Origin of the sequence: Paenibacillus sp. PSB04, from assembly GCF_025809195.1 — a bacterium.
Taxonomy (GTDB): Bacteria; Bacillota; Bacilli; order Paenibacillales; family Paenibacillaceae; genus Paenibacillus_AQ; species Paenibacillus_AQ favisporus.
This window is the reverse complement of sequence record NZ_CP081301.1, coordinates 57672-115342: the sequence shown is the minus strand read 5'-3', so window position 1 is coordinate 115342 and position 57671 is coordinate 57672. Positions and strand designations below refer to the sequence as shown.

The 57671-nt window shown below is 53.8% G+C and carries 46 protein-coding genes, 2 tRNA genes and 1 riboswitch (2 of these 49 cut by a window edge); of the genes, 35 read left to right on the top strand and 13 right to left on the bottom strand.

Annotated elements, in window-relative coordinates:
• From K2F33_RS00485 to K2F33_RS00475, 3 genes are all read left to right on the top strand, one after another.
• Positions 1 to 649 carry the 3' portion of an ATP-binding protein gene (locus K2F33_RS00485; RefSeq protein WP_212982684.1) on the top strand. It extends 461 nt beyond the left edge of the window, so the window shows 649 of its 1110 coding nt (coding positions 462–1110); its start codon lies off the left edge, out of view; it ends in the stop codon at positions 647 to 649.
• Positions 650 to 754: 105 nt separating this feature from the next.
• The gene (locus K2F33_RS00480; protein ID WP_212982685.1) at positions 755 to 2299 is read left to right on the top strand and encodes a leucyl aminopeptidase; all 1545 of its coding nucleotides are present in this window, start codon (positions 755 to 757) and stop codon (positions 2297 to 2299) included.
• Positions 2300 to 2458: 159 nt separating this feature from the next.
• A complete protein-coding gene (locus tag K2F33_RS00475) occupies positions 2459 to 3424 on the top strand; it encodes an aldolase catalytic domain-containing protein (RefSeq protein ID WP_089545713.1) in 966 nt (321 codons plus the stop codon).
• Positions 3425 to 3491: 67 nt separating this feature from the next.
• Here K2F33_RS00475 and K2F33_RS00470 read toward each other — a convergent pair whose 3' ends face one another.
• Together K2F33_RS00470 and K2F33_RS00465 are read right to left on the bottom strand one after the other, a co-directional pair.
• On the bottom strand, positions 3492 to 3734 hold the full coding sequence (locus K2F33_RS00470) for a hypothetical protein (protein ID WP_076173228.1): 243 nt from the start codon (positions 3732 to 3734) through the stop codon (positions 3492 to 3494).
• 8 nt (positions 3735 to 3742) lie between these two features.
• Positions 3743 to 4066 (bottom strand): YbjQ family protein, encoded by a 324-nt coding sequence (locus tag K2F33_RS00465; protein WP_076173227.1) that lies wholly within the window; start codon positions 4064 to 4066, stop codon positions 3743 to 3745.
• Between the two features lie 255 nt (positions 4067 to 4321).
• Here K2F33_RS00465 and K2F33_RS00460 point away from each other — a divergent pair, with 255 nt between their 5' ends.
• The 3 genes from K2F33_RS00460 to K2F33_RS00450 all read left to right on the top strand — a co-directional run bounded on the left by K2F33_RS00460 (position 4322) and on the right by K2F33_RS00450 (position 6666).
• A complete protein-coding gene (locus K2F33_RS00460; protein WP_263880722.1) occupies positions 4322 to 6379 on the top strand; it encodes a putative bifunctional diguanylate cyclase/phosphodiesterase in 2058 nt (685 codons plus the stop codon).
• A gap of 74 nt (positions 6380 to 6453) precedes the next feature.
• Positions 6454 to 6527 (top strand) — tRNA-Pro (locus K2F33_RS00455).
• A gap of 65 nt (positions 6528 to 6592) precedes the next feature.
• Positions 6593 to 6666, top strand: a tRNA-Gly gene (locus K2F33_RS00450).
• A 311-nt stretch (positions 6667 to 6977) separates the two neighbouring features.
• Here the strand turns inward: K2F33_RS00450 and K2F33_RS00445 are convergent.
• Positions 6978 to 7202: a hypothetical protein gene (locus K2F33_RS00445; protein WP_263880721.1), complete on the bottom strand. Its 225-nt coding sequence runs from the start codon at positions 7200 to 7202 to the stop codon at positions 6978 to 6980.
• Between the two features lie 224 nt (positions 7203 to 7426).
• A complete protein-coding gene (locus tag K2F33_RS00440) occupies positions 7427 to 8590 on the bottom strand; it encodes an ROK family protein (RefSeq protein WP_263880720.1) in 1164 nt (387 codons plus the stop codon).
• 188 nt (positions 8591 to 8778) lie between these two features.
• Here K2F33_RS00440 and xylA point away from each other — a divergent pair, with 188 nt between their 5' ends.
• The 4 genes from xylA (at position 8779) to K2F33_RS00420 (ending at position 17266) form a co-directional block, all read left to right on the top strand.
• Positions 8779 to 10095, top strand: a complete 1317-nt coding sequence (gene xylA, locus K2F33_RS00435) for a xylose isomerase (protein WP_076170725.1) — start codon at positions 8779 to 8781, stop codon at positions 10093 to 10095.
• 172 nt (positions 10096 to 10267) lie between these two features.
• Positions 10268 to 11764 (top strand): xylulokinase, encoded by a 1497-nt coding sequence (gene xylB, locus K2F33_RS00430; protein WP_089545716.1) that lies wholly within the window; start codon positions 10268 to 10270, stop codon positions 11762 to 11764.
• Positions 11765 to 12606: 842 nt separating this feature from the next.
• Entirely contained in the window at positions 12607 to 15015 is a 2409-nt protein-coding gene (locus tag K2F33_RS00425) for a glycoside hydrolase family 95 protein (protein ID WP_263880719.1), read from the top strand.
• 217 nt (positions 15016 to 15232) lie between these two features.
• Positions 15233 to 17266, top strand: coding sequence for a beta-galactosidase (locus K2F33_RS00420; RefSeq protein ID WP_263880718.1), 2034 nt, complete (start codon positions 15233 to 15235; stop codon positions 17264 to 17266).
• A gap of 93 nt (positions 17267 to 17359) precedes the next feature.
• Here K2F33_RS00420 and K2F33_RS00415 read toward each other — a convergent pair whose 3' ends face one another.
• From K2F33_RS00415 to K2F33_RS00405, 3 genes are read right to left on the bottom strand one after another with little or no spacing between them, the layout of a single operon-like run.
• On the bottom strand, positions 17360 to 18031 hold the full coding sequence (locus K2F33_RS00415) for a response regulator (RefSeq protein ID WP_076170715.1): 672 nt from the start codon (positions 18029 to 18031) through the stop codon (positions 17360 to 17362).
• Between the two features lie 21 nt (positions 18032 to 18052).
• A complete protein-coding gene (locus tag K2F33_RS00410; RefSeq protein WP_263880717.1) occupies positions 18053 to 19261 on the bottom strand; it encodes a sensor histidine kinase in 1209 nt (402 codons plus the stop codon).
• Positions 19262 to 19307: 46 nt separating this feature from the next.
• Entirely contained in the window at positions 19308 to 19760 is a 453-nt protein-coding gene (locus K2F33_RS00405) for a CcdC protein domain-containing protein (protein WP_263880716.1), read from the bottom strand.
• 600 nt (positions 19761 to 20360) lie between these two features.
• Here K2F33_RS00405 and abc-f point away from each other — a divergent pair.
• The 4 genes from abc-f to zapA all read left to right on the top strand — a co-directional run bounded on the left by abc-f (position 20361) and on the right by zapA (position 30114).
• Positions 20361 to 22202: a ribosomal protection-like ABC-F family protein gene (abc-f, locus tag K2F33_RS00400; protein ID WP_263880715.1), complete on the top strand. Its 1842-nt coding sequence runs from the start codon at positions 20361 to 20363 to the stop codon at positions 22200 to 22202.
• Positions 22203 to 22831: 629 nt separating this feature from the next.
• On the top strand, positions 22832 to 23866 hold the full coding sequence (pheS, locus tag K2F33_RS00395) for a phenylalanine--tRNA ligase subunit alpha (protein ID WP_263880714.1): 1035 nt from the start codon (positions 22832 to 22834) through the stop codon (positions 23864 to 23866).
• A gap of 41 nt (positions 23867 to 23907) precedes the next feature.
• Positions 23908 to 26358, top strand: a complete 2451-nt coding sequence (gene pheT, locus K2F33_RS00390; RefSeq protein WP_076170701.1) for a phenylalanine--tRNA ligase subunit beta — start codon at positions 23908 to 23910, stop codon at positions 26356 to 26358.
• A 114-nt stretch (positions 26359 to 26472) separates the two neighbouring features.
• Positions 26473 to 30114: a cell division protein ZapA gene (gene zapA, locus K2F33_RS00385; protein ID WP_263880713.1), complete on the top strand. Its 3642-nt coding sequence runs from the start codon at positions 26473 to 26475 to the stop codon at positions 30112 to 30114.
• 130 nt (positions 30115 to 30244) lie between these two features.
• Here zapA and K2F33_RS00380 read toward each other — a convergent pair whose 3' ends face one another.
• On the bottom strand, positions 30245 to 30631 hold the full coding sequence (locus tag K2F33_RS00380) for a cupredoxin domain-containing protein (protein ID WP_076170696.1): 387 nt from the start codon (positions 30629 to 30631) through the stop codon (positions 30245 to 30247).
• Between the two features lie 254 nt (positions 30632 to 30885).
• On the opposite strand from K2F33_RS00380, the gene K2F33_RS00375 reads away from it, so the two are divergent.
• Positions 30886 to 32001 carry a GGDEF domain-containing protein gene (locus K2F33_RS00375; protein WP_076170694.1) on the top strand — a complete coding sequence of 372 codons (1116 nt, stop codon included), beginning with the start codon at positions 30886 to 30888 and terminating at the stop codon, positions 31999 to 32001.
• A 50-nt stretch (positions 32002 to 32051) separates the two neighbouring features.
• Here the strand turns inward: K2F33_RS00375 and K2F33_RS00370 are convergent, their stop codons facing one another.
• Complete coding sequence (locus tag K2F33_RS00370; RefSeq protein WP_076170692.1) at positions 32052 to 32405, bottom strand: phage holin family protein; 354 nt, start codon at positions 32403 to 32405, stop codon at positions 32052 to 32054.
• 159 nt (positions 32406 to 32564) lie between these two features.
• Between K2F33_RS00370 and K2F33_RS00365 the strand changes: the two genes are divergently transcribed.
• From K2F33_RS00365 to K2F33_RS00350, 4 genes are all read left to right on the top strand, one after another.
• Positions 32565 to 34931, top strand: a complete 2367-nt coding sequence (locus K2F33_RS00365) for an endonuclease MutS2 (protein ID WP_163878733.1) — start codon at positions 32565 to 32567, stop codon at positions 34929 to 34931.
• A gap of 47 nt (positions 34932 to 34978) precedes the next feature.
• Complete coding sequence (locus K2F33_RS00360; protein WP_263880712.1) at positions 34979 to 35398, top strand: DUF350 domain-containing protein; 420 nt, start codon at positions 34979 to 34981, stop codon at positions 35396 to 35398.
• A 103-nt stretch (positions 35399 to 35501) separates the two neighbouring features.
• A complete protein-coding gene (locus K2F33_RS00355; protein WP_084203916.1) occupies positions 35502 to 36080 on the top strand; it encodes a hypothetical protein in 579 nt (192 codons plus the stop codon).
• 78 nt (positions 36081 to 36158) lie between these two features.
• Positions 36159 to 37379, top strand: a complete 1221-nt coding sequence (locus K2F33_RS00350; RefSeq protein ID WP_076170684.1) for an MFS transporter — start codon at positions 36159 to 36161, stop codon at positions 37377 to 37379.
• Between the two features lie 116 nt (positions 37380 to 37495).
• Here K2F33_RS00350 and K2F33_RS00345 read toward each other — a convergent pair whose 3' ends face one another.
• Positions 37496 to 38737 carry an NAD(P)/FAD-dependent oxidoreductase gene (locus K2F33_RS00345; RefSeq protein ID WP_263880711.1) on the bottom strand — a complete coding sequence of 414 codons (1242 nt, stop codon included), beginning with the start codon at positions 38735 to 38737 and terminating at the stop codon, positions 37496 to 37498.
• A 171-nt stretch (positions 38738 to 38908) separates the two neighbouring features.
• Between K2F33_RS00345 and K2F33_RS00340 the strand changes: the two genes are divergently transcribed.
• From K2F33_RS00340 to K2F33_RS00300, 9 genes are all read left to right on the top strand, one after another.
• The gene (locus tag K2F33_RS00340; RefSeq protein ID WP_076170680.1) at positions 38909 to 39145 is read left to right on the top strand and encodes a hypothetical protein; all 237 of its coding nucleotides are present in this window, start codon (positions 38909 to 38911) and stop codon (positions 39143 to 39145) included.
• Between the two features lie 22 nt (positions 39146 to 39167).
• The gene (locus K2F33_RS00335) at positions 39168 to 39560 is read left to right on the top strand and encodes a spore coat protein (RefSeq protein ID WP_076170678.1); all 393 of its coding nucleotides are present in this window, start codon (positions 39168 to 39170) and stop codon (positions 39558 to 39560) included.
• 248 nt (positions 39561 to 39808) lie between these two features.
• Positions 39809 to 40309, top strand: a complete 501-nt coding sequence (locus K2F33_RS00330; protein ID WP_076170676.1) for an Lrp/AsnC family transcriptional regulator — start codon at positions 39809 to 39811, stop codon at positions 40307 to 40309.
• A gap of 13 nt (positions 40310 to 40322) precedes the next feature.
• Entirely contained in the window at positions 40323 to 41534 is a 1212-nt protein-coding gene (locus K2F33_RS00325; protein WP_089545727.1) for an aminotransferase class I/II-fold pyridoxal phosphate-dependent enzyme, read from the top strand.
• 114 nt (positions 41535 to 41648) lie between these two features.
• Positions 41649 to 41912: an aspartyl-phosphate phosphatase Spo0E family protein gene (locus tag K2F33_RS00320; protein WP_076170672.1), complete on the top strand. Its 264-nt coding sequence runs from the start codon at positions 41649 to 41651 to the stop codon at positions 41910 to 41912.
• A gap of 93 nt (positions 41913 to 42005) precedes the next feature.
• Positions 42006 to 42548 (top strand): hypothetical protein, encoded by a 543-nt coding sequence (locus K2F33_RS00315; RefSeq protein WP_263880710.1) that lies wholly within the window; start codon positions 42006 to 42008, stop codon positions 42546 to 42548.
• A 77-nt stretch (positions 42549 to 42625) separates the two neighbouring features.
• Positions 42626 to 43195 (top strand): cob(I)yrinic acid a,c-diamide adenosyltransferase, encoded by a 570-nt coding sequence (locus tag K2F33_RS00310; RefSeq protein ID WP_076170668.1) that lies wholly within the window; start codon positions 42626 to 42628, stop codon positions 43193 to 43195.
• Positions 43192 to 44208: an RluA family pseudouridine synthase gene (locus K2F33_RS00305; RefSeq protein ID WP_263880709.1), complete on the top strand. Its 1017-nt coding sequence runs from the start codon at positions 43192 to 43194 to the stop codon at positions 44206 to 44208. The genes K2F33_RS00310 and K2F33_RS00305 overlap by 4 nt, the downstream gene beginning before the upstream one ends.
• Before the next feature lie 15 nt (positions 44209 to 44223).
• Positions 44224 to 44583, top strand: a complete 360-nt coding sequence (locus K2F33_RS00300) for an arsenate reductase family protein (protein WP_263880708.1) — start codon at positions 44224 to 44226, stop codon at positions 44581 to 44583.
• Between the two features lie 95 nt (positions 44584 to 44678).
• On the opposite strand, the gene K2F33_RS00295 is transcribed toward K2F33_RS00300, so the two are convergent.
• Both K2F33_RS00295 and K2F33_RS00290 read right to left on the bottom strand, forming a co-directional pair.
• The gene (locus tag K2F33_RS00295; protein ID WP_263880707.1) at positions 44679 to 45521 is read right to left on the bottom strand and encodes a Gfo/Idh/MocA family oxidoreductase; all 843 of its coding nucleotides are present in this window, start codon (positions 45519 to 45521) and stop codon (positions 44679 to 44681) included.
• A 24-nt stretch (positions 45522 to 45545) separates the two neighbouring features.
• Entirely contained in the window at positions 45546 to 46607 is a 1062-nt protein-coding gene (locus tag K2F33_RS00290) for a Gfo/Idh/MocA family protein (RefSeq protein ID WP_116232169.1), read from the bottom strand.
• Positions 46608 to 46921: 314 nt separating this feature from the next.
• Between K2F33_RS00290 and K2F33_RS00285 the strand changes: the two genes are divergently transcribed.
• The 6 genes from K2F33_RS00285 to K2F33_RS00260 all read left to right on the top strand — a co-directional run bounded on the left by K2F33_RS00285 (position 46922) and on the right by K2F33_RS00260 (position 55351).
• On the top strand, positions 46922 to 47782 hold the full coding sequence (locus K2F33_RS00285; protein ID WP_089550059.1) for a 5'-3' exonuclease: 861 nt from the start codon (positions 46922 to 46924) through the stop codon (positions 47780 to 47782).
• Positions 47783 to 47953: 171 nt separating this feature from the next.
• Positions 47954 to 48835 carry an ROK family protein gene (locus K2F33_RS00280; protein ID WP_212982704.1) on the top strand — a complete coding sequence of 294 codons (882 nt, stop codon included), beginning with the start codon at positions 47954 to 47956 and terminating at the stop codon, positions 48833 to 48835.
• Between the two features lie 722 nt (positions 48836 to 49557).
• Positions 49558 to 51024 (top strand): MFS transporter, encoded by a 1467-nt coding sequence (locus K2F33_RS00275; protein WP_076170656.1) that lies wholly within the window; start codon positions 49558 to 49560, stop codon positions 51022 to 51024.
• A gap of 115 nt (positions 51025 to 51139) precedes the next feature.
• Positions 51140 to 52765, top strand: coding sequence for a glycoside hydrolase family 43 protein (locus tag K2F33_RS00270; RefSeq protein WP_263880706.1), 1626 nt, complete (start codon positions 51140 to 51142; stop codon positions 52763 to 52765).
• A 118-nt stretch (positions 52766 to 52883) separates the two neighbouring features.
• A complete protein-coding gene (locus tag K2F33_RS00265; RefSeq protein ID WP_263880705.1) occupies positions 52884 to 54050 on the top strand; it encodes an ROK family transcriptional regulator in 1167 nt (388 codons plus the stop codon).
• A 293-nt stretch (positions 54051 to 54343) separates the two neighbouring features.
• Positions 54344 to 55351 (top strand): HRDC domain-containing protein, encoded by a 1008-nt coding sequence (locus K2F33_RS00260; protein WP_263880704.1) that lies wholly within the window; start codon positions 54344 to 54346, stop codon positions 55349 to 55351.
• 125 nt (positions 55352 to 55476) lie between these two features.
• Here the strand turns inward: K2F33_RS00260 and corA are convergent, their stop codons facing one another.
• Positions 55477 to 56412, bottom strand: a complete 936-nt coding sequence (corA, locus tag K2F33_RS00255) for a magnesium/cobalt transporter CorA (RefSeq protein WP_076170651.1) — start codon at positions 56410 to 56412, stop codon at positions 55477 to 55479.
• A 424-nt stretch (positions 56413 to 56836) separates the two neighbouring features.
• A riboswitch (SAM riboswitch) is annotated at positions 56837 to 56963 on the top strand.
• Between the two features lie 122 nt (positions 56964 to 57085).
• On the opposite strand from corA, the gene metA reads away from it, so the two are divergent.
• Positions 57086 to 57671: the 5' portion of a homoserine O-acetyltransferase MetA gene (metA, locus tag K2F33_RS00250; RefSeq protein WP_076170650.1), read on the top strand. It continues 350 nt past the right edge of the window; the window shows 586 of its 936 coding nt (coding positions 1–586); the start codon lies at positions 57086 to 57088; its stop codon lies beyond the right edge, outside the window.

Below are 57671 nucleotides of genomic sequence, written 5' to 3'. Positions count from 1 at the left end.
GGCATCGATCGCCCACGAAATCCGCAACCCGCTCACGGCCATCCGTGGATTCATTCAGCTACTGAGACCTCATTTGACCAAGCTCGGAAAAGACGAGTATGCTCGCATTATATTGACCGAGATCGACCGGGCGAACGACATTATTTATGAATTTCTGAATTCGTCCAAGCCATCTGCACCGCAAACGACCGTCATCCCGGTTTCGTCTTTGCTAAAGGAAGTTGTTCTCCTTACGGAGAGCGAAGCGCTGATGAATGGCTGCGAGGTTGTTTTGCTCGATGAGTCTACACCCCTTCATATTTCCGTCGATGTAAAGCAGATTAAGCAGGTCATTCTCAACATCATTAAAAACGCAATGGATGCGATTGCTGATCAGGGACATGAGCATACCGGGAGGATTGAAATCCGCACGCGCAAGGACCAGAAAAACGTGAATATATGTATTTCGGATAACGGAAAGGGTATGGATCATATCACGCTGAGCCATTTATTCGATCCCTTCTTTACGACCAAGGAAAGCGGGACAGGCCTTGGTCTGTCCGTCAGTTACCGGATCATCAAAAATCACCGGGGATATATTTCTGTGGACAGCAAAGTAGGGAAGGGAACAGAGTTTGTGATCTCGCTTCCGGTCGTTGAAATGTCCTGATTCGGCACAGCAGGAACATTTTGTCTTTGGAGTTGCTTTGGACAACGGTGGAATAATATATATGACTATCGTCCGAAAACTTGAAGACAAAGGAAGATGACGCCGATGAATGGACATCCGTTTTCCGAAGGACAAGATATTACGGTCACATGGAAGGATCATACGGAAGCTGCTCAGCTCAGTATGGATGCGCTTGTTGTTATGGTTTCCCAAAAGGACTTTGAGGATAACGCACTTTCTCCCAGTCTTGCACCCATTGTGCAGCAGCTCAGGGACAGCCGCCTGTTCGGTGCTGCCTTCAATCAAATCCACGCACTGCCAGTGCCTGATTCAAGCGGCCATCGCGCCGTTATTCTAGTCGGGATCGGCGAACGTCCGCTGACCTCCGAAGAACTCAGGCTTGCTGCCGCCCAGGCGGCTAAAACCGCGCTCAAAATCCAAGCCCAAAGCCTGGCATGGGAAGTGCCGATCACCATGATGCGATTTACTGCGGAACAGAACACGATAACTGCGGCCCAGGCAATAACCGAAGGGTTCATTCTGGGCGCATACCGGATCAAGCAGTACAAACGAAACCATCCGACGTACCCTGGAATTAAAGAGCTGGTGCTTTTTCGAAAAGGAAACGCGGATCCCCGGGAAGCTGAAGAATGGCGTCAAGGCATTGTCCGTGGGAAAGCGGCGGCCGAAGCTACCTGTTTGGCGCGGGATTTAACGAATCTCCCTGGGAATATGCTGGTTCCAGAAGATCTGGCGAAGCATGCGCAGCGGATTGCCCGGAAGCATGGCATGGAATCACACACGCTGGATGTCGAAGAGCAAAAAGCGCTCGGCATGGGTGGATTGCTCTCGGTTGGCCAGGGGAGCATTCAACCTCCGCGGATGATCGTGATAAAGTATCAAGGAAGGGACAGCTGGGATGACGTTATAGGGCTTGTCGGCAAAGGCATTACGTTCGATACCGGGGGCATCTCTCTGAAGAAGCGGCTCGGTATGGAAGAGATGATCAGCGATATGGCCGGAGCCGCTGCGGTGCTGGGTGTCATGAACGCACTTGGAACGCTGAAGCCGAAGGTGAACGTTGTGGCTGTCATTCCGAGTGCCGAGAACATGCCTGGAGGCGGTGCCTTTAAGCCGGGGGATGTGATCCGGTCGTTCAGCGGGCGGACGATCGAGGTGCTGAACACCGATGCGGAAGGCAGAGTGGTGCTCGCCGACGGCATGACTTATGCCAGACAGCTCGGAGCGGTCCGTCTCATCGATGTGGCGACGCTCACAGGCGCCGTCGTGACGGCTTTAGGGGATGTGGCGACTGGAGCTGTAACGAACGATGACACTTTTCTCCAGGAGCTGATCCTCGCTTCGAAAAGATCCGGTGAAAAAGTATGGCCGCTTCCTGCTTACAAGGAATTTTGGGATATGCTCAAAAGCGACGTGGCGGACATTCGCAACAGCACCGGAGGCAGGGGGGCTGCGATTACGGCAGGCCTGTTTATCGGAACCTTTGCCGAAGGGCTTCCGTGGGTTCATCTCGATATCGCCGGAACGGCCTATGCCCAAAAAGAGCGGGGTGTGAATCCGAAGGGAGGCACCGGGGTGATGGTCCGGACCCTGCTGGAGTGGATTTTGTCGCAAGCGGCATCCTCATAAGACCATGAACGTAAAGCGGAATCCTGAGCGGATAGCCGCTTTATTTCGTATGCCGTCATTTCGCGGTCATAACCGTCCGGACAATTAACCTTTACTTTTCTGGTCACCTTCAAGTATGATGAAGGAATAAATTTTATGCCGGAAGGAGAAGCTTGTTGGATGAAAACGAACCCTTGTAAAATTGTCGATTGCACGATTCGCGACGGGGGACTGGTTAATAACTGGGACTTCAGCGTCGAATTTGTACAAACTTTATACGCCGGACTGAATGAGGCCGGTGTTGACTATATGGAAATCGGCTACAAAAATTCACCCAAACTGCTGAAGGGCGCCGAATCTGCCGGACCTTGGCGCTTTTTGGACGATTCCTTCCTGCGTGAAGTGATCCCCCAGAAGGGCAAAACCAAGCTGTCCGCTCTCGTGGATATCGGCCGTGTCGATGAGAATGATATTTTGCCGCGCGAAGAGAGCATGCTCGATTTGATCCGTGTTGCTTGCTACATTAAGGACGTGGATAAAGCGCTGGAGCTGGTACAGACGTTCCATGAACGCGGTTACGAAACGACGCTGAATATTATGGCTTTATCCAACGTCATGGAGAACGAGCTGCTGGAAGCCTTCGAAATGATCCGGGAGAGCGTGGTCGATGTCGTCTACATCGTCGACTCCTATGGAAGCCTTGACCACAAGGACATGGAGTATTTGGTCGAGAAGTTCAAGAAGCACCTGCCGAACAAGCGCCTTGGCGTTCATACGCATAACAATATGCAGCTGGCCTTCTCCAACACGCTGACCGCTGCGGAGCTGGGCGTAGAGCTGCTGGATGCGTCTGTATACGGAATGGGCCGCGCGGCTGGCAACTGCCCGACCGAGCTGCTCGTCACCCATCTGAAAAATACCCATTACAACCTTCGTCCGGTGCTGGATTTGATCGAACGCCTGATGATTCCGCTTCGCGAGAAGGAGGAGTGGGGCTACCTGATTCCTTACATGGTTACGGGAACGCTGGGGGAGCATCCACGTTCCGCCATGGCGCTCCGGGCATCGGAGGATAAGGACAAGTACGTGGATTTCTACGACAAGCTGACGACTCCGGAAGTCAACTTTGATCCGAAACACAAGTAAACCGCTTCATTTGATTCATTAGAAAAAGGGCTGCCCGTCGCAAGTACGGGCAGCCCTTTTTTTGGCTTCAATCGAGTCTGATATATTCGCGCTCACCGGTTCGGTGATTATAATAGACCTGGTATTTATGACCGTCTTTCGGGTCAATAAATACTTCGGAAGTCGGCGTAAACGATCCGTTCATGATGTCCCTGCTGCCCCCGCTGTCGTCCCGGCGGCGGTATCTCTTGTCGAAGAAGCGCCAGCTTACCCATAACAGCAGCAGAAAAGCGACCAGCTCCAAGGCGTATATGAGCAGAATAATGACCATACCTCCCATCAGCTAGCAGGACGGGTTCTAACGACCGTGCCGTAGGCAACAATTTCGCTCATGTTATTGCCGATATCCCCGCTGTCAAAGCGCATCATCACGATGGCGTCCCCGCCCATGGCATGCGCGTTCTGCACCATCCGGTCCACCGCCTGCCGCCGCGCATCCTCAATCATCTGGGTGTACTGCTTCACCTCGCCGCCGACAAGGCCCTTGAGGGAAGCCATAATGTCCCCGCCGATGCCTCTGGCTCTAACGACGACTCCAAACGTGGTGCCGAGTACCTCGATAATTTCATGATTGGCTACATTTTCGGTTGTTGTAATGATCATACAATGCCACACCCCTTAGGTATTATAATCTACAATACGGATGAAGGAGGATGAGGATTCATTTTTTTGCAAAACGACACATGTCGAACGATGGCCACAATGCAAAATTATTGTCTAATGTTAGCAGGAATGTCGGCATAAACGTGGAATTATTTAGCATGAAATTCATATATAAATATTTCAGAAAAAGCCCGGGGGTCAGAGGACTGCATGCATACCAGAGTAGAGAAAAGACGAACAATCAGGACGGCCTTGGTGGGAATCTTGTTTTTTGTTGCGGTTCAGATCGTTCAAACTGCATTTTTATACAGTAATGATGGCGCCGGCTGGTTCAAGACGGTTTATGTCCTCGCCGGCTGGAGCAGCGTAGCTGTCAGCTTTGCCGTGTTCGCCCAGGGATGGCTGTTATTTTCGCACAAACTGTCGCGGCATAGGCTGTATACGGCTGCGCTGTTTTTGTCTCTGGCTGTGTTTGATTTTTTGCAGACGGTCAGCTTGCTCGGAATTCCTCTATTCGGCTATGCATTAAACCAGGACGATGCCATGTGGCTGCTTATCATCTCCAAGGGGGCGTGCGCTCTCGGGCTTCTGTCGATTTATAATCTGAAAGACACGATGGTGTCGATTACCCATAAACGCTTCGCATTTATGATCACGTCGGCCGTGATCGTATTTGGTGTGCTTGCCTTCTTCCTGTGGCATCAGAAACTTCCTTTGCTGATGAACCATGGCAGCATCAATTGGCTGAAGAAATATTTGGACCTGGTGATCATTGCGGTATGCCTGATTGGCATCGGATCGATCATGTACCGGGGAAGAAAGGACCGGGCCCCATCGCTGCTTATTATTATCCGGGCGCTGATTTACTCCGCTCTCGGACAGGGGCTGATGATGACGGCGAATCATACATACCAGTGGGATTACCTGCTTGGCACCCTTTCCGGAGGTGTGGCTTATTATCTGATGCTCAAAGGGGTTTACCGCCTGACGATCGAGGATCCATTCCGGGAACAACAGCGGGTGGAGGCGCGGATGAACTATCTGGCGTTCCATGATGACCTGACGGGACTTCCGAACAAACGCCGGTTGACTCAGCGCATCTCCAGTAAAATCAAAAATGCGGGACATGAAATGACAGGGGTCGTCGTTTTTAACGTCAACCGCTTCAAAAATATCAATGACTCCCTTGGGCATCAGGCGGGGGACCGGATTCTGCAGCTTGTCGGCGACCGCCTCAAACGGAACACCCAGTCCAGGGAGGAAGTGTTCAGTATGGGCGCCGATGAGTTCGCCATCATTCTGCCTGCGCTTGCCGGCGTGGAAGAGGGGATGGAGCGAATCCGCTATTTGCTGAAGCTCTTTGAAAAGCCCGTCGTCATCGAGGAAAACGATTATCATATCACGCTCTGCGCAGGGATGGCGGTCTTTCCGCAGGATGGAGACACGGCCGAAGAGCTGATTCAGCATGCGGACACCGCCGTTCATCATGCCAAAGACTATGGGGTCGACGTCCGTCACTTTGTCCCATCCATGCAGATGAAGGCGAAGGAGCGGCTCCGCTTGGAGAACGACCTGCGTAAAGCGATCGAGCGGGAAGAGTTTTATTTGGAGTACCAGCCGCTCGTTCATTTGGAGAGTAGCGAGATCGTTGGCATGGAGGCGCTGCTGCGCTGGCGGCATCCGAAACGGGGATTCGTTTCGCCGGCCGAATTCATTCCGCTGGCAGAGGAAAGCGGTCTGATTGTTCCTCTTGGCGAATGGGTTCTCCGTACGGCGTGCATGCAGAATAAAAAATGGCAGCAGGCGGGGTATAAGCCGATCTGCGTATCGATTAATCTATCCATGCGCCAGTTTCTCCAGCCCCAGCTGGCTGAACGCATCGGGTCCATCCTGGAGGAAATCGGCTTGGATCCGAAGTACGTCGAGCTGGAAATTACGGAAAGCATGACGTTTGACAAGGAGACGGCCTTTGACCAGCTTCGGCGCTTGAAGCAGCTCGGCGTCTTCATCAGTATCGATGACTTCGGGACGGGGTACAGCTCGCTGCATTACTTGAAAAACATGCCGATCGACCGGCTGAAAATCGACCGTTCCTTCGTCCACGAAGTGATGAGCGACCATAACGATGCGGCGATCGTCTCCACGATCGCATCGATGGCGCATCATCTGCAGCTCAAGGTAACGGCCGAAGGCGTAGAGAATGAGGAGCAGCTCCATTTCTTGAAAGAGCAGCGCTGTCACGAGGGACAAGGTTACTATTTCAGCAAGCCGATTTCGCCTGAGGATTTCGAACGGGCCTTTCTGCTGAATTAAAAAAGTATTGCAATCCCGCGGCATCCGTGGTATATTATTTCTTGTCTTCACAAGATGATATATCTTGAATGCAACGGGATGTAGCTCAGCTTGGTAGAGCACCTGGTTTGGGACCAGGGGGTCGCATGTTCGAATCGTGTCATCCCGATACTAGACATTCACCCTGAGAAAGTACGAGATTCGCCTTGGCGGCTTTGCTTTTACAGGTGATATGCGGGTGTAGTTCAATGGTAGAACTTCAGCCTTCCAAGCTGATAGCGTGGGTTCGATTCCCATCACCCGCTCCATATTGATTAAAACAAACAACGCCGATGGCGTTTTTTTATTTTGGAGCGGTTGTGCGGGAGAAAACCCACGCGCGTGGGTGCGACCGTCCGTGCAGGCATCTATGAAGGGACTAATCAGGACGCGCGTCAACATCTACCTTAGTGGCGAGCCGGAGGCTCGCTGTTGGATCGCGATGTTGAGTATTCCCATCACCCGCTCCATAAACAAAAAAAGGTAACGCCGGAAGGCGTTTTTTTGTTGTTGAGCGGTTGTGTGGGAGAGAACCCACGCGCGTGGGTGCGGCCGTCCGTGCAGGCTCCCTTTCTTTATGCTATATTTTTCCCTGCTTTATCCAAGTCCAAATTCGATATGAACCAAACAATGCCGCAAATAGTATAAGAAGCAGCATGAATACCCAAATGCCAAGTCGATTGATATCTCTTAGACCATCTGCATTAATAAGTATAAAGGATCCAACACCTATAAAAAGAAGATACATAAAAACGTTTGGAATAATCCAAACAATCCTGAGTTTAATGTTTTTGTCGTTCAACATCTCCACCTCCATATGACACTATCTTACTAGCTTTTGAATAATCTGGTTATTGTAAAATTAGCTTTTTATATGCTTTTACAGGACGCGCGACAACTTCTAGGGCGAGCCAAAGGCTCGCTGTTGGATCAGGATGTTGATTACCGTCCGTGCGGGCGATGACCCCGAACCATAGATGAAAAAAAGGCCGGAGATCCATGGATCTCCGGCCTTTTGTATACCCCCGGTTACAGCGTGACGCGCGCGTGGCCGAGAAAATGCATGACGGCGGCGAAACCTGCGCCGATCATCGTTCCACGGCTGCCAAGCCGGGAGAAGGTGATCTCGAGCTGCTGCTTATGATAAGGCAGCGTCCGCTCCGCGACGACCGCCTGCATCGGCCCGGCCAGCCAATCCCGGGCTTCGGACAGCGCCCCGCCGATCACGATGAGTTCGGGATTAAAGCTGTTGATGAGGTTGGTTACGCCGATGCCCAAATATTTGCCCATCTGGGCGAATTGTTCCCGGGCAGCCTCGTTTCCCTCGGAAGCCAGGCGCACCAGCTCCGGCGTATTGTGGGCCGGCAAGGCAGTGCCGGCCGTATCGTACGTTTTCTCCGAGGCGTAGAGCTCCCAGCAGCCCCGGCTTCCGCAGGTGCAAGGCCTTCCGTCGGCTTCGATGCACATATGGCCGGTCTCTCCGGCGTACCCCCGTGCACCCTTGTACAGCTCCCCGCCGATGATAATACCCGAACCGATACCCGAGCCAGCACTGATATAGAGCAGGTGGCGCACATCCTTTGCCGCGCCGAAATTCAGCTCGCCCTGCGCCCCGGCGTTAGCTTCGTTATCAATGGTGACGGGCACCGAAAAGGCTTCCTCCAGCAGCTGACGCAAATGAACCATTTCCCAGCCGAGGTTGGGAGCAAATAAAACGATCCCGTTCTCATCCACCATGCCGGGCACGCCGACCCCGATCCCGACGGTGCCGTATGGCGTGTCCGGAGCCGCATCCATAAGACTGGAGATCACCTTCTTCATTGCTTCAAGCACATAAGACAAATCGTGACGCGCAAGCGTATGATCGCGCTCCTCCAGTACGTTGCCTCCCAGGTCGCACAGCACGGCCGTCAGCTGCTTCACCCGCAGCTCAATGCCGATGACGGTGCCGGCCATCGCGTTAAAATGCAGCAGCAGCGGCTTACGCCCACCGCTGGACTTGCCCGGCCCGACCTCGGTGACCAGCTGCTGTTCGCACAGCTCGGCTACCAAATTGGAGACGGTCGCCTTGTTCAGACCGGTCATTTCCGATACCCGGGCTCTGGAGAGGGTGGAGGAATGCTTGCGGATCGTGTGAAGCACAAGCGAGCGGTTTATTTTTTTGACCAGAGCCTGGTCGCCGGTGACTTTCATGTATATCGCACATCCTTCAAGTTATCCCATTAGCACATAATCAATTAGTCTAGAGCCATCCGAGGCAAAAAGCAACCCGAAATCAACTTTTTAAAAAAACTTTGTTTAACCAATATACAAAGTCGGTCTGATGTGTTACTATGTTCCTGTAAACGTTTGCGACAAGCAAATTTTGAGGAGGATTATACATGGCATACTTTGAGAACGTTGGGAAGATCGCTTATGAAGGAAGCCGTTCGACCAATCCGTACGCGTTCAAATTTTATAACCCGCAAGAAGTGGTAGCAGGCAAAACGATGGAAGAGCATCTTCGCTTTGCGATGGCTTACTGGCATACGCTGACTGCCGGTGGTTCCGATCCGTTCGGCGTAGAGACCGCTGTCCGCAGCTGGGACAAATACGACGGCATGGACAAGGCTAAAGCCCGCGTGGAAGCCGCTTTTGAATTTTTGGACAAAATGAATCTGCAGTTCTTCTGCTTCCACGATATCGACATCGCACCGGAAGGAAGCAGCCTGCGTGAGTTCTACAGCAACATCGACACGATCGTCGACCTGATCGGCCAAGGTATGAAGACCTCCGGCAAGAAGCTGCTGTGGAACACAGCCAACATGTTCACAAACCCACGCTACATGCACGGTGCCGGTTCTACTTGCAACGCGGACGTGTATGCCCATGCTGCAGCCCAAGTCAAAAAAGGCCTCGAAGTCGGCAAACAGCTCGGTGCGGAAAACTACGTATTCTGGGGCGGACGCGAAGGGTATGAAACCCTGCTGAATACGGACCTCAAGCTTGAAATGGACAACATGGCCCGCCTGTTCCACATGGCTGTAGATTATGCGAAGGAAATCGGCTTTGACGCTCAGTTCCTGATCGAACCAAAACCGAAGGAGCCGACAAAGCATCAGTACGACTTTGATGCGGCGACGACGATTTCGTTCCTGCAAAAATACGATCTCGACAAGCACTTCAAGCTGAACCTGGAAGCCAACCATGCAACGCTGGCCGGACACACGTTCGAGCACGAGCTTCGTGTAGCCCGTATCAACGGTATGCTCGGATCTCTGGACGCCAACCAAGGCGACATGCTGCTCGGCTGGGATACCGACGAGTTCCCGCTGAACATTTACGATTCCACGCTTACGCTGTATGAAGTGCTGAAGAACGACGGTCTTGGCAAAGGCGGCATTAACTTCGACGCCAAAGTACGCCGTCAGTCGTTTGAGCCGGAAGATCTGTTCCTGGCGCATATCGCAGGTATGGATACTTACGCAAAAGGCTTGAAGGTAGCCGCTAAGCTGATCGAAGATCGCGTGTTCGACGACTTCATCGACAAGCGCTACGCCAGCTTCAAGGAAGGCATCGGCGCAGACGTTGTATCTGGCAAAGCCACCTTGGCTTCCCTGGCCGAGTATGCGCTGAACAATGAAAATCCGCGCCGCAACGAGTCCAGCCGCCAAGAGCTGCTGAAAGCTCAGTTGAACCAGTACATCCTGGCTGAGTAGAAGCAAGCGTCAGGCACAGCTGTTACAAAACCGATCTTGAAATCTCTTTGAAATGCAACAAAGGTTGCCTGAAGAAAGCTTCTTCGGGCAGCCTTTTTTTGAACCGGATTTCCATGCGGAACATCCTTGGTTAGTCGTTGATGTCCATTCGATCCATACAGGAGGAAAAAGTATGAAATACGTTATTGGTGTTGATTTGGGAACAAGCGCCGTCAAGACGGTACTGGTGAATCCCCAAGGAGAAGTCGTGCACGAACACTCTGAAGCTTACCCGCTGAGCAGACCTGAGCCGGGCTGGAGCGAGCAGAATCCGGAGGATTGGGTGGACAAGACGCTGGTCAGTCTCCGCAGACTGATGGAAAAGTCGGGTGCCGACCCGCAGGAAGTGGAGGGCCTCAGCTTCTCAGGCCAAATGCACGGCCTCGTGCTGGTGGATGCGGAAGGCAAGGTGCTGCGTCCGGCCATTCTGTGGAACGACACGCGCACGACGGCACAGTGCCGCAAGATCGAGAACACGCTGGAATCGAAGCTGCTCAGTATTGCCAAAAACCGCGCCCTGGAAGGCTTTACGCTGCCTAAAATTTTGTGGGTGCAGGAGAACGAACCGGACATTCTATCCCAAGCCAGCTTGTTCCTGCTGCCGAAGGATTACGTAAGATACCGGCTCACCGGCGAATACGCGATGGATTACTCCGACGCTGCGGGCACGCTGCTGCTGGATGTCTCGGGCAAAACGTGGAGCCAGGACATTGCCGCAGCATTTGATCTGCCGCTGTCGCTTTGTCCTCCGCTCGTGGAATCCTTCGATCAAACGGGCACGCTGCTGCCTGACATCGCCGAGGCGTCCGGCCTGCTGCCGTCGACCAAGGTCTTCGCAGGCGGAGCGGACAATGCTTGCGGCGCCATCGGAGCGGGCATTTTGCAGGAAGGGCAAACGATGTGCAGTATCGGCACATCAGGCGTCGTCCTCTCTTTTGAAAGCCGTAAGGAACTGGAGGTCGACGGCAAGCTGCATTTCTTTAATCACAGCGAAAAGGACGCGTACTATGTTATGGGCGTTACGCTTGCGGCCGGTCACAGCCTGACCTGGTTTAAGGAAACGTTCGCCAAGGAAAAAAGCTTCGACGAGCTGCTTGAAGGCATCGGGTCCATCCCTGCGGGCAGCAGCGGCTTGCTCTTCACACCATACATTTCCGGGGAACGAACCCCGCATCCGGACGCGGATATCCGTGGAAGCTTTATCGGCATGGACTCCGGCCACACGCTTTCCCATTTTGCCAGAGCAGTGCTTGAAGGCATTACGTTCTCGCTTCGGGAATCGATCGACATCGTACGCGAATCCGGCAAAAAGATCCATGAGGTCGTGGCCATTGGGGGCGGTGCACGGAACGAAACGTGGCTGCAGATGCAGGCCGATATTTTTAACGCGACGATCATCAAGCTCGAAAGCGAGCAGGGCCCGGCTATGGGAGCGGCGATGCTCGCTGCATACGGCTGCGGCTGGTTCCCGTCGCTGACGGACTGTGCGAAGGCATTCATCCGCCCGGCCAAAACGTACGCGCCGAATGCGGAGCGGGCCGAATTGTACAGCGGCTTGTTCAGCCTGTATCAGGAAGTATACAGCCAAACCCGTGAGCTGAACCGCAAGCTGGTTCCTTACCGGAACTAGGAAGCCGGTGCCTCCCTTGCGCGGATGAGATGCGGAAAGCCCTGCTTAATGTCTAATTTAGACATGATTTTTTATCGAATTTTCGGGGTACTGCAATCGCTTTCAGAACTTTAGAATAAGGTTAGATCATTCGTACCTTGCCTATTTGGCGGTAAAAATAGCGGGGAATACCCGAGACTGCGGACCGTAAGGCTCTGTTCGGCTTGGCGTGTGCTGCCATAACGTTTTGAAGATCATTCATTTAAAATGCTGAAAAGCAAACAGGGCGGGAAGTCTGATCCAATACATCAGGCTTCCCGTAATTTCTTAAGAGATCAGAAAGTATAGACTCCAGAGCCATTGCTTCCTGATCTCGCAAGAAAAACCTCCTCTAGAAGCGGTCTGTCTCCTTTGAGGTACGTCGATAGACGTTTTTCTTCAGAGATCAGAAAGTATAGACTCCAGAGCCATTACTTCCTGATCTCGCAAGAAAAACCTCCTCTAGAAGCGGTCTGTCTCCTTTGAAGGTACGTCGATAGACGTTTTTCTTCAGAGATCAGAATGTATAAGTTTCGGAGCTTCTGCTCCCTGATCTCGCAAGAAAAACCTCCTCTAGAAGCGGTCTGTCTTCTTTGAAGGTATGTCGATAGACGTTTTTCTTCAGAGATCAGAACGTATAAGTTTCGGAGCTTCTGCTTCCTGATCTCGCAAGAAAAACCTCCTCTAGAAGCGGTCTGTCTTCTTTGAAGGTACGTCGATAGACGTTTTTCTTAAGCAGCCTGACATAAAAGCACACGCTTCGGCCGCCGGTCCGGCAAGGTGCTCGAAGCAACCGTTCATCGCGGATAAAGGGAGAGATAAACGTGGAGCAAAGCAGCAAACGCGCCGTCAATAAAAGGCTGTGGTACCGCAAGCCGGCCTCCGTGTGGGAGGAAGCGCTGCCGATCGGAAACGGACGGCTGGGAGGCATGGTGTTCGGCGGGGCGGAAGAAGAGAAAATTCAATTGAACGAGGACACGCTGTGGTCTGGATTTCCCCGGGACACGGTTAATTATAACGCCCTGCGGCATTTGGAGCCGGCCAAGGCATTGGTCGCCGAGGGTCGGTATGCCGAAGCGGAGGCACTGATCGAAGCCGGGATGCTGGGACGACGCACGGAATCCTACCAGCCGCTCGGCGATTTGCATTTTGCTTTTGGCCGCATGGATCAAATTACCGATTACGTGCGGGAGCTGGATTTGGAGCATGCGGTCGCGTCGGTTTCTTTTCAAACCGGCGGGTTGCGTGTCGTTCGCGAAGCTTTTGCCAGCCGGCCGGATGAGGTTATCGTCGTCCATTTCCGGGCGGAGCCCGCAGAGGGCGGGGGTTCGGCCGGGAAGGCGGAGCTGCCGGCGTTGACGGCATGGCTCACCACTCCGCATCTCAGCGATGTGAGCGCAGAGCCGGCGTCTTTGATCCTGACAGGGCAAGCGCCGTCGCATGTTGCGGACAATTACTTGGGGGATCATCCTCAGTCGGTTCTCTATGAAGAAGGACTGGGACTCCGGTTTGCGGCCGTGCTGACGGTGCGGACCGACGGAGAGGTGCAGACGGAAGAAGGGCGGCTGCGGATCGAAAAAGCGGGCACGGTCACCTTTGTGCTGGCTGCGGCGACCGATTTCGCAGGCTTTGACGTCATGCCGGGCGCATCCGGCATCGATCCGGTACGCTTGTGCCGGGAACATGCCGACGCGGCGGACAGTGATTACCTGCATCTGAAACAGCGGCATTTGGATGATTACCGCGCGCTGTTTGACCGGGTGGACCTGCAGGTGGGGCTGAGCCCACAGCTGCCGCAGGCTGAAGCGGAAATGCCGACGGACGAGCGCCTGCAGCTGTATCGCCAAGGAGGAGTCGATCTGGCCCTCGAAACGCTGCTGTTCCATTATGGACGCTATTTAATGATTGCCGGTTCGCGTCCGGGTACGCAGGCGCTGAACCTGCAGGGCATTTGGAATCCACACAAGCAACCGCCTTGGAACAGCAATTATACGACGAACATTAATGCCGAAATGAACTATTGGCCGGCCGAGGTATGCGGTCTGGGAGAATGCCATGAGCCGCTCTTCGACCTGATCCGGGAACTGAGCGTCACCGGCAGCCGGACCGCGGCGATCCATTACGGTGCAAGAGGCTGGACGGCTCATCACAACACCGATTTGTGGCGGATGTCGACGCCTTCGGATGGGCGGGCCATGTGGGCGTTCTGGCCGATGGGCGGCGTGTGGCTGTCCAGACATCTGTGGGAACGGTATGCGTTCCGGCCGGATGCGACCTACCTGCAGGAGGTGGCGTATCCACTGATGCAAGGAGCCGCCTTGTTCTGCTTGGACTGGCTTGTCCAGCTTCCCGACGGACGATGGACGACGGGGCTCTCGACTTCACCGGAGAACGTCTTCCTGACCGAATCGGGAGAGCCTTGCAGTACGGCTGCCGGATCGGCGATGGATATGGCGCTCATTGACGAGCTGTTCGGACACTGCATCAATGCAGCTGAAGTGCTTGGGATTGATGAGGATTTCCGGCAGGAGCTGTCTTCAAAACGGGAGCGGCTGGCACATCCCGGCATGGGTCCGGACGGGCGGATGCGGGAATGGGAGCGCGATTTCGGCGAGAATGAGCCGGGGCATCGGCATGTATCCCATCTGTACGGAGTGTACCCGGGAGACGCCGTAAACGAGAATACGCCGGAGCTGATGCAAGCCGCCTCCTTGTCGCTGAAGAAGCGGATCGAGGCGGGAAGCGGGCACACGGGGTGGAGTGCGGCCTGGATCTTTAACCTGTACGCGCGGCTTAAGGAGCCGGCAAACGTGTACCGCTCCATCCGGCGGATTCTCAGCGACTCCAGCCTGCCGAACCTGTTCGGCAACCACCCGCCTTTTCAGATTGACGGCAATTTCGGTTATGCGGCCGGTGTTGCGGAAGCGCTGCTGCAAAGCCACCAGGGCGAGATTCGGATGCTGCCGGCTCTGCCGGAAGCCTGGAACGAAGGGGAAGCCAAAGGTCTGCGGGCGCGAGGCGGCTTTGTGTTGGACATGAAGTGGAGCGCCGGAACGATTAAGGAAGCAGGAATAACCTCCACGCACGGCGGGACCTGCCGGATCGCGGACCATTGCCTGTACCGGGTGCAGGGACCAGATGGGCAGGAGCTACCGGCTGACGGGTTTGTTACGGCAGCGGGCGAAACATACCGAATTACACCACGGGACAAGGAAAAGGTATCGGTGAGTTGAAGCTGAAGCTGAGGCTGAAATGAAAGCTAAGGAAGCCGAAGGAAGCGGAAAGATAACCTAAGAAAACCGAAGAAGGCCGAAAAAACCGTGGGAAACCTTTTACGGTACAAAAAGCCGGAGAAGACATTTTATTTGTTACGGGCTAAGAGTTACAGGCTAAGTCACGGGCTAAGGTTACGGGCTATCGGCGATTCAACAAGAGAAAGGAAGTGGGTACGTGATTAACGATAAACTGCCTAAAATTTGGTACGGCGGAGATTATAACCCTGAACAGTGGGGACCGGAAGAATGGAAAGAGGACCAGCGGATGTTCAAGCTGGCCGGGATCGACGTGGCGACGATCAACGTCTTTTCCTGGGCGCTGAACCAGCCTGACGAGGATACTTACGATTTCGGGTGGCTCGACGAAACGATGGACCGTCTGCACAAGGACGGCGTTGGCATCGTACTGGCGACGAGTACCGGGGCGCATCCGGCATGGATGGCCAAGCGGCATCCGGATGTGACCCGCGTCGATTTTTACGGACGGAAAAGAAAGTTCGGCGGAAGACATAACTCCTGCCCGAACAGCCCGACTTACCGCAAATACTCCCGCTTGATGGCGGGCAAGCTCGCCGAGCGCTACAAGGATCATCCGGCGCTGCTGCTTTGGCACGTATCCAATGAATACGGCGGTTTCTGTTACTGCGACAACTGTGCCGCCGAATTCCGCGTTTGGCTGCAAAAGCGTTACGGCACCCTGGATGCCGTCAACGAAGCATGGAATACCCGTTTCTGGGGCCACACTTTCTACGACTGGGACGAAATCGTGCTTCCGGACGGACTGAGCGAGGAGGGCGAAGGCAACGTCAGCGCGTTCCAGGGCATTTCCCTGGATTATCGCCGGTTTATGTCCGATAGTTTGCTGGAATGCTACAACATCGAGGTTGAAGCGATCCGCGAGCATTCGAAGGACGTGCCGATCACGACCAACCTGATGGGGACGTTCCCGCTGCTCAACTACTTCGACTGGGCGAAGCATATGGATATCGTCTCGTGGGATAACTATCCGTCTCTGACGACGCCGGTCAGTGAAACCGCCATGACGCATGACTTGATGCGCGGCCTGAAGCACGGGGCGCCGTTCATGCTGATGGAGCAGACGCCGAGCCAGCAGAACTGGCAGGCGTACAACTCGCTCAAGCGTCCCGGCGTGATGCGCCTGTGGAGCTATCAGGCCGTTGCCCGCGGGGCGGATACGGTGATGTTCTTCCAAATGCGGCGCTCCAAGGGCGCCTGCGAGAAGTTCCACGGCGCCGTCATTGAGCACGTCGGACATGAGAATACGCGGGTATTCCGTGAGGTGGCGCAGCTCGGGGAGGAGCTGGGCCGTCTTGGGGACACGCTGCTGGATGCGGTGACGGAAGCTAAGGTTGGCATCGTGTACGACTGGGAAAACCGGTGGGCCATGGAGCTCTCGAGCGGACCGACCGTTGAGCTGAATTATGTGCGCGAGGTGCATAAGTTTTACGACGCCCTCTTCAAGCAGGGCATCGAGGCGGACATGATCAGCGCCCAAGCCGACTTCAGCAAGTACGACATCGTGATCGCGCCGGTTATGTATATGGTCAAGCCGGGCTTTGCCGAGAAGTCGGAGGCGTTCACCGCTGCCGGCGGCACGTTTATTACGACGTTCTTCAGCGGCATCGTGAACGAGACCGATCTCGTGACCCTCGGCGGATATCCGGGCGAGCTCCGCAAGCTGCTCGGCATCTGGGCGGAGGAAATCGACGCACTGCCGCTCGGGCAGTACAATGAAATCGTCATGAAGCAGCCGTACGGCAAGCTTACGGGCAGCTATAAATGCGAGATGCTGTTTGATCTCATCCATGCCGAAGGCGCGGAAGTGCTGGCCGAGTATGGCTCGGACTTCTACAAAGGCATGCCTGCGCTCACGGTGAACCGCTTTGGTGAAGGCAAAGCGTACTATGTAGCGACCAGCGCGGACAGCGACTTCATGGAAGGTTTTCTCGGGGCCGTCTGCGCCGAGAAAGGCGTTCAGCCGCTGGTGCCGGAGCTTCCGGCCGGCGTAGAGGTTGCCCGCCGCGTGAAAGATGGACGCTCGTTCCTGTTCGTGCTGAACCATAACGCGGAGAGCGCGACAGTTCGCACGGGGGACGTCAAACGCCGGGACCTTCTCAGCGGCGTAACCGTAGACGGAGCGGCCGAGGTGCCGGGACGCGGCGTCCTGATTCTGGAGGAAGCAGAGTAAAGACAAGGTATCGCGGCTAAAATACGTTTCCATTCCAATACAAGCAGGCTTTGCGGGACTTCCCGGCAAAGCCTGCTTTTTTGTAAGGGCAATTTACTGCACCCATTGATTGCGGATGGCCAGCACGACGGCCTGGGTGCGGTCCTCGGCGCCGATTTTTTGCAGGACGCGGTGCACGTGGGTTTTGACTGTGCTTTCGCTGATGTGGAGCTTGGCGGCGATATCTTCGTTTTTCAGGCCGTAAGCCATTTCCTGCAGCACTTCCAGCTCGCGGTCGGTCAGCGGGTCCGGCAGGGACAGCCGCATGTCCTGCCGGTCCTGGAACGATTCCGTCTGGCGCAGCGCCTCCGAAATCATCCGGGCCGCGGCTCCCGTCCGGTAGATGGCTTCGCCGCGGCTCGCCGCCCTAATGGAATGGAGCAGCTCCTCCGGCGCCGCATCCTTCAGCATATAGCCGACGGCTCCGGCCCGGATGCCTTCGTACACGTATTCCTCGAGATCGAAGGTGGTGAGGATGATGACTTTGCACTCCGGCAACTGCCGCCGGAGCTCCCGTGTCGCCTCGATCCCGTTCATGCCGGGCATCTGCACGTCCATGAGGGCGATAAGCGGCCGCGTTCGGAGCGCAAGGTTTACGGCTTCGCGGCCGTCGCCCGCCTCCCCGCACCATTCCATGTCCTGCTGCGCCTTAATGATAAACCCGATGCCGTGCCGGATCAGGGGCTGGTCATCCGCGATGATGATGCGGATACGTTCTGGGTCCATATTAGCATTCATTCCCCTCTGTTATTGGGTGTCGCTGCGGAAAAACGGCAGGCTTGCGGTAATCTCCAGGCCATGGGGAGCGAGGGGGGTGAACGTCAGGCGTCCGCCGGCTTTTGCACATCGTTCCCGCATGGTGGTCAGTCCGAATCCCGGCTGGATTGGACCTTGCGCCACGCCGTTATCCCGGATGGTCAAGACCAGGCCTTCCTTGTTACCTATAAGCCGGACCTCAGCTTGGGTGGCCTGGGCATGGCGCATCAAGTTGGTCAGTGCCTCCTGAAGGATGCGGTAAAGGACGTACAGCTGCTCCGGGGCGATGGTGCCGGGGATATCCATGGTATAGGCCACCGGAATCCCGCTTCGCTCGCTGAAGGTGTCCGCCAGCTTCCTGAGCTCCTTCTGCCCTTCGCCAGGCCGGACAAGCCCCATTTCGTGGACGACCGTTCTGACGTCCTGAAGGCATCCGCGGGCCACATCCGTCACTTGCCTGAGCGTTGAGCGGGCTTCGTCGGGCGCCGCTTCGATCATATACGGCAGCGCCTGCAGCTGCACGATCACGGAGGTCAGGCCGTGACCGATGCTGTCATGGATGTCGGCTGCGATCCGGCTGCGCTCCTCCAGTACCGCATAGCGCAGCGCCTGCTCGGAAGTCTCCTCCAGCTCCTCGTGAGCCTGGCGCAGGCTGCGGTAAGCCGCCTCCAGCTCCTGATGAGCAGCCGTCAGCTCTTGTAGATGCGCTTCTTTCATCGTTCGGGTCGTTCTCCGAAGCCTGCCGGCTAAAAATAGAAGATAGACCGCCGCGAGAATCAGGCATTGGGTCATCACAGCTTCCAAAGTCCGATGCTGAGCCAGCAGGATCCACGCTGCGGCAGCTATATTTAGAACGGTGTATGAAGCCGAGTACGATGCCGGCAGCCGGTAACTCACCCATCCCAGCAGAAAAAAGACGATGATATACAAGCTGCCGCCAAGTCCCAGCATGACCCCAATGGAAGAGATGCCAAGCAAGGCGCACACGGCAAAAGCGGGGGCCGGCCCCTGGCGGGTAAACCACCGGGGACGCCATTGCAGGCACAACGCGGCCAACGTCAACAGCACGCCCGGAACAAACGCGCGAGGTTCACCGTACATTCCGTTCTGAATCGCGGAATACACGATCAACAAACTGAGCAGCGCCCTTCTGGCCGGATTGGAAGACAGTATTGTTCGTTCATCGTTGCCTGTTTCCATAGCAGGTCTCCTTTAGCTGGCACATTGAAGCCGGTGATTCAGGTCTTTATGCCCGTTGTCCCATCATCGCCTGATATCTCCGGTAAATGACGTACCGGCGTGCGCAGATGGAACCGAGCGGCATGAACATCAGCGCATTTGCGATGTGATAGAAGGCGTGTGTCTGCTCCCAGGACTGAGCAAGGACCCGAAGAACAAGCACGGCGAGAAACAGCACAATGCTGGCAATGGAACCCTGCACGGTTACCTGGCCGTCCGTTCCCATGCGCATTTTTTCCATTTTACCCCGGATGATACCTGTTGCCAAACCGGCAGCGGCAAATACGGCGAACAGCACGACTTCAACCGGACCTACCGATGCCCACGGGATGGAAGGTAGGGTCATTCCTCCCCATAACAAGGGAACGATCCACATGCTGGAAGGGCGAAAGGTTCTTTCCCTTGCGGTAAGCCAAATGACAAGCAGGATGATAATAATATCAGTTGAGTATTGATCCATCGCTAACACCTCATTCATTTTTCGTGATGAGTCCAGCATACCAAGGAGGACCGGCCGCGTAATCGAACCGTGTGGTGATTTTCTTTCGGCCGATGTACATCCGGAGATGTACATGACTGTGGACGAACAGGTTTGGGCTTTTCTTTTTCCGATAATTTTGTTAAAATGGCAGCAAGCATTTCATCCTGAAGAAAACGAGGTAACCACACAGCCGATGGATAAACATGACTGATCTCTCTAATCTGCAAACCAACTTAATGTTGAAACCATGCAGTTTCTGCGCCTGCCGCAGGGAAGAGAATCGTTATGTCTATTTTCAGAGACTGGATACCTCACCGATGGATACGGATAATGCTTTTTTGTGCGTTTTTGACGTGTTCATGGGGTAATGTCGTGCCTGGATCATCATGTTCGGGGCGGTATTTCGGACGGGTAAACCCTTTTTTGACATAGACAATGATAACGAATTTCCTGCCGTAGGCGATGCTGCCTGCGGCTTTTTTGATTCGTGAAATGGATCAGTGGCCGGGGCTGGACTGAAACGGCTGGTTTGTCTGAAACGACGGAAATTCAAATTTATGTTTTAAAGGGTGATGCTTAATGTTGAATATCGTAAAAACGAAACATATAGCCAAAGAATTTAAAGGGAAGACCGTTTTTGAAAATATTGACCTGGAAATCTATGAAGGCGAGAGGCTGGCGTTGTTCGGCGTCAACGGCGCGGGGAAGACGACGCTGCTGCAGATTCTGACCGGGCAGCTGGAGCCGGACCAGGGCACCGTGGAACGCGGAGTCCCGCTGGAGCAGTGGGGATATATGACGCAGACGTCGGAAGAGTTGATGCATCTGACCGCACTGGATGCGGCGGGGCGCGAAAGCGGCGAGCTGTGGCAGATCAAGCGCCGGCTGAAGGAGCTGGAGCAGGCGATGGCGACGGGCGAAGTCGGTTCCGATCTCCTGGAGGAATACGGACAGCGGCTTGAGCAGTATGAGCTCAGCGGCGGTTTTGACTGGGAGACCGGGCTGGAGAAGCATTTGACCATGCTCCACATTGGTCCAGAGCTGTGGCAGGTCCCTTTTGCCGATCTGAGCGGCGGCCAGAAAACCAGGGTCAGGCTGGCGGCTCTGCTGGTCAAAAGGCCGGAGGTGCTGCTCCTTGACGAACCGACCAACCATCTGGACGAGGAGAGTATGAACTGGCTGGAGGATTGGCTCCGTCATTACGAAGGCACCGTCATTGTCGTGTCCCATGACCGGACCTTTTTGGACCGGGTGGTGACAGGAGTCTGCGAATTGACCGAGAGCGGGCTGAAAAAATATAAGGGCGGCTACTCCGATTACCGGCGGGAAAAGGACCGCGAACTTCGGGAGCAGGAGGCGCTCTATAAGAAGCAGAAGCAGGCCCGGGAAGCGTTGGAGGAATCGATCCGCAAATACCAGGAATGGTTCCACCAGGCCGAGAAATCGGCGGATAAAAATACGGAAACGAAGGCGGCGCTGCCTTACTACAAAGCGAAAGCCAAGAAAAACATTTCCAGGTATCACGCCAAGCAAAAAGAGCTGGAGCGGCTCGAGAGCGAAAGCGTGGAGAAGCCGAAAAGCGGACCGAAGGTCAACCTGCAGCTGGGCGAGGGTGGTTTCTCCGCACGTGTGCTGGTGCGGCTTGAGCAGCTGTCCTTCGGCTACGGAACGAAGAAGCTGTTCGACAAGTTCAATCTGATCCTCTCCCGCGGCGACCGGCTGGCCGTGCGGGGTCCGAACGGAGCGGGCAAGTCAACCCTGCTCAAGCTGATTATGGGCGAGCTTGTGCCAAGCGAAGGAACGGTATGGCAGCATCCGGCCTTGAAGATCGGTTACTTCTCGCAGGAGCTGGAGGTGCTGAACGAAGAGGAAACGCTGCTGGACAGCCTGCTCCGCCTGCCTTCGATGACCGAGACGCATGCGCGGACGCTTCTGGGCTGCTTCTTGTTCAAGCGGGAGGACGTGTTCAAGCGAATCGGGGATTTGAGCATGGGGGAGAAATGCCGCGCGGCTTTCGTGCAGCTGTATTTCTCCGGGGCCAATCTGCTCGTGCTGGATGAGCCGACGAACTATTTGGACATCTCGACGCGGGAAGTGATCGAAGAGGCGTTATCCGCATATCCGGGGGCTCTGGTCGTCGTGTCCCATGACCGGATGCTGATCCGCAAGCTCGCGGACCGGCTGCTGACCGTCTCTCATACGGAAGAACCGCATCTGTTTGAGGGCACGGTTCAAGAAGAGGAAGAGCAGCTGGCCAGACATAACGGAGCACTGAAGGAGGATACCGACCGGGAAAACGCCCGGCTGGCGCTGGAATGGGAGCTGACCCGGCTGCTGAACGAAGACGGCGGGAGCGACGAGGAGGCTGCGGCACGGATTACGAATATCCGCAGGCTCCGGAGCGAGCTGGAACAGCTCTAATTTGAGGAATGAAGTCTGGTTCCGCAAAAAATGGGCATGCTGAGAAGGGGAACGCCTATAGATTTAGGCGATTCGGACTTGTCAATACAGCTTTTTTTGCCTATAATTATTGACTATAGTCAACGGACTGATCCCGGTGAATGAATGACCTGTATGGATCAGCCATTGCAATCCAATTTATGTGTCAAGACAAATGCGTTGATGGAGATAAGTAAGCAGTGCCTCTTTACAGGGAGGGGACGCCGGAGATTGAGAGCGTCTCTACAGAAACAGGCTGCTGAAATTCCCTCCGGAGCAGTTCCCTGAACGAATCCACGCGCCAGCATGTTTGCTGACAGGATTCCGCGTAGGGGATAACGGTTTTCGATCCGTTACATCGAATGAGAGTGAGATCAAGCTGGCCAGAGGTGCGCGTGTGCGTATCAAACGGCTTTTCGCTTGTCTAACAAGGGTGGTACCACGGTCTTTTCGTCCCTTTTCGGGAGAAAAGGCCTTTTTGTATTTCTTGGGAATTTTTTCTGAGGATCCCCCGCCAAGTACCTGAGCAGTCACCCGGGGCAAAAGCCCTGCTTTGCGGGGCGTTGTTGGTCAAAAATGTATTGGGATTTCAAGAAGGAGGCAGGAAGTTCATGAAAGAAAAGCTGGAAGCATTGCGGCAGGAAGCGATCGCGCAGCTGAATGACGTCGCTGACGTACAGACGCTGAACGATTTGCGCGTGAAGTATCTGGGGAAAAAGGGGGCGCTGACCGAGATTTTGCGGGGCATGGGCGCGCTTAGCGCGGAGGAACGTCCGCTGATCGGCCAGGTGGCCAATGATGTGCGCGGAGCGATCGAAGGACTGATCGAGTCCAAGCAGCAGGCTTTCCAAAAGGCCGAAACGGAGCAGCGCCTGCAGGCGGAGAAGGTGGACGTTACGCTTCCCGGCCGCAAAATGACCCAAGGCGGCACCCATCCGCTCAACAAAGTCATCCAGGAAATCGAGGAGATTTTCATCGGCATGGGCTACCACATTGCGGAAGGACCGGAAGTGGAGACCGACTATTATAACTTTGAAGCGCTGAACCTGCCGAAGAACCACCCGGCTCGTGACATGCAGGATACGTTCTACATTACCGAGGAGCTCCTGATGAGAACGCAGACGTCGCCGGTGCAGATCCGGACGATGGAGAGCATGCAGGGCAAGTTGCCGGTGAAGATCATCTGCCCGGGCAAAGTATACCGCAGAGACGACGACGATGCGACGCACTCGTTCCAGTTCTACCAAATTGAAGGCCTGGTGATCGGCGAAAACATCCGTATGAGCGATTTGAAAGGCACGCTGCTGCAATTCGTCCGCGAAATGTTCGGACCGAACACACAGATCCGCCTTCGTCCAAGTTTCTTCCCGTTCACAGAGCCGAGCGCAGAGGTCGACGTAACCTGTGCCAGATGCGGCGGCAGCGGATGCCGGGTGTGCAAGCATACGGGATGGCTGGAAATTCTGGGCTGCGGCATGGTGCATCCGGAAGTGCTGCGCAAGGGCGGCTACGATCCGGAAGTGCACAGCGGCTTCGCGTTTGGCATGGGGCCGGACCGGATTGCGATGCTGAAGTACGGAATCGACGATATCCGTCATTTCTATGGCGGCGATGTGGCATTCTTGAAGCAGTTTGCCCGCATGTAAGCGTAAGGTTAGCGAATACGGGAAGAAGGAAGGGAACGCAAGTGAAAGTATCAACTGAATGGTTATCCGATTATGTATCACTGGAAAATGTAACGGCCGAAGAGCTGGCCGAGCAGATTACGCGCGCGGGCATCGAGATCGACGAGGTTGAGCACCGCAATCACGGTATTTCGAAAGTCGTCGTGGGTTATGTAAAAAGCAAGGAGAAGCATCCCGATGCGGATAAGCTGAACGTCTGCATCGTTGACGCGGGACAGGGCGAAGACCTGCAGATCGTCTGCGGCGCGAAAAACGTGGATGCCGGACAAAAAGTACCCGTTGCCCTGGTCGGCGCTCTGCTGCCCGGCGGTCTGGAGATCAAAAAAGCCAAGCTGCGCGGCGTCGCTTCTCAAGGCATGATCTGCTCCGCCAAAGAGCTGGGCATGAACGACAAGCTGCTGCCGAAGGAGCAGCAGGAAGGCATACTCGTCCTTGAGGAGAACGCGCAGATCGGAACGCCGATCACCTCCGTGCTCGGCCTGGACGACAAAGTACTCGACTTTGACCTGACGCCGAACCGTTCCGACTGCCTCAGTATGCGCGGAGCGGCTTACGAAGTGGCGGCCATTCTGGGCCGCGACGTCAAGCTGCCTGATCCCGAAAGGGAACTGGTTGAGGTAGCTGACGCGGCAAGCAGCCATATCTCGGTCAAAATCAGCTCGCCTGAGCACTGCAGCCATTACACCGCGCGTTATATTACGGGCGTGAAGATCGCTCCGTCGCCGCAGTGGATGCAAAACCGCCTTATGGCTGCAGGTGTCCGTCCGATTAACAACATCGTTGATATCACCAACTATGTCATGCTCGAATACGGTCAGCCGCTGCACGCGTTCGATGCGGACCACTTGACAGGCGGGGCCGTAGATGTTCGCCTGGCTCGTGAAGGCGAGACGCTCGTGACGCTGGACGGCCAGGAACGCAAGCTGGAGCCACACATGCTGCTCATTACCGACGGCGTGAAGCCGGTTGGATTAGCCGGCGTCATGGGTGGATTGGATTCCGAGGTTACGGACAGCACCGTGAACATTTTGCTCGAATCGGCCAAGTTCGACGGAGGCACCATCCGCAAGACGTCCCGCCAGCTCGGACTGCGCTCCGAAGCGAGCCAGCGCTTCGAGAAGGAAGTCGATCCGGGTGCGGTCATTCCGGCGCTGAACCGGGCTGCATCGCTGATTGCCCGTTATTGCGCAGGAACGGTTCATAAGGGCATCGTCGAAGCCGGTGCCGCGCAGGCGGAAGAAAAGGTGATTGTTCTGTCCTTCGACAAGCTGAACCGGTTCCTTGGAACGGAGCTGTCGATGCTGGAAGTGAAGACGATTTTTGGCCGTCTCCATTTCCACGCTGCGGATACCGCCCAGGGCATTTTGGAAGTGCAGGTGCCGACGCGCCGCGGAGACATTACGAAAGACGTCGACCTGATCGAAGAAATTGCCCGCCTGTACGGATACGACAATATCCCGACGACGGCGATCGAAGGGCCTACAACGCCGGGGGGCTATACGAAGCCTCAGGCGATCCGCCGCGAAATCCGCAGACTGTTCACCCATGGCGGATGGCAGGAAGTGATCAGCTACTCCTTCACCCATCCGGAGCTGGCCGCGCTGTTCCCGGCCTTGACGGAAGGAAGCGTGCCGGTGAAGCTGTCGATGCCGATGAGCGAGGAGCGCAGCGTGCTGCGTACGAGCATTCTGCCGCAGCTGCTCGATATCGCGGTTCACAACGCGAACCGGAAGCAGTACGATCTGGCGCTGTTCGAAGTGGGCAACGTGTTCTTCTCGCAGGAGGAGACGCTGACGGTTCAGCCAAAAGAGCTGAACGTGCTGTCCTTGCTGCTGTGCGGCAGCCGCGGGCAGAAGCAGTGGAACCATGCGCCGGAGAAAGTCGATTTCTTCGACCTGAAGGGTGCCCTGGAGACGCTGTTCGGGGATTTGGGTCTGGAGGGAGCGATCCGGTACGTGGCGAACCAGCCGGCCGGATATCATCCCGGACGTTCAGCTTCCGTCTACCTGATCAATGGCGGCGGAGAGCAGGTTCTGATCGGAACGCTCGGTCAGGTGCATCCCGAATTGCAGCAGGAGCGCGGACTCGGCGATGTGTACGTTGCCGAAATTCTGCTGCAGCCGCTGTACGATCACGCCGATTTCGATATCCGATATCAGGAGCTTCCGCGCTTCCCGGCTTCGGAGCGGGATATTGCAGTCGTGGTGGACAGCGCCGTGGAAGCGGGCTCCCTGCTTGAAACGATCCGCGAAGCCGCGGGCGAGCTCCTGCAGAACGTACAGGTATTCGATGTGTTTACCGGAAGCAAGCTCGGCGAAGGCAAGAAGAGCGTCGCGATTTCGCTCGTCTACCGCCACAATGAGCGCACGCTGACGGATGAGGAAGTCACCGCGGCGCATGCCGGAGTCGTCAGCGCCCTTGAGCAAAAGTTTCAAGCGGAATTAAGAAAATAGCAGGAATTGAATCCAATCACATCGAATCCTTAGACACAGAGATTCGATGTGATTTTTTTATTGGAGAGAACAAGACATCTTAGAGTCAACACACATATGAAGGAGGGCACAACTGTGACTACACCTGATCGTACACGCGTCTCCGTGGAGATCTACGGGACTTCTTATAAACTGGTCGGCAGCAGTGCCGATTATATGCGAAAGATTGCCAGTTATGTCGATGAACGGATGAATGCCATTTCCAAAAGCAATTCCCGGCTGGACACCCCTAGGATTGCCGTTCTTGCCGCGGTTCATATGGCGGAGGAAGCCGTGCAGATGCAGGATCTCCGCAACGAAGTGAAGATGCTGACCGGCGAGCGCAGCGAACTGCGCTCGGAGCTCACCAGGCTGCAGTCCGAGCGGGACGAGCAGCTGGCGGAAGTCAACAAGCAGAAGGAAGAAGCGCAGCAGATCAAGAAGGAGAAGGAAGAGCTGCAAAAGCGGCTGGAGCAGGAGAAGGCTGCGCTTGCAAAAGAGCTGGAGCAGTCCAAGTCCGAGCTTACGGCGCGTCTGGAGCAGACCCGGAATTCTTTGACGAAGGAGCTGGATCAGCTCCGCGCTTCGCTGAAGCGGGAGACGGAACAGAAGGAATCCTTGCTCCGCAAGGAGAAACAGGCCGCGGAGCAAATGCAGAAGGACAAGCAGGCTGTGGAGGAACGGCATAAAGCTGCCGTGCTGGAGCTGGAGCGGAAGCATGCGGCAGCGCTGCAATCCGCCGAGCAGAAGCGGGTTGGAGCGTTGAAAGAGGCGGAGGAGAACAACCGCACGAAGATCAACGAGCTGGAGCAGAAGCATCAGGGAGCCGTCAAGGAGCTCGAAGAGAAGCATGCAGCCTCTATTCAGGAGCTGCAGGAGCAGCTGACCGAGCTTCGCGGCAGCAGCGGCGAGCTTCAAGAGAAGCTGCAGAACATGGAGCAGGAGCTGAAGAACGCCAAGGAGGCCTATTCCAGACTGCGGCAGCAGCATCAAGTCGTGCTGGTGCGCGAAGAGGAAGCCAAGGCGCAAGTGCAGGCTTTGACCGAACAGGAGGAAGCGCTGAACGGACAGATCAGCAAGCTGAAGGACGAGGCGGCCGCTTCGGAAGAGGAACACCGCCGCATGCAGAAGCTGCTTGAGGATTACAGCGAGGCTTCCAAGAAAATGACCGGTGAAATCGCCCAGCTGACGGCCGAAGCCGAAACCCTTCAAGGCACGATCGAGAAGCAGAAGGAAGAGATCGGCGAATTGGAGCTGCAGGTGCTGGAAGCCGGCGAGCAGAACGAGACGCTGGAGACGGGCATGGCTTCGCTGCATGACGAGCTGAGCGTGCTGAAAGAGCAGGCGGACGGCGAGAGTAAGCTCCGCCAGGAAGCTGAGCAGCAGCGGGAAGCGCTCCGGCAGGAGCTGGCCGCGAAAGAGGAGCGGCTGCAGCAGCTTGCTCAGGAGCTGGCAGATAAGCAGCAGCAGCTCGTAGCCCAGGTGCAGAAGCTGCAGGCGCAAGAGCGTTCTTCCTCGGAACAGGGAGAGGAACTTCAGCGTTTGGAGAAGCAGCTGGAAGCCCAGCAGGAGGTGCTGGCCGCGAAAGAGCAAGAGCTGGAATCGCTGAAGCAGGCGCTGCAAGGGCGGGAGCAGGATCTGCAGGATTACGGCCGGCAGATCGAGGCCAAAGAGGAGCAGATTGCAGGCCTGGAGCGGCAGTCGAGCCAATATGCGCAGCAGCTCAAGGACCTTCGGCTTCAATTGGAGGAACAGCAGGAATTGTATCTCGAGCTCGAAATCCAATCGGAGGAGCAGCAGGAGAACGTACAAAACCTGCAGCAGGAGCTGGAGAGAAGACGGGAAGCACACGCGGAGCTGGAGCTGCAGGCGGAAGAGGAACGGAAGCGTTATGCCGGCCTGAAGGAGCAGTTGGAAGAGCAGCGGGCAAGGTATACCGAGCTGCAGAGCCGTTCAGGCGAATACGAGCAGCAGTGCGGCGAGCTGCGGAAGCAGGTAGCTGAGCATGAGGAGCAATACGAGCTCGCCCAGCTTCTGCTCGAAGAGCAGCAGGAGCAGAATGCGGCGCTGCAGCAGGAGCTGGAAGAGCAGCGTGAGCAGCAGCAGACGGCCGCTCGGGCGCTGAAGGAACGCGAAGAGGAGTACGCATTGCTGCAGCAGGAGCTGGAAGAGCAGCGTGAGCAGCAGCAGACGGCCGCTCGGGCGCTCAAGGAGCGCGAGGAGCAGTACGCAGCGCTGCAGCAGGAGCTGGAAGAGCAGCGTGAGCAGCAGCAGACGGCCGCTCGGGCGCTGAAGGAGCGCGAAGAGCAGTATGCAGCGCTGCAGCAGGAGCTGGAAGAGCAGCGTGAGCAGCAGCAGACAGCTGCTCGGGCGCTGAAGGAGCGCGAGGAGCAGTACGCATTGCTGCAGCAGGAGCTGGAAGAGCAGCGTGAGCAGCAGCAGACGGCCGCTCGGGCGCTGAAGGAACGCGAAGAGCAGAATGCGGCGCTGCAGCAGGAGCTGGAAGAGCAGCGTGAGCAGCAGCAGACAGCTGCCCAGGCGCTGAAGGAGCGCGAAGAGCAGTATCGAGCGGTACAGCGGCAGCTGGAGGAGCAGCGGCAGGAGCACCAAACGACCCGCCAGGCGCTGGAAGACCTCGAGAATCAGTACCTGGAAGTTCAGGAGCAGCTCGAGGAACAGCAGGCGGAGCATCGGACGGCCCGCCGGGCGCTGGAAGATCTCGAAGAGCAATATTTAACCTTGCAGCAGCAGAGCGAAGGTCATCAAGAGCAGTATCGTGCGCTGCAGCTGCGGCTGGAAGAACGGCAGGAGCAGTATCACGAGCTTCGGATGGAATATGATGACCACCAGGAGCTGTATCAGGAACTGCAGCAGGCGCATGACGCCAGAGCAGAGCAGCTGGCGGATTTGGAGCAGCAGCTGGAGGACAGCCGGGAAATGATCGGGCGCCTGCGGCTGCAGTCCGAGGAATATGCCCGCGACAACGGCACATTGCGCCAGCAGCAGGAGCAAGCTGAAGCACGGTTTGAAGAGCTGGAGCTTCAAGCCAAGGACGTTCAGGCTCAGTACGAAGAGCTGCAGCGGGTGAACCGGGCAGCTCAGGAGCAAAATGAACAGCTGCGGAGCCAAACCGAAGCGCAGCGCGAACAGTACAACAGCTTGAACCAGCAGTATCAGGGCTTGCAACGGCAGTATGAGGAATTGCAGCGCCAGGTGAAGGAGGCGCAGAGCCGCCAGGAGGATACCGAAATCGAATACCTGCTTCTGCTGGAGGAGAAAGAGGCCGCGGTGAAGAAGCTGGAGGAAGCGTCGCTGCAGCTGGATGAAGCGGCAGACCGGGAGACCGAGCTGCGCGGATTACTGCGCAGTGCCGAGCAATCCATGCAGTCTTATCAGGATAAGCTGAAGGATATGATGGACCAGCAGGAAGCGTGGGGCAGCCGGGAGCTGGAGCTGCAAGAGGAGCTTGAGGCTTGGCAACAGCAGATCGCTGCCGGCGAGCAGCAGCTTACCCGGATCCAGAGCGAGAAGGAGTCGGTCGCGGATGAGCTTCGCCAGGTGGGGGAAAGCTTTGAGCTGGTGACGCATCAATACCGTCTGCTGCAGGCAGAACATGAGATTCAGCTGGAGAAGACCGGCAAGCTGGAGGAAGAGTACCGCTTGCTCAAGGACGAGTATTCCAAGCTGCAGACCGAATATAACGAGTGGATCGAGCTGATCGAACAGGATCAGAGTTGACTTCTATAGACCACCCACATTTCACACTTAAATGAAAATCCCCTCGGAGTAAGCGGCAGGACGGATCATGCATCATCCTGAAGCATACTTCGAGGGGATTTTAACTTTTGGGTTCAAGTCTGCCTAACTTTTATTCCACAATGACTTTGGCAATCATGCCGGAATGTCCCGCTCCGCAGAACACTGAGCAGGCCATTTCGAACGTGCCGGCTTTTTCCGGCGTGACGACCGCAGACTTGTTTTTACCGTCAAGCTGAAGCTCGAGACCCGGAATGAGAACGCCGTGGTTTCCCTCATCGTTTTCAAGCGTAATTTTGACAGGTACGCCCTTTTTGAGATGATATTCTTTTTGATCGAATGCATAGTTTGTCGCCTTGATCACCAATTCCTCGCTCGGGGCTACACCGGTTTCGGTGACTCCGCTGCCCGATGCGGAATCGCCGCTCTTGGATTGTCCGCAAGCAGCCAGCACCAGAAGCAGCACGCAGGAAAGGACGACAGCCAGGGTCTTCTTCACTTGTGATCCTCCTTTATGTATACCTTCATCATTTTAATTGGTTCCATGCCTTATCATACCTTAAGTTGGATATGTCTGGGCGAGGCTCATTTGAAAAATTGGTGAACGCAGCACCCATTGATTTTGCCGCCCCCAGGAAAAGGATCAGCTGGAAAAAAGATAGTGCTTATCTTGGATTTAAGATATAATGAGCATTGACGATGTACGAAGCCCGCAAATATTCTTGTTTAGAAGATTAGGGGAATGACATTCCAATGAATCGCACGGGGTTGATTTTGGAAGATTTATGGCATCGCAAAATATTGAACGCCTATTGGATCGTGACACTGATGTTTTTCGCGGCGGAGGCGGTTCTGCTGCTGCTGGGCTGCATTCCTTCCGTGACCGCCGGGGACGGGCCGGAGGACTGGCTGCGTCTGGGCATCCCGGACGGCTGCATCCTGCTGCTCATGCTGGCGGCACAGACCTGGCTGCGATTCGAACCTAAATACCGGAAGCAGGTTGTGGTCGGCTGCGGATTTTTGCTCTCCTACCTGTTCTATTTCATCATTCAGCCGATCGTGGACGGGGCACAGATGGCGCTCCTTCTGCCCGTTCTGATTTCCGTCGTTTATTTTGACCGCAAACTTCTATATGGCTTTGGCTCGTTAACGATCCTCCTGTACTGTCTCATCTATCTCACCGAACGCTCCCTTTATCAAAAACCCATTCAGGAATTCATCCAAATCCAAAGCGTGTTTATTGTCAGCATCATGATTGGTCATACGATTTTGGTCCGGGTCAAGGAATTTATGCGACATCTGGAATCGGTCATGAAGTCGGAGCAGCAGCTCCTGGTGGAAAGAACGATATCGGACAAGCTGCTCAAAATCGATGCACTGACCGGGCTATACAATCACAAGGCGTTTCACGAATACCTGGAGGCTCTGCTGGAGCAATGCGAGAAGTATCAGCTTCCGCTGCAGCTGGCAATTATCGATATCGATAATTTTAAAAAGGTCAACGATAATTACGGGCATCGGGTGGGCGATGTCGTGCTGAAAGAGGTTGCTTCGAAGGTGATGTCGACGATGACGCCGAATGATTTTGCCGCCCGTTATGGCGGAGAGGAATTTGCCATCATTATGGCGGATAAGACATTGGAGGAAGCAGAACGGATGGCTGAGCAGCTGCGCGAACGAATCGCCAGAACCGAGCTGCCGCATACGGTGAAGCCGGTTACGGTGAGCATCGGACTTTGCAATTTTCAGCAGGGGGACGACAAGGAATCATTATTTCGAAAAGCGGACATGGCGCTGTACCAGGCCAAACGGACGGGAAAAAATAAAGTGGTGACCGCGGGTGAAGACGCAGCCGATTATGCAGGATAAAAAAGGAAAGACCCCTGTCCTTAGGCAGGGGTTTTCATTCTTGAAACGGTTTACCGCTTGTCCCTTCCGGCATTAAATGCGGACACCGGGATAAACAGGTCGATAATACCGATGACGAGGGCGGCGAGAATGGCGCCAAGAATGGTAACTTCAACGCCGCTGACAATAAATTGGGCGATGTATATGACGAGGGCACTGACGATGAAACCGACGATCCCGCGTCCAAAGGGAGTAACCCTTTTGCCGAAGATTCCTTCAATAATCCACCCCAGCAGTGCGATAACCAAAGCGAGCAGCAGAGCGCTCCAGAACCCTCCGACGGAAAACTGGGGAACGATCCAGCCTACGATCAGCAGGACGATGGCAGACACGATAAATCGAACGACATGACCCAGAAAATGCATGCAACTGGCCTCCTTTACACATGGATACTGTGTTATGCAAACCTTATTGTATTCAATTTTCGCCATGTTATGTATGGAATGATTTAGCGCTGCAAATGGCGAAGCGGCAAACATTTCGTATATAATAAAGGCATTGCACGAGAGGAGTAGTGAATACTGTTGGACGACAAGATTTTGCATACGCTCGAATACCGCAAGATTTTAGATAAATGCGCTGCCTATACCCAAACCTCAATGGGGAGGGAAGCCGCCGAGTCCTTGAAGCCCGATACCGATCTGGAATCGGTAAAGCGTTTGCTTCAGGCAACCGACGAAGCGTATACCGTGGACCGTCTGAAGGGAAATCCGTCCTTCGGCGGCATCACAGACATCGCCGCTCCGCTGAAGCGCGCCAGAATCGGCGGCACCTTAAGCCCGCACGAGCTGCTGGCGATCGGCAACACCGTGAACGGTTCGAGACGGATCAAGCGGTTCATCGCGAATGTTCACGAGGACGAGCCGATTCCCCTCCTTGAGGGGATCAGTGAAAATTTATCCGAGCAGAAGCCGCTGGAAGATGCCATTAAAGCATGCATCGACGAAAGCGCCGAAGTGCTCGATTCCGCCAGCCCGGGGCTTGCTCAGGTTCGGCGGGAGCTGAGATCCGGCGAGGTGCGGATCCGGGAGAAGCTCGATTCGATGATCCGTTCCTCCAGCGTGGCCAAAATGCTGCAGGACCAGCTCATTACGATCCGGGGGGACCGGTTTGTCATTCCGGTTAAAGCGGAATACCGTTCGTATTTCGGCGGGATCGTGCATGATCAGTCCGGTTCGGGGGCGACGCTCTTTATTGAGCCGGAATCGATCGTGGCGATGAACAACAAGCTGCGCGAAACCCGGATGAAGGAAGAACGCGAAATTGAAATTATTTTGCAAAAACTGACGGCGCTCGTCGGTGAACAAGCGGATCTTCTTCTGCTCGATATCGATCTGCTGGGACAGCTCGACTTTATTTTTGCCAAGGGGCGTTTGGCGCATGTCATGAAGGCCAGCCAGCCGAGAATGAACGACCGTGGATACTTGAAGCTGAAGAAAGGACGCCATCCGCTGATCGACATGGAGAAGGTTGTGCCGATCGACGTTGAATTGGGCAACTCGTACACTTCCATTATCGTGACCGGGCCGAATACCGGCGGTAAGACCGTCACGCTGAAGACGATCGGATTGCTGAGCCTGATGGCGATGTCCGGCCTGTTCGTTCCCGCGGAGGAAGGAAGCCAGCTCTGCGTGTTCGACGCCATTTACGCCGATATCGGGGACGAGCAGAGCATCGAACAGAGCTTGAGTACGTTCTCCAGCCATATGACCAATATTATCCGCATTTTGAACCATATGACGCCGAAGAGTCTGGTGCTGCTTGACGAAGTGGGGGCCGGTACCGATCCGGCCGAAGGCTCGGCGCTCGCTATTTCTATTCTGGAGCATATCCACAGCCTGGGCTGCCGGATGGTGGCTACTACCCACTACAGCGAACTCAAGGCTTATGCCTATGAACGCAAAGGCGTCATCAACGCCAGCATGGAATTTGACGTCAACACGCTGAGTCCGACTTACCGGCTCCTCGTCGGCGTTCCGGGACGAAGCAACGCGTTTGCGATTGCGGAGCGGCTCGGACTTCCGCAGGTGATCCTGGATTATGCCCGCGGGGAAGTGAAAGAGGAAGATCAGCGCGTCGAGCATATGATCGCCTCCCTCGAGGAAAACCGGCTGGGCGCCGAAAGCGAACGTGAGAAGGCCGAGAAACTGCGCCAGGAAATGGAGCAGCTCCGGAGCCGGCATCAGCAGGAGCTCGAGAAGCTCGAGGAGCAGCGCGACCGGCTGATCGAGAAGGCCCGGGGCGAGGCCAAGGAAGTCATTGCCAAAGCCCGCCGCGAAGCGGAGCAGATCATCGCCGATCTGCGGCAGCTGGCCAAAGAGGAAGGGGCTTCGGTCAAGGAGCATAAGCTGATCGCCGCCCGCCGTCAGCTGGATGAGGCTGAGCCGCAGCAGCGCAAGAAGGGAGCGGCCAAACCGAAGGCCAAGGCCCCGCGCCAAATCGAGCCCGGCGATGAAGTCATGGTCTACAGCCTGAACCAGAAGGGCCATGTCGTGGAGCTGTCCGGCGCGAAGGAGGCCGTGGTGCAGCTCGGCATCATGAAGATGAAGGTCAGCCTGGACGACCTCGAGCTGGTGAATGCGAACAAACCGGCCGAGAAGCAGGTGCAGCGGCATGCGACTACGGTCAAGCGCACGCGGGATGACAACATCCGCAGCGAGCTGGATCTGCGGGGCGCGAATCTGGAAGAGGCGCTGATCGAAGTCGACCGTTTTATCGACGAAGCGTTTTTGGGCAACCTCGGCCAAGTATACCTGATTCACGGGAAAGGCACGGGAATTTTGAGACAGGGAATCTCGGAATATCTCCGCAAGCACAAGCATATTAAAAGTTACCGTCTGGGAAATTACGGCGAAGGCGGAACCGGCGTGACGGTGGTTGAGCTTAAATAATATGGGTGTGAGCCTGAATTTCGGCCGGGAACAGGGGGATGTTGGGAGTGAAGAACGGGGCTGATCTGCTGTTGGCCTATCCGATCGGTACGCTGATTGGTTATTTTTCGGTAGCGATTCTGGGCTTGATCGTCTTTCTGTACTGTTTTGAAATCGTGGCGAAGTACAAGTGCTGGGATGAAATCGGACGAGGCAATATTGCCGCCGCTTTGGCTACCGGAGGTAAAATATTCGGTCTTTGCAATGTGCTGAGGTACAGCATCGAGTCCAAAACGTCGATCTATGACATGATGAAGTGGGCCTTCTACGGCTTTCTGCTGCTGTTTATCGCCTACCTGCTGTACGAATTTTTAACCCCGGTGTTTTCCGTGGACGAAGAAATTAAACGGGATAACCGGGCGGTCGGCCTGATCTCTATGCTGATCCCGGTGTCCCTTTCATATGTGATTGGAGCCTGTTTAATGTAGGAGGAACACATGAAAAATTTGGCGAGGATTTTGTTCGTCGCTGCGGTCGCCTTCTTTGTTGTGGGCGTCGTATATTTGATGAAACATTAAGGAGATGGATCATATGGAAACCACGGTTTGCCCTTGGTGCCAGACGGAAATCGTATGGGACGAGGAACTGGGCCCCGAGGATGAATGCCCTTACTGCCATAATGAGCTGAAAGGTTACCGGACGCTGAGCATCCAGCTGGGTGCGGATGAAGAGGAAGCGGACGTAGACGAGGAGCATGAGGGAATCGAAGGTACGGATTGGGAGCTTCCCGAGGATGACGATAAAGCCGTCCCTTTTTGGAATCAGGAAGACATGCAGCAGCTGCCTCCGTCGATCCGGACGCTCGATAAGTATGAAGACAGCCATGACCTCATGAACTACGAGGAGACAGTGGAGCAAATTCTGGATGAGCAGGAGGAAGTGCCGGAATGCCCGAAATGCCGGGATTATATGGTGCTTGCCGGCACGCATCAGGTGGGAGAACAATTTAAGCCCGCGGCTTTCGGCGTGCTCCAAGGTCCGGTATTGACTCCGCCTTTTCAAGTTCAAATGTATATTTGCACGGGATGCTTCCATGTCGAATACAATCTGGCCGAGGAAGACCGGCTGCGGATGGTCGACCACTTGAGCCAAGAGAAGAAGAATTCGTAAAAAAAGCAAACCGACCGATGATTTGCCCCCTTTTAGGGAACTACTAATGAGGTAGACCCGGATATGAAGGGGGTAATTATGAAATCAAAATCATCTGCGCGGCTGAACCGGCAAACGATACTGCTGCTTGCCGTTAACGGGCTGATCGTTTTATCCGGCGCCTTGTCGGGCACGTTTCTCAACGTATATTTATGGAAAAGCAAACAGGATTACGCGATGATCGGATGGTTTACCGTCGCCCAGCAGCTGGCCGTCGGGCTCACCTTTTGGCTGGCAGGCAAATGGGTGAAGGAGTATAACAAAATGAACGCCCTCAGGCTGGGGATCGGGCTGACGGGCCTTTTTTATTTGCTGGTTCTGTGGGTTGGGGAAAAGGCCATTTATTATATTTGGCCGCTCGGGATACTGCTTGGGATTGCGATCGGGCTGTTCTGGATTGCTTTTAACGTGGTGTATTTCGAAGTCACCGATCCTGAGAATCGGGACCTGTTTAACGGGTGGGTCGGCCTGCTCGGCTCCATTACGGGCATTGTCGGGCCCTGGTTTTCCGGCCTGCTGATTTCCATGCTGAAGGGCGACCGGGGGTATCGGATCATTTTTACGACGTCCCTGATCATTTATGCGCTTGGCGTGGTGCTGAGCTTCTTTTTAAAAAAGAGGAAAAAGGGCGGAACCTATGCCTGGCTCGAGCCTGTGAAGCAGCTGAAGGACAAAGGCAGCCCCTGGCGGCTTATGGCCCCCGGTCTGGCGGCGCAGGGGATTCGGGAAGGGGTGTTCGCCTTTCTGATCAATCTCCTTGTGTTTGTTGCCACGAAACAGGAGTCGAAGCTGGGGCAGTTCTCGCTCATTACGTCCGCAGTATCTCTGGCCACGTACTGGCTGGCGGGCAAATGGTTTAAACCGGCCTACCGGAGCGCGGGCATGCTGGTGGGCGCGCTACTGCTGTGGGTGGTCATGGTGCCGCTGATCTGGAAGGTCAATTATTTCACCCTGCTGCTGCTCGGCATAGGTACGGCTATCTTTATGCCGCTGTACATCCTGCCGATGGTCTCATCCGGCTTCGACTTGATGGGGACCAGCGACGAAAACGTGGAAAAGCGGGTCGAGCTGGTCGTTCTGCGTGAGCTCAGTCTGATGGTCGGCCGCCTTCTCGGTACGATAATATTCATCATCGTGCTGTCCTTCAGCAAAGACCAGAGCACCATTACCGTGCTGATGCTCGTGCTCGGCGCATCACCGATCCTCAGCTGGATCTGCGTGAGACGGCTGCTCAAGCCGGGGAAATCGGCACGCACTTGAACAATCGCGTTACACAGCAAATCCCCTGATTCCTTCATTTGGAGTCAGGGGATTTTTCTGTAGGGAAGAGTTCCTACTTCTGGAAGAACAGACTGGCTGCAAGGTTTATCTGCCAATCAGGAGCCGGGAACCTGAGCATTGGGGGACGGTTTGGAGGTCCGCTCCAATGAGAAAATGTCCAGCTCGGGACGCGTTTTCCCGCAAAGAACATCACTTAACAGTTCTGCCGCAATCATGCAGTAGACCGTCCCGTTGCCGCCATAGGCCTCAATAAAATAACTGTGAGGATACCGGGAATGCGGACCGATCATGGGCAGTCCGTCGTGGGTGAGCCCGAACAGCGAGGCCCATGCATAGTCGGCTTGGATGCCGGCGTAACGGGGGAAAAGGGCTTTAATCTCGTTCAGCAGCATTTCGCTTTTATGCCGGATTCGTCCTTCCCTCTCCTCCGGATCGACCGGATGCTCGTCCAGGCCCCCTGCTACTATGCGGTTGTCCGGGGTGGTCCGCATATAAAGGTACGGCCGTGCCGTCTCCCAGATGAGGCAGCGCTCGTGCCAACCGGTAAAATCGGGTACGGGGCTCGTGACGATCGCATAGGTGGTCTGAAGCAGCGCGTTTCGGTCCGGTTTTTCCTCCTGCGTTTCATAGCCGCCCGCATGGACGACTTTCCGGGCAAAAATCCGGCGGTTCCGCGTATAACAAACAACGCCGTCTTCTCCATACTCCAAATGAATCACCGGGCTGTTTTCGTACACCCGTATCCCATGATCCACTGCATACTGGACGAGGGCGTGCACAAACCGGAAAGGGTTGACTTCGGCATCGCCGGTCGTATACAACGCCGCGGGCTTGGAGAAGGGGAACCGCGAAGCGATATCGGCCTGATTCCAATAAGACGTTGCAAAGCCGTGCCTGTGAAGGGTTTCATATTCCTCTTTGAGGTAAGGCACATCCTCTTCGCTGCTTGCGTAATACAGGCTGCTGCGGGAAATAAACTCGGGTTCCAGTTTGAGACCGCTGGCTGCTTCCTTGAGCTTACTCATCGCGTCCCTGCACATTTGATAAAAGGTGATGCCGGCCTGCTCGCCAAACGTATGGATGATGGAGGTCAACGATTTATCGTTGAAGCTTTGAAGCAGTCCGGTATTGGCTGAAGAGCTTCCTTCAGCGATCCGTCCCTTTTCCAGCAGAACCACCTGAAGATTGGTCTCGGACAGCTTGTGGGCGAGAAGGGCTCCACCCATCCCGCCGCCAATGATCAGCACGTCGCAGGAGAGATCTTCATCAAGTTCCGGATAAGCGGGTGTCGGCTTCAATGTAGAAGGCCATGCCAAATTCCCTTTATTCAGAATCATATGTGTGTTTCGCCCCTTATCGGTAGTATTCAAAGTATTTGCTCTGCATGCACAATTTATAGCTGTTCCGGCAGATCGGCCGGTGGAAGAGGCCATGCCTGACAATACATAGAAAACCTTCCCCGGGACATAATACGGATGGAGTTAGAGATATCCAGAGGAGGAATACCGATGCAGTCCAATCAAATGCAGGCGATTACCGGCAAGGAGCTGGAATATATCGTCGATTCGATTTCCAATGAGGATCTGTTGATCAAGCAGTGTGCGGCAACGGCCGCTGCTACGCAGAACCCGACGATTCAGCAGGCGTGCCAGCAATACATCCGGTCGCTGGACCACCATATCGATTTGCTCGTTCAGGCCATTCAGCAGCACCAGCCGCTGGCGCCGACGAGTCCCCAACAATGATAGCTTAGGAGGCATTAGCGCAATGTATTATCAAACTTCCAATAACTCGCAGTTCATGCAGGACGAGGACCTCTTGTACACCATCCTGGCCGATCTGAAAAGAACGGTCCGCGAATACACCACGGCAACGACGGAATCCTCCTGTCCGACCGTGCGGCAATTGTTTACGCAGCTGACGAACGATACGCTCCGCATGCAAGGAGAATTATACAATCTGATGAAGCAGCTGAATATGTACTCCACGTCATCCAAGGCGCTTCGACAAGATGTGGACAAGTCGATTCAGGATGCGCGAAATTTGCAGCAAAAGAACCGTCAGTTCGTGCAGCAAAAAACAAGCAGCATGGGCCAATATGCCCAGGCATCCAATCCGTACCAGCAGCAGCAGAGCTCCCAAAATCCGTATTACATGTAATTTGCCTGTGGTGCAGGCGCCGTTTAGTTCTCATGTGCGGCGTCACCAAGCGGATAACAATAAGTACCCAAAATCCTGCTTCTATGAAGCATGGACCCATTTTGCCGTCTCCATTTCGGCCCACGCCGGGGAGACGGTTTTGCTTTGCATGCATGATAATTTCATGTAATATTAGTATTAATCTCGAACCCGGGTCCTTTGTCGTAATAGTGAAGAAGGCCCGTGGAACAAGCGCTGGAGGATGCTGTATGAAACAACTGACGGATTTGAAACTGAAGGTCCTCGACCTGTTGAACGAAGACGCGAGACGGTCCCCGGCCCTGCTGGCAACGCTTATCGGCGTTGAAGAGGAAGCGGTCAAGGAAGCGATCGCGGAGCTGGAACAAGACCATGTCATCGTAAAATATGCGGCGGTCGTGAACTGGAGCAAGATTGAAGACGAGACGGTAACCGCCTTGATCGAAGTGCAGATTACGCCCGAGCGCGGTCGGGGCTTTGAAGGGATCGCGGAGCGGATCTATTTGTATCCGCAGGTCAAATCCGTGTATCTCATGTCGGGAGCCTACGACCTTCTTGTGGAAGTGGAAGGGCGCAACCTGCGGGAAGTGGCCAACTTCGTTTCCGAGAAGCTGTCGCCAATTGATTCGGTATTGTCGACGAAGACAAATTTCATTTTGAAGAAATATAAGCAGGACGGAATTATTTTTGAAGACCGTGAAGAAGATAACCGTCTCATGATCTCACCGTAAAGGAAGATGTGTCATGATCGTGAATGAAGAAACGAAGAAACAGCAGAATTCGAAATCGATGCAATCGTATTTGGCTCCTTTGGTCCGCGATATTCCGCCATCCGGAATCCGCCGATTTTTTGACCTGGCCGAAGGTAGTAAAGACATTATTACACTGGGCGTAGGGGAACCGGACTTCACGACTCCATGGCATGTGAGAGAAGCCTGCGTATATTCCCTTGAGCGGGGGCGCACGGCCTACACTTCCAATGCCGGGATGATCGAGCTCCGGGAAGCTATCGCCCAGTATTTGTATGAAAGCTTTCAGGTCTCCTACCAGCCGTCCAACCAGATTCTAGTGACGGTCGGCGGCAGCGAGGCGATCGATCTGGCGCTGCGTGCGCTGATCGTTCCTGGGGACGAAATTCTTATCCCCGAGCCCTGCTACGTATCCTATTCCCCGATCACCTCGATCGGCGGCGGGGTTCCGGTCGGCATCGAGACGTTCGCAGAGAACGACTTCAAGCTGACGGCAGAGGCGCTTGAGGCCAAAATCACGCCGAAGTCCAAGGTGCTGATTTTGTGCTACCCGAGCAATCCGACCGGCGCCATCATGACGTATGAGGACTGGCTGCCGATCGCCAAAGTGGTGGAGAAGCATGATTTGATCGTCATTTCCGACGAGATCTATGCTGAACTGACGTATACGCAAAAGCATGTCAGCTTTGCCTCGATTCCGGGTATGATGGACCGGACGGTTCTGGTCAGCGGCTTTTCCAAGGCGTTCGCCATGACCGGCTGGCGTATGGGCTATGCCTGTGCCCATCCCGACCTGATCGCCGCCATGCTGAAGATTCACCAGTACACAGTCATGTGCGCACCGGTGATGGGTCAGGTGGCCGCGCTGGAGGCGCTGACCAACGGGCTGGAAGAAAAGGACCGGATGATCGAGTCCTACAACCAGCGGCGCCGTTTGATCGTGCAGGGCTTCGTCGATATCGGACTGCCGTGTCATGAGCCGCAAGGTGCCTTTTATGCCTTCCCTAGTATCGCTGAGACCGGGCTGTCCTCGGATGAGTTCGCCCAGCGCCTGCTGATGGAAGCAAAGGTCGCCGCTGTGCCTGGAACGGCTTTCGGACAAGGGGGAGAAGGCTTTCTCCGCTGCTCGTACGCCACCTCCGTCGCCCAGCTGACCGAGGCTCTGGAGCGTATTGGAGAATTTGTCCACAAACTGAAAACCAGCTGAACAATAATTCCCTGTTTCTAGTAGAATTTAACATAAATTTCACTTTTATTTATTTATTTGTATGTTATAATTCTATTTTGGGAGCAAAAATTGACTTGCCAAGGAGGGATGACCTTGTTTTGCGCTGAATACGATTTGCCTGCATTCCGCGGACATTACGCAGCTGAAGGCAGCAATAATGTAAAATGGTCAACCAAAACGACAGATCAGACGAAAACTTTATCCTTGGAAGACGAAATCATGATGCTCCGCAAAAAAATGGAACAGATCTTTATGCAGGAACAGTCTTTTACATCGGAAATCGTAATCGAAATCAGCAGTTTGCTGGATTTGAAAATAAACGAATATATGAAAAGCTGCCCGAAGAAGAAGTCTTAATCGGCAGTAGGAAGACCCCGGCACGGGGTCTTCTTTTTTTCTCTCATCAGGTTGTGATATATTGAACCTATCGGAGAAAAGGGGGAGCAGGAGTTGAAGGTATACGGGAAGCTGGCGCTGCTGGTTGTCTTTGCCGTTTTAATGCTGACGGGCTGCGGCAAGGGAGATAAAAACGCGTTATCGGTCTTTATGATTGACAATCAATCCGATCCGTCTCAGGTGTATGAGAAGGTGCAGGACAAGCTTCAGGAAGTGATGGGACCCGACCTGAAGGTCAAAGTATCGGCAAGTCCGATTTATAACCCGGAGAAGCTGATGGTTGAATATGCTGCCGGCGGGCATGACATCATTTTTCTGCCGGAGGACGATATGAAGAATTATGCCAAAATGGGCGGTCATACCGTGCTGGATTCGTATTTTGACCCGAAAAAATATCCGGATGGCGTGTTCGCGAGCAACGAGGAAAAAGAAGACGGCACGACGGATACGACCGAGCATCTGTACGGTATCCCCGTTCGTGAAATGAAATTTTTCAAAGACCAGAAATACGTTCCGGAGAAGCTGTACGCCACAATCCCGATCTCGGCCAAGTCGGTCGACAATGCGGTAAAGGCGCTTAAGGCATTGACGGAGTAAAGAAGCCAGCACAAGGGACGCGGCTTCCGCGATTCCTTTGATGTATGATATAACGCGATAAAGGGGAGAAGAAGCTGGTGAGAATCTACACACGCACAGGCGATGAAGGTGAAACATCCGTCATTGGCGGGCGCGTTTTGAAGGATGACCTGCAGGTGGAGGCTTACGGCACGATTGATGAGCTGAACTGCTTTGTGGGCCAGGCGATCAGCCTGATGGAAGCGGAGTCATTGCAGGACCTGAAAGAGAATATGATCGAGATTCAGCATGAGCTGTTTGACTGCGGCTCGGACCTGGCTTTTGTGAAGCTGAGCGAGAGCAAATACAAGGTCGGTCCCGACAAAGTGACGCGGCTTGAGCAGTGGATGGATGCTTACATGGAGGAGACGCCGGAGCTGGAGCGCTTTATTCTGCCTGGAGGCACCCTGCTGGCATCCACGCTGCATGTATGCCGCACGGTCTGCCGCCGCGCAGAGCGCCGAGTCGTGACGCTGGGGCGGGAGAAAGAAATTAATCCCGACGTGCGCAGGTATTTGAACCGTCTGTCGGACTACTTCTTCGTTGTGGCCCGGACGGCCAACGCCCGCAGCGGTGTGGCGGATATCGAATACGTGCGCAGCAAAAAGGTATTCGGACGGAAAAAATGAGCGAATATTATCCCCCGATTTCATATACCGTCCCGCCTTCGGAAGACGGGTGGCTGCTGAAGACGATTCTGCAGAAGAGACTCCACGTATCCCGCAAGCTGCAGTCCCGCCTGAAGCTGACGGAACAGGGGATTACCGTGAATGGCCAAAGAGTGTACATCAGCGTTCCGGTCAGGGATGGGGATGTGGTGGAAATCCGGATGGAGAAAGAAATTTCGGATGATATTCTGCCAGAGCCCATTCCTTTTCGCATTTTGTACGAGGATGAGCACCTGCTGATCGTGAACAAGGAAGCCGGCATCATCGTGCATCCGACGCACGGACACTATACGGGAACCTTGGCGAACGGCGTGGTTCACTATTGGCGGGACAAGGGCGAGGCGTTCCGCTTTCGAGCCGTGCATCGGCTGGACCAGGAAACTTCGGGCGTGATCGCTATCGCCAAAAATCCGTATGTCCACCAGCATATTTCGGAGCAAATGATCGCAAACGAGGTGGACAAAAGGTACCTGGCCCTCGTTCATGGCGTTCCGTCTCCGGAAGAAGGGGAGGTGGACGGACCGATCGACCGCGACCCGGAAGAGCCGCATCGGCGTATCGTCACGCCTGACGGGTATCCGTCGCTGACGCGGTATCAGGTCGTTGAGGCGTACGGCTCGTCTTCTTCGCTCGTTCAGCTGAAGCTGGAAACGGGCAGAACCCACCAGATCCGCGTCCATATGACCAGCATCGGCTGCCCGCTGATCGGCGATAAGCTGTACCGGCATCCGGTCTACCAGGTGCTTCCGCCTGAGGAAGAGGGGGCCCCGGAGACCGTTCTGCCGCAGGGATTAACCCCATCCGAGCGGACCGTGGTGCTGCTGGATCACAGCATTTCGCGACAGGCGCTCCACGCCTGGGAGCTGTCCTTCCAGCATCCCGTCACCCGGGAGCGGATGACCTTTCAGGCACCGCTGCCGCCCGACATGACCCGCCTTATTGGCGAGGCGAAGCAACATGAACTTGATCAATGAAAAGAGTGAGTAACGATGAGCAAATTGAAAGTATACCATTATCCCAAATGCGGTACGTGCCGCAGTGCGGTTAAATGGCTGGAAGCGCACGGCCACGAGCTGGAGCTCCAGCATTTATGGGAGGAGCCGCCGGCTCCGGACGAGCTGTCCCGCGTGGTCGAGAAGAGCGGGCTGGATTTGAAGAAGTTTTTTAATACCAGCGGAGAGGCGTACAAGGAGCTGGGTCTGAAGGACAAGCTGCCGGCCATGAGCCGGGAAGAGCAGATCAAGCTGCTGTCCAGTAACGGCCGGTTGATCAAACGTCCGATCGTAACCGACGGCAGCAAGGTGACGGTCGGCTTTAAAGAGGACATGTACAAGGAGAACTGGGCGTAGCTTGGAATTCCGTAAAAAACGGTGGCATGACCGACAGGGGAAGGTCCTAGCATTTCCCTGCGGCTTTGCCACCGTTTTGTTTTGCGTTCGAGGATCTATTCCGAAGGGAGCTCTACCCATTGATAGGGCGTTTCCTTCGCCTTAAAGCCCTGTTCTATGATCGTGATGACTGCTACCGTCTCGGCCGGATCGACAGGCGGAACGCCAGTTTCAAAGAAGCGGACGAGTGCCCCAGCGAACAGCCCGAAATAATCGGAGTCCGCTTTCAGCATGTTCGTCTCACCGGATGTATAGCTGACCGTCAGCGAAAAGGGACATCCCCCGCCGAGATGATGGATCTCGGCCTGGCGGCCCCCGCTGAATCCGATCAGCCACGACGGGGCGTGAGGCGTTCCGGTATACATCATCCGGCGGACGCCGGGACCCAGCAGCGAGACGATCGGTTCGATCTGGTGGATCGAATAGTTGTCGTAACGCCCCGGCCCGAAGCTGATGATGTTCTCGATGCCGGCGCGCTCGGCCCCGGCGTACTCCGCGGCGAAGCGAAGCGCCGAGCTGGAGAACAGCGGCGTCCCGTGCTGCTCAGCTAGATCGAACAGGCGCCGAGCGGTCTGGCGGTCCGGGGCAAAGGTTTTGTCAATATAGGTAGGCTTGCCGGATTGAAGCGGAAGCTGTGCGAGCGGTTCGTGGTACTGCGGATGGTCGGGCGAAAGGACAATGATGTAATCGCTTCGATCCACGACCTCGGCAATCGAAGGGAGCAGCTCGATCCCTTTGTCTTCACTCCACTGTGCATTGGTGCGCCCGGAAGGCGAATCGGCCATTCCATAGGCATAGGCCACCTTCATGGTGCCGCCCGATGCTTGTTCAATCCACTTCGGATAATGCTCGGCATGCCATTCATCGAGGTAATAATCGATAAAACCGATCGTTTTCAAGCAGTAATCCCCCTCAGTCGCTTATTACAGCTCGATCTCCCTGCGCTGCTCGGAAGAGTCGTAGATTGCCTGAATCATCTTGGAGGTGACGATGACGGTATCGATATGGGACGGCAGCTTTACGCCGGTCTGGATGCATTCGAGAAAGCCGTTGATTTCGTTTTCGAAATGGTCGCTCGATGAATACTTGGGCTTCGTTTCCAGCAAAGCTCCATCCTTGGCCCCGTAAATAGTGAAGTCGCCTCCGTATTGTAGGCGGATCCCTGCTTTGTCGCCCAGAAAATCGATGTAGGTTTCGGGTGTGCCGATGTTCTGCGCCCAGGCGCCGTTGATCGTAATGCCCGGCCCTTCGGTGCGGATCATGGCCGTGACAAAGTCATCGACATCATACGTACCGGCGTAATTCGGGGGCCCTGCCCACATGTTCAGGTAGGCGTAATTTGGCAGGTCCCGCCCCAGCTTGGAGTAAGCCTGGCCGGATACCGTCAACGGACGCGGATCGCCGGCGCAGTACATGACGATGTCCAGATAATGGACGCCCCAATCGATCAGGACGCCCCCGCCGGCAATTGATTTGGTGGTAAACGCGCCGCCAAGTCCCGGAATGGAGCGGTGAGCGCGGAAGCTTGCATAGATATGGTACAGTTCGCCAAGCTCGCCGCTTTCGATCAGGTTTTTGATCATGTTCACGCTTTTGTTGAACCGGTTCACGACCCCGATATTCAGCACTTTGCCCGTTTCGTGCTGCACTTTCTGCATCTCCAGCGCTTCCGCGTAGGTGCGGGCCGCAGGCTTTTCGCACAAGACATGCTTGCCCGCCCGCAAAAAATCGATGGAGATGGCGGCATGAGCATCGTTAGGGGTACATACGGAGACGGCATCGATCTCGGGGTCGTCCAGAATGTCACGGTAATTTTCCACGGCGGTGCCGCATTCATAATCCTTGACCGCCTGCTCGGCTTTCTTCTTGTCCGTGTCGCAAAAATATTTGATTTCGGCGTCCGGATGTTTCAAATAGTTGGGGATATGCGCCGCTCTGGCAATGGTCCCGCAGCCGATGACAGCAACCTTGATCGTTTTTCCCATATTCATTCCTCCTGCTTGTTAGGTGGGTTTATCCTTTTCAAGATTCGATATTTGGAGAATAACTCCTGCTGCTTAATTCAGTATGAAGGGAGATCTTCTTCACAAATTTTATGTTACAGGCTGTCTGGTTTATGACTTGAACGGGCGGGGCAAAAAGGCAGCAATAAGCCGGGAATGGTGATATCAGGAAGGGCCTCATGCCCTGGCGGATATGCTATACTAGAGGAAGCAGTGCCGAACCTTGAAATCCAGGGGAAACAGGCAGACAAGGGGAGAAACAAGAAGTGACAGCAAATGAACAACGCCAATCCGTGATGCTAGTGGATGGCATGGCCTTATTATTCAGAGCTTATTTCGCGACCGCGTCCAGCGGCTACATTCGCCGCACGAAGGCGGGGGTTCCGACAAACGCGATCTACGGCTTTATTCGTTATTTTTGGGATGCAGTGCAAACGTTTAATCCGACCCATGTGGTCTGCTGCTGGGATCTCGGCGGTGGTACGTTCCGCGGACAGCAGTTTGCCGCTTACAAGGGCAACCGTCCGGACGCCCCGGACGATCTGATTCCGCAGTTTTCGATGATCCGCGACGTGATGGACAGCCTCGGCGTTCCGAATATCAGCGCGGAAGGGTATGAAGCGGACGACTGCATCGGGACGCTGGCCGACCAGTTCGGACGGGAGATGGACGTGATGGTCCTGTCCGGCGATAACGATTTGCTGCAGCTCGTCAGCGATCGGACGACGGTCATTATTATGAAAAAAGGGCACGGCAATTACAAAGTGTATACACCGGAATCCCTGTATGAAGAGAAGCAGCTGCGCCCGCGGCAGATTATCGACGTGAAGGCGCTCATGGGCGATACGAGCGACAATTACCCCGGCGTGAAGGGCATCGGCGAGAAAACGGCGATCAAGCTTGTGCAGGAATACGAATCCGTTGAAGGGATTCTCGAAAATCTGGACCAGCTGTCCAAGAGTGTCCGCGCCAAAATCGAGGCTGACCTCGACATGCTGCACCTGTCGCGCAAGCTGGCCGAGATTCACTGCTGCGTGCCCGTCGCCTGTTCGCTGGATGTGTGCCAGCTGTCTCTTGATCACCATCAGGTGATCAGCAAGTTTGAAGAACTGGAAATGAAGAGCCTGTGTTCTCTTATGGGACTGGCCATCAGCTAAACGGGTACAGAGTGCTGGCGTTTTTGGAGCGCCGGCTCTTTTGTGCTCTAGTCGATTGACTTTCAAGGATTAACTGGGCTATAATGCCCGTGATTGTTTTGATATAAAGATAGAAGGTATATGGCATTTATACAGGGCTTGGGAGGCCCGCTGCAGGAGGGAACGACTACGATGAGTTTATTAGGAGCAATTGAAGCAGGGGGAACGAAATTCGTATGCGGAATCGGCCAAGAGGACGGTACCGTTGTGGAACGGATCAGCTTCCCGACTACGACGCCGGAGGAAACGATGGCCCAGGTGGTCGATTTCTTTAAGGGCAAAAACATCGCGGCGATCGGAGCAGGTTCATTCGGGCCGATTGACCCGGTGAAGGGAAGTCCTACATACGGACGGATTACGACGACGCCGAAACCTTATTGGAGCAATTTCGATATGGTCGGACATTTGCGCTCTCACTTCGATCTGCCGATCGAATTTGATACCGATGTGAACGGGGCCGCCTTGGGCGAAGCGACTTGGGGAGCAGCCCAGGGGCTCGAAAGCTGCCTGTACATTACCGTTGGCACGGGCATCGGAGCTGGTGCGGTTGTGGGCGGCGAGCTGATCCATGGCCTGTCCCATCCGGAAATGGGACATATTCTGGTCCGCCGTCATCCGGAGGACAAATTCGAAGGCTTCTGCCCATATCATGGCGATTGCCTGGAGGGGCTGGCAGCAGGACCTTCCTTGTCCAAACGCTGGGGCGTTCCGGGTGCGGAATTGACCCCCGACCATCCGGCTTGGGCGATGGAAGCTTACTATCTCGCTCAGGCGCTGATGAACTACATTTTGATTCTGTCTCCGCAAAAAATCGTCATGGGCGGCGGCGTCATGAAACAGCTGCAGCTGTTCCCGCTGATTCATGCCGAGCTGCGCAAACAGCTGAACGGCTACGTACAGGTTCCAGCCATCATGGACGATATCGAGAATTACATCGTTCCGCCTCAGCTTGGCGACAACGCCGGCCTGTGCGGCGCGCTCGCGCTCGCCAAGAAGGCGCTGGCTGCAGGTTAAGCCTAAGGTTTGATTGACTGACGGGCTTTCATGAGATGGTGAATAGAAATAAGAAAAGAGGGCTGAAAGGCCCTCTTTTTTGCGTTTATGCCGGATGAAATTTAGACGCATCCCTGAATCATTTCGGTAGAATTTTTTACACGTGACAGGAAAAATAACAGAAATTATAAGTTTGAGCCCGTATTTATAAATAATTACGGGTTTTTTATGTTTTCTGGACTGATACAGATGGGTGAAACTGGACACAAATACAATGTTATATTGGGTCGCGAATTCAACGATTGTCTAGAGGGATGATTTCAGGGTATTAACATTTTTCGTTTGGAGTTTCTCTTCCGATTGAGCTGCTCCGAGATGATTAATAAATCGTGCCAAAAGTAGTGAATATTATAAATGTATAAATCATGAAGTTGAAAATTGATAATGATTGTGTTAAATTTATTATTAGTTGGTTTGATGAACGAACTAATGTAAGTTCAAGGGTGTAATTTATCAGGGGAACAATAATGAGTGGGAAGATGAATAAGAAATTGAGCTGTTTTTTATTTAAAAATAATAAAAGCTTTATGTGAGTTCGTGAAAATGTAAGGGCTTTTATTTGGTTTCGTATTCCCATCTTTCCCCTAACGAAGTGAGAGGATTAACGAGGTTTAGAAGTTTAGTGAAGTAAAAAGTAAATCTAATATGGTGGTAAAATTTACATCTTAGAAGGAGTTTTCATCATGAGCGATAACACAAATAAAGTTCAGCAAAATGAGTATCACAAGCTTAGTCTTGCTGAACGTCTTGGCTACGGTTTTGGAGACTTTGCTCAAAACCTTGTCTTTGGTACAGTTGGAGGCTTCCTTGCCCTCTACATGACGACTGTCAATGCTATCGGTACAGCAACAGCAGGTTTTATTTTCGCCATAGTCCGTATCATCAATGTTATATGGGATCCAATGGTCGGAACCTATGTCGATAAACGCTCATCAAAAGCAGGTAAATATCGTCCTTGGCTACTTCGTGCAGGCATTCCGCTCGTTATTTTGGCTGCACTGCTGTTTGCGCCGATTCCTGCGATTCGCGATTCTGTGCCCTATGCCTTCATCACTTATCTCTTGCTTGACTTGGTTTATTCCGTCGTCAATATTCCTTACGGCTCGTTGAACGCTTCATTAACCCGTGATCCTAAATCTGTAGACCAAATCACAACGACGCGTATGATGCTTGCAAACGGTGCCAATCTACTTGTCTATACATTGTTCCCAATGTTTGTTCAAATGGCTGCCCCAAAAGATCGTGAACTCAAAGACACTGGCTTATTTGGACTAAAACTTCATATGGGAACTTACACTGACCCTTCTGCAGGTCATGCTTGGTTTGGCGTTTATGCCGTTTATATGGTTATTGGAGCCATTGCGCTGTTCTTCTGCTACAAGCTGACGAAAGAACGCGTTGTCGCCAATGCTGAACAATCGGCACATGTTAAAGTCTCTGATTTCTTTGTTGAATTTAAGAATAATAAGCCATTGGTTATCTTGGGAATGTTCTTCATGTTGGCATTTACATTTATGTTCTTCATGAATACGGTTAACGGATATTTTAACCAATACACTGTCGATCACTCGGAGTGGATGGGGGCTGTGGGGCTGATTGCCTCCATACCTGGTATCGCTTTTGCAGCATTCTGGCCAAAACTTAAGAAAGTATTGGGTAAAAAGGGCTTCTTCTATTTCTTCCTCGGTATGTTTGTGGCCGGCGAAATCCTGACTTGGGTTTGGAGTCTTGACGGTATGCACGATCAACTTTGGTTAGCGTATGTTTCAACATTCATCAAGCAGTGGGGGTTAACTTCAGCGACTGGTTTCATGTGGGCGCTTGTTCCTGAAGTGGTTTCATATGGCGAGTTGAAGTCGGGGAAACGTAATGCGGCTATTATCAACGCGATTATGGGGCTGTTCTTCAAGATTGGCTTCACGATTGGCGGTGCCGTTCCACTGTGGTTCCTTGCCGCTTACGGATTTGACGAACATGCCGATCACCAAACAGCTCTCGCCGTCTCAGGAATTAATACGACTGCTATTTGGATACCTGCTGCTCTTGCTGTTGTTGCTATGATTGTGATGAGATTCTATCCATTGTCTGATAAAGACGTTGACAGCATTAACAAACAACTTGACGCAAAACGCGCTGAAATGAAAGCGTAAAGGTAACACTATTCACGGCCAACCAGAGGTTCACTAAAAGAATTGCAGCATCTATAGGTGATTTTGAACACGATTTCACGAAATGAAAGATTGAATAGATCAGGGGGATACTTTTATGCAAATCGAAAATCCGGTATTAAAGGGGTTCAATCCAGATCCGTCCATCGTAAGGGTTGACGATACGTATTATATTGCAACCTCAACCTTCGAATGGTTTCCGGGCGTGCAAATCCACGAATCAAAGGATTTGGTCAACTGGCGGCTGATTACGCACCCGCTCTCCACAAGGACGCTGTTGGATATGAAAGGGAATAAGGATTCGGCAGGCATTTGGGCACCAGATCTGTCCTATGCCGACGGGGAATTTTGGCTGGTTTATACCGACGTGAAAGTAACCGAAGGCGCCTTTAAGGACATGACCAATTACTTGACTACCGCCGAAAGCATCGAAGGCCCTTGGAGCGATCCGATTAAGCTGAACGGAGTGGGGTTTGACGCTTCGCTGTTCCATGACGACAACGGGAAAAAATATCTTGTCCAGATGGAGTGGGATCATCGCGAGTATCGCCATCCGTTTAACGGCATAAAGCTGACGGAATACTCGGTTGAGCAGCAAAGATTGCTTCCGGAGACGGCAAAGATCATTTATAAAGGGACCGACGTTAAGCTGGTGGAAGGCCCTCATATTTATAAACTATTTGGTTATTATTATTTATTTTGCGCGGAAGGCGGAACGGTTTATACCCACCAAGAGGTGGTTGCCCGTTCGGCAGAACTGTTCGGCTCCTACGAAACGCAGCCTGGCGACGTATTCCTGACCGCGTTCGATTCGCCTGACGGGGAGCTGCAAAAATGCGGCCATGGCTCACTGGTGGATACGCCGTCGGGCGAATGGTATTTCGCGCATTTGACGGGACGCCCCTGGCACCGTGAGACCGAATCGATCCGCGATCCGCGCGGCTGGTGCACGCTGGGAAGAGAAACGGCGATTCAAAAAGTGGAGTGGAACGAGGAAAAATGGCCTTATATCGTAGGCGGCAAGCAGGGAAGCCGGTTTGTCGAAGCTCCTAAAGGCTGCACGGAAACGAAATATGCGCCGACCTATCCGGAAACGGATCATTTTGATTCCGCGGCATTAAATATCAATTTTAGCACGCTGCGCGTTCCGTTTGACGAGCGAATGGGTTCTCTGACGGAAAAGCCGGGGAACTTACGCTTGTTCGGCAAAGGCTCCTTAACCAATGAGCACGAGCAATCGCTTGTCGCAAGACGCTGGCAGTCCTTTTATTTCGACGCACAGACGGCAGTCGCGTATTCGCCTTACACCTTCCAGCAGATGGCCGGCCTCGTTAATTATTACAATACGGGACACTGGTCGATGATCCATGTGACATGGAACGAAATCAATGGACGCGTCATTGAAGTGACGCAAAATGACCGTGGCGTTCTCACGAGCTTTCTGAAGGATAAAGCCGTTAAAGTTCCCGAACATGCGGAATACGTGCATTTTAAAGCGAAGGTCCGGAAAGAAACGTACACCTACGCCTATTCCTTTGACGGCGAACAGTGGACGGATATCGACGTAACGCTGGATGCTGCGATTTTGTCCGACGATTACGTGGTACAGTCCTACGGCGGATTTTTTACGGGAGCGTTTGTCGGGATGGCTAATGTTGATTATTCCGGTTATGAATTGCCGGCAGATTTCGATTATTTTACGTATAAAGAGCTTGATAAATAATTAATCAGGATCCCAAGAAAGAGCTGGAAGAATATGACTTCCAGCTCTTTCTTAGTAGTAATGTTAATTAATATGCTATACTTCTAAGTACGATAACATTTGAAAGGGATTACAACAAATGATTATGAAAACTGATCAGGATGTTATGAGAGAAAATAACAAAAAATTGGTATTAAAAACTCTATTTAATACTGATCAGACGTCTAGAAGTTCAATAGCCGACCAAATCAATCTTCAAAAGTCCACGGTTTCTTCCATCGTACGCGAGCTTCAAGACCAAGGCTTGATTGAAGAGCTGGGAACGGGGGAAGCATCCAACATTGGGGGGCGTCGGCCCAATTTAATACGTTTTAATCGTAAGTATGGGTTTGTACTGGCTTTCGATATGGGCATTCATCATTTAAGATATTCCGTCAACTACATTAATGGCGAGCTTATTCACCATGTTTCCATTAAATTATATACGAACAAAGTAAGAGATATTTTTGCATTGATGAAAAACGTGATTTTGAATTTGGAAAAGTACGATACGATTAACGGATTGGTTGGAATCTCCATTTCGCTTCACGCGCCGGTACTGGACAATCAGATCCTGTATAGTCCGTTCTTGGACTTTCAGTCCTTTGATTTGATCGATGCGTTGAAGGAGCTGATCGACGTTCCTGTTATCATCGAAAATGAAGCCAATCTTACGGCGATTTATATCCGGGATTTTTACCGCCATACCGAGGATATTCAATTCGATAACATTCTAGCCTTAAACATTCATAACGGAATAGGCGTAGGAACGATTATCGAGAGACGCCTGTATAAAGGCTTAAACGGATTGTCCGGCGAAATCGGACGATCCATTATCATGTCGGAAAATAAAAAAAATCGGCGTTTAGAAGAAATTTATTCCGAAAAAGCGGTGCTTGACCGGATCGGCAAATTGAAAAACAAACCAGAATTTACGTTAGAGGATTTTATTCTTTTAATGGAGATCAAGGATGAACAAATTGCGGCTATCATGGAGGAATGGGTCATAGCCATTGCACAAATCTCTTATAATTTAATCCAATACAGCGCTCCGGATGCTGTGTTCCTTTCCTCACGATTTATCGCCTTTTTCCCATACCTACTAGACGGGATTATTAAAGAATATTCTTCACTTGATCCGCTTGGCTCCACACAAATTATTTCGCTTGACCACCATATTCATGAATTAACGCTCTTTGGCGGAGTTGCCTTGGTATCCAGGAAAATTCTCGGATTGGAATCGCATGATTTACTTTTTACCAAGTAATCCGGGCATTTACGATGAACCGGAATGAAATTCAGCGACGGCTTGTGAAGGGACAACGGCTTGTATTTTGTCCAAATCCAAATGGCTAAGTTCTAATTCAGTTGAATTGAAAGCTTCTTAGGAGCTGATTATTTCGGAGATTTGGCGAAAAACCCATTGACCATTTTACATAATATGGTATGATCAACTATAACAGCACATCTGCACGAATGGGGAAGCACCTCTCTTAATTTAAGAGAGGTGCTTTTTTGCGTTGTGCTGATTACCCTACGTGGATGGAGGAATTGGTGAACATGCAAATCGTTTTTATGAACCGACTTGTGAAGGATGCGGGAAGCGAGGGAGAAAAGCTCGCGCAGGTATGGATCGGCGAAGAGGAGGGAACCTGGCATCTCGGGTGGAGAGATCTGGAGATGACCGGGGAAGCAATGGATACCGCTTGGTATGAAGGCGGATCCTGGAATGAGATGCTGTACATTTACAGGCACGGCCTTGCGGTCAAACTCGGCGAAGGATTCCGCCCGTTGATCGACGGCACGTTCCATGAGGAAGAGGAGCTGAAGGGCCGCAGCCATGCTGTACAGAAGCTGTACTGCTACAGTGAACTGCACAACAACGAGGAGCTGTACGCCGAACTCACCGCCTGGCGGAGAAGGAAGGCGGCCAGTGAACGCAAGGCTCCTTATTTTATCGCCAGCAACCGGGTGCTCCGTCTGATCAGTGCCTTCGTGCCGCATACGATCGAAGAGCTGCTGCAGCTTCCAGGCGTCGGGGAGAGCAAGGCGTCGGAGTACGGAGCCGACCTGATCGAGATTGCGGGAACGGTGCAGCGCAGCCACGAATTTCCGCTGGATTGGGTGTATGATGCCCTGGACGACCAGTCATATCTATCGTGGACCTACAAGCAGAAAGAGCACAAGTACAAGCAGGACCTGGATAAATACCGTACCCGGCGCACCATGCTGAAGGGAATTTATGAGGGGATGAACCTGCAGCAGCTGGAACAGGAATGCGGCCTGCCGCGCAGAGACCTGGTGGAGGCGCTGGAGCAGCTGGAGAAGGAAGGGTATGATACCGAGCGGCTGATCCAAAGCGAGCTGGAGGAGGTGCCGAACGAGGAGCAGGAGCGGGTGTGGGCCGCGTTGGAGGAGCTGGGCGACGCGCTCTTGAAGCCGGTGCTGCTGCAAGTATACGGAGAGGATGCCGCCTCGGGAAGCGGCATGGAGCAGCGTTATGAGCGGATCCGGCTGATCCGCATCCGGTTCCGCCGGCAGCCCGGCAGCCGCAGAAGCGTGGGGTGAACGGTATGCTTCCCCGCCGGAGTTACGGATGGTGACCATGCAAAAAGGACGAAGGCTCTAACCGCATGCGGCCGTCTCCTTCGTCCTGTTATCCATTGCATGATGATGGGGTGATGCGCTGACTTTCAAATCCAGTCTTTTTTCTTGAAAATGACAACCATGCCGAGACCAAGGACGAGCATGATGCCGAGGATCATGAAATAACCGTATTTCCAATGAATTTCCGGAATGTTATCGAAGTTCATGCCATAGATTCCTGTAATGATCGTCAATGGCATGAAGATCACGGTCATGGCCGTAAACACTCTCATGATCTCGTTCGCGCGGTTGGCGATACTTGACTGGTAGGCCTCGCGCAAGTTGCTCATCAGATCGCGGTACGTATCGAATGTTTCGGAAATTTTGACCGCATTTTCGTAAATGTCGCTGAAATATTTTTGCAGCTGATCGTCAATCAGCCGGAGGTCTTTTTTATTTAACGTATTGATGACATCCTTCTGCGGACCCAGCACTTTTTTCAGCCACAGAATCTCGCTTCGCAGACCGATAATTTCGTTCAAATGGGACTTTTTCGTGTGCATGAGAATGTCTTCTTCGAGCTTCTCGATTTTGGCTTCGATCCGGTCGCCGACCACAAAGTAGTTGTCAACCACGAGGTCGATCAGCAGGTACAGAAAACGGTCCGGTCCGCTGACTTCCTGTTCCCACAGGATCGGCTTCAGCGTCCGCAGCTCGTTGATTTTCTGTTTCGTCACCGTAATGATGAAGTGTCTTCCGAGGAAAACGTTCAGTGCGCGCAGAAAAATCTCCTCATCGTCAAACCGGATGCTGTTGACCACGATAAAATAATGGTTTTCGTAAATTTCGATCTTCGGGCGCTGCTCCTCTTCGCTGAGACAGTCTTCAACCGCCAGATCATGCAGCGAAAACAGCGGCTGCAGCTCCGCGAGGTCGTCGACGTCGGCGTCGATCCAATAAAAGCCGGCCAAAGGTGGGGTTAGTACAGTTTGCAGGTCATCGATCGGAGTAAATACTCCTTCGTTTACCAACCGGATTTTCATATGACTTCACTCCTTGCTCAAGATGTTTGAGCATAGAAAAGAAATCAGCGCTGCCGGTCAGCGGGATTTGGGGGAGTACTGAATAAACGTACGGGCATGAAAACGAAAACTTCCCTCTGCCGGCAAGCTGATCTCAGGTCTATGCAGTTGTGTTTTCCATGCATTCAGCTTCGGGCTCGGGTCGCCTTCCATCTTTCATGTCACCTCAGTCATATCGGGGTATGAAACACTTGTCTAGTATAACGCCGGGTTTTATTCCTTTCAAGAACAAAATGGCGGCCGGCAGGTCCCGATAACAGGGTATGGAAGCGACCTTCGATCGGTGCACGATATGCTGCCGAAAATGACAAATCCGCGTCTTGACGAAGGATGGGCTTATGATTTAAAGTAAGGAACAAGACAATGTAAAATTGAATACAGCGAAATCTTATCAAGAGCAGGTGGAGGGACTAGCCCGATGAAACCCGGCAACCGGCGGTATTTACGCACGGTGCTAATTCTTGCAGGAGCATGGCAGCGGCCTTTGGGCGTTGTCTCCTGACAGATGAGAGAGGCGCGGTAATGAGCGTGTAATGACCTTTCTCTTTTGTATGGGAAAGGTCATTTTTGTATACTCGGCTTCTTCTCAAGCTACGATTTTCGCGGTTTTCAGAAAAAAGGAGAGATGATAACGATGCCGATCAAGATTCCCGACACTTTACCGGCGAAAGAAGTTCTTACCCGGGAAAATATTTTCGTCATGGACGATACCAAAGCGTATCACCAGGACATCCGTCCGCTGCGCATCGCGATTCTCAATCTGATGCCGACCAAGGAAACGACAGAAACCCAGCTTCTCCGCCTGCTTGGGAACTCGCCGCTGCAGGTCGACATTGTGCTGCTTCATCCGGGCTCCCATATTTCCAAGAACACGCCTTCGGAGCACCTGAAGTCGTTCTACAAAACGTTCGAGGAAGTGAAGCACCGCCGTTTTGACGGGATGATCATCACCGGGGCGCCGGTCGAAAAAATGGATTTTGAAGACGTGAACTATTGGGATGAGCTCCGCGAAATTATGGACTGGACCAAAACGAACGTCACTTCGACGATGCATATCTGTTGGGCCTCCCAGGCCGGATTGTTCCACCACTACGGCATTCCGAAGTGGGACCTGAAGGAGAAATGCTTCGGCGTATTCCCGCACCGGGTGATGAAGAACAACGTGAAGCTTCTCCGCGGCTTCGACGATGTATTCTATGTACCGCACTCCCGCCACACCG

Coding starts and splice junctions, on each gene's coding strand:
- pheS (WP_263880714.1), top strand. CDS start 22,832: ATGAAAGAAAAGCTGGAAGCATTGCGGCAGGAAGCGATCGCGCAGCTG.
- K2F33_RS00290 (WP_116232169.1), bottom strand. CDS start 46,607: ATGGGAAAAACGATCAAGGTTGCTGTCATCGGCTGCGGGACCATTGCC.
- K2F33_RS00335 (WP_076170678.1), top strand. CDS start 39,168: ATGTATTATCAAACTTCCAATAACTCGCAGTTCATGCAGGACGAGGAC.
- K2F33_RS00370 (WP_076170692.1), bottom strand. CDS start 32,405: ATGCATTTTCTGGGTCATGTCGTTCGATTTATCGTGTCTGCCATCGTC.
- K2F33_RS00305 (WP_263880709.1), top strand. CDS start 43,192: ATGAGCGAATATTATCCCCCGATTTCATATACCGTCCCGCCTTCGGAA.
- K2F33_RS00440 (WP_263880720.1), bottom strand. CDS start 8,590: ATGAAAGTCACCGGCGACCAGGCTCTGGTCAAAAAAATAAACCGCTCG.
- K2F33_RS00265 (WP_263880705.1), top strand. CDS start 52,884: ATGATTATGAAAACTGATCAGGATGTTATGAGAGAAAATAACAAAAAA.
- K2F33_RS00285 (WP_089550059.1), top strand. CDS start 46,922: ATGCTAGTGGATGGCATGGCCTTATTATTCAGAGCTTATTTCGCGACC.
- K2F33_RS00405 (WP_263880716.1), bottom strand. CDS start 19,760: ATGGATCAATACTCAACTGATATTATTATCATCCTGCTTGTCATTTGG.
- K2F33_RS00465 (WP_076173227.1), bottom strand. CDS start 4,066: ATGATCATTACAACAACCGAAAATGTAGCCAATCATGAAATTATCGAG.
- K2F33_RS00330 (WP_076170676.1), top strand. CDS start 39,809: ATGAAACAACTGACGGATTTGAAACTGAAGGTCCTCGACCTGTTGAAC.
- xylB (WP_089545716.1), top strand. CDS start 10,268: ATGAAATACGTTATTGGTGTTGATTTGGGAACAAGCGCCGTCAAGACG.
- K2F33_RS00325 (WP_089545727.1), top strand. CDS start 40,323: ATGATCGTGAATGAAGAAACGAAGAAACAGCAGAATTCGAAATCGATG.
- K2F33_RS00350 (WP_076170684.1), top strand. CDS start 36,159: ATGAAATCAAAATCATCTGCGCGGCTGAACCGGCAAACGATACTGCTG.
- K2F33_RS00340 (WP_076170680.1), top strand. CDS start 38,909: ATGCAGTCCAATCAAATGCAGGCGATTACCGGCAAGGAGCTGGAATAT.
- K2F33_RS00355 (WP_084203916.1), top strand. CDS start 35,502: ATGGAAACCACGGTTTGCCCTTGGTGCCAGACGGAAATCGTATGGGAC.
- K2F33_RS00275 (WP_076170656.1), top strand. CDS start 49,558: ATGAGCGATAACACAAATAAAGTTCAGCAAAATGAGTATCACAAGCTT.
- K2F33_RS00300 (WP_263880708.1), top strand. CDS start 44,224: ATGAGCAAATTGAAAGTATACCATTATCCCAAATGCGGTACGTGCCGC.
- K2F33_RS00270 (WP_263880706.1), top strand. CDS start 51,140: ATGCAAATCGAAAATCCGGTATTAAAGGGGTTCAATCCAGATCCGTCC.
- K2F33_RS00415 (WP_076170715.1), bottom strand. CDS start 18,031: ATGGACCCAGAACGTATCCGCATCATCATCGCGGATGACCAGCCCCTG.
- abc-f (WP_263880715.1), top strand. CDS start 20,361: ATGTTGAATATCGTAAAAACGAAACATATAGCCAAAGAATTTAAAGGG.
- K2F33_RS00475 (WP_089545713.1), top strand. CDS start 2,459: ATGAAAACGAACCCTTGTAAAATTGTCGATTGCACGATTCGCGACGGG.
- K2F33_RS00280 (WP_212982704.1), top strand. CDS start 47,954: ATGAGTTTATTAGGAGCAATTGAAGCAGGGGGAACGAAATTCGTATGC.
- K2F33_RS00480 (WP_212982685.1), top strand. CDS start 755: ATGAATGGACATCCGTTTTCCGAAGGACAAGATATTACGGTCACATGG.
- corA (WP_076170651.1), bottom strand. CDS start 56,412: ATGAAAATCCGGTTGGTAAACGAAGGAGTATTTACTCCGATCGATGAC.
- K2F33_RS00445 (WP_263880721.1), bottom strand. CDS start 7,202: ATGTTGAACGACAAAAACATTAAACTCAGGATTGTTTGGATTATTCCA.
- K2F33_RS00260 (WP_263880704.1), top strand. CDS start 54,344: ATGCAAATCGTTTTTATGAACCGACTTGTGAAGGATGCGGGAAGCGAG.
- K2F33_RS00375 (WP_076170694.1), top strand. CDS start 30,886: ATGAATCGCACGGGGTTGATTTTGGAAGATTTATGGCATCGCAAAATA.
- K2F33_RS00345 (WP_263880711.1), bottom strand. CDS start 38,737: ATGATTCTGAATAAAGGGAATTTGGCATGGCCTTCTACATTGAAGCCG.
- K2F33_RS00470 (WP_076173228.1), bottom strand. CDS start 3,734: ATGGTCATTATTCTGCTCATATACGCCTTGGAGCTGGTCGCTTTTCTG.
- xylA (WP_076170725.1), top strand. CDS start 8,779: ATGGCATACTTTGAGAACGTTGGGAAGATCGCTTATGAAGGAAGCCGT.
- K2F33_RS00410 (WP_263880717.1), bottom strand. CDS start 19,261: ATGGAAACAGGCAACGATGAACGAACAATACTGTCTTCCAATCCGGCC.